The organism is Andreprevotia lacus DSM 23236 (assembly GCF_900176275.1).
GTDB classification, from domain to species: Bacteria; Pseudomonadota; Gammaproteobacteria; order Burkholderiales; family Chitinibacteraceae; genus Andreprevotia; species Andreprevotia lacus.
The window spans coordinates 55,876-113,546 of the sequence record NZ_FWXD01000007.1; the positions used below are offsets into that span (position 1 = coordinate 55,876).

Below are 57,671 nucleotides of genomic sequence, written 5' to 3' on the forward strand. Positions count from 1 at the left end.
AATCGCTGCTTGAGGAGCAGATAGTCCGGGATGCCCTCGCGATGCTCGATATGCAAAGCAACAAACTTGCCGTTCATGCCATTCTCCGCCGTCAAAAAGGGCGACGGCCAACGGCCATCGTGCCCCCTCTGCTTCATTGTAAGTCGGAGTCCGGATTACCGTGAATTTGCCGCAACGGCAAACAGACCGTGAACGTGGTGCCTTGGCCCGGTGCACTGTTCACTTCGATGCGCCCATGATGTTTCTGCACAATGCCATAAGACAAGGACAGCCCCAATCCGGTACCCACACCAACCGATTTGGTAGTGAAAAACGGATCGAAAATCCGCTTGAGCACGTCAGACGTCATGCCGCTGCCATTGTCGGCAATTTCTACCCTCGCCTCGCCATTCATGCACATGGTGCGTATGTTGATGCAGCCCTGCTCGCTGATTGCCTGCCCGGCATTGACCAGTATGTTCATGAAGACCTGATTCAGTTCGAGCGGCAAGCACTCGACCTCGGGCAGATTTCCATACTCCTTGACGACCGTCGCCTTGTACTTGAGTTCGTGCGATGCGATATTGAGCGTGCTGTCGAGGCAGTGGTGCAAATCGGCCAGCTGCCAATCAGTGTCGCCCACGTGCGAAAACTCCTTGAGGTCCTGCACGATCTTCTTCACGCGCCGCAGGCCCTCATTTGATTCACCCAGCAAGGCAGGCGCATCTTCACGCAGGTAATCCAGTTCGATTTGAGCGCGCAATAGCTGCAAGGACGGATGGCTGACCAACCCCGGCTCCATCGCTTCGTATTCGCCGATCAGCCGCAACAAGTCGCCGATGTAAGATGCCAGTGTGCCCATGTTCGAAATCACATAGCTGATGGGATTGTTGATTTCGTGGGCCACACCGGCAGCCAGTTGACCGATGGATGCCATTTTTTCTGACTGAAGCAGCTGATTATGCGCGTGCTCCAGTTCTTGGGTGCGCAGCTTCAATTCACTGGTGCGTTGCTCGACCAGGATTTCCAGATGATTGCGATAGCGGTCCAGCTCCTCGTCAATCCGTTTACGCTCGGTGATGTCATACACCGTTGAGCGCGTTTTCTGAAATGTGCCATCCGCCCCGCGCACGGCACTGGTGGTGACCTGTACCGGAAAAATGCTGCCATCCTTGCGATGAAAGCGGTATTCGGCCTCCACACTGCTTTGCCCCTGCTGCAACTGTTGCAAGTTGGCAAGCAGGCAGGGGCGATCCGCCTCGTCAAGCAAGTCGGCCAGCGCCAATCGATCCACCACCTCATTCCTTCGATATCCAAGCCAACCCAGCTCGGTCTGGTTCATGTCAACAATGCATCCGTCAGCATCAAGCGAGTGGTAGCCGCAGGGCGCATTGTTGTATAGATCAAAGACCTCTTCGGCATGCTTGCGCAGTGCGGCTTCGGCTTGTTTGCGCTCGGAATTTTCGCGCACCAGATTGGTGTAAAGCCAGGCATTGTCGAGCGCGGCGGTCACTTGCGTCGCCAGCACGGCCAGCAGTTCAATTTCCACGTCGAGCAATGGGCGATGCGCGGTAAAATATACAGCGCATTCCTGCTGCCCATTCGAATGCAGATAGAGTACGTAGTCTGGCCCTGCAAGGCGGTGCCCGCGCCTCGAGAATGCCCCCCACAGCAACTCGAATGCAGGCGTCGCAGGTGCGATGTCGGTTTCAACGCTGCCAAGCATGGCTCCGGTTGCCGCATCCACGTGCAGCGGCATGTCCGGGCTGCACAGGATATCGCGCGTACACCAGACGCCATCAATATCGGTACCCAGCACTCTGCTGATCTCATCAAGTACCCCGACGGCCAACTCCCTGCGCGAGCGATAACGGTGCAGGTTGACCGCATCGCGCAGAATGCATGACAAGCCCTGTCTGCCACGCTCGACCTGCCATATCGCTTCATATGCACGTAGCGACGCGATTGTGGCGGTAATCAGCTTTTGCGTGGTGAGCTCAGTTTTTTCCTTGTAATCATTGATGTCGTACTCAACGATAACCCGCTGCTCTTTGGCAACCCCGGGTTGACCGGTACGCAGCACGATACGTACAAACGGATTGCGCAATTCGGTGCGGATCCGCTGCGCAAGGATCAATCCCGCATCTTCGCTTTCCATGACCACATCGAGAAAGATCAGTGCAACGTCCGGCTCGTTACTGAGTACATCGAAAGCCTGGGCCGCCGAGTAGGCACTCAGCAAGCGGATCGGCCGTTGCTTGAAAGTGAGACGCCCCAACGCCAGCCGGGTAACGGTATGAATATCTGGCTCATCGTCGGCGATCAGGATTTTCCACGGCATGCCGTGGCTCTCGCCCGGCTGGGGCGTGGAGTCGGGCTGTAGCCAGTCCGGCTCGTCGGAAGCAGTCATGGTGATCTCGATTTTACGTCCTGCCTGTCTGCACAATGGCACAGCCCGCCGCTTTGCGCGCGCCGACTGCCGCTGGTCGGGTGACGATTCATGCAACTCACCCCCGAGACAGGGCACCACACCAAAGAAAACATAAAGTCAGTATTTAGATATAAACAACCAATAAATCTTAAAAAATATTGACATTTTATTTACACAACAAAGGAAAAATTCAGGCCCGTCTGCTGCAATGAAGTCACCGCCACTAACCCGACCATCGTAGCGGTCAATTACATTGCCAATTCCTTCGTCATTACCAGCGGAGAGGCCAATCCCCAGCCGCCCACCATCGGCCGCGATGGCGACGGGAGGGCGATTTCCATCGGCGCTGACCGCAAGGGTTGCGAGGTCGTTGCCAGCCAGCTCAAGAACATCACCGGCGGCGGGCTGCATGAATACGCGCCGGATAGCGGCAACAAAAGCGCCCCGTCCGAACTCAAGTTCTTCCTCGGCCTCACGCTGATGCTGCAAGCCAATGCTGGCTGCGTTGATGTACCGGTTTCTCTGGCGCAGGGTCACTATTCACTGGCCAACACCTGGTGGATCGGTGGCAACGCGGTACTGCACTACGGCAGCCCCTTGCTGCTGGTGATTGCCAACAAGCAGATCAAGTGGGGGGCTCAAGCTGTCGGGCGGCACCAGTTCCTCCGTGCTGACCGAGCAGTAATGCAAACGGCCCCGATCGGGGCCGTTTGCGAATAGGCCAGCCTCAGGGCTGGCCTTGCCTCACTTCTTTACGGGCTTGCTGTCGCCATTGGGCAGCACTTCAAACTCGCCCACGAACACCGTTTCCTGCCGCTCTTTCAGCCGCAACATCACCAGCTGCTCTTGCGTGCCGGCCTTGCCAAAGCCGGTGATCAGTTTCAGCTGCATGGTAGTTGCACCGGCCACGCTCTGCTGGCGGTCACCGTAGTAGTTGGCCTCGATCTTGTACTTGCCCGGCTTGGCACGGCGCAGCGAGAACTCCTCCGGCCCGTAGCCCCCGGTAAAGTCACGCGACAGCCGGCCACCCTGATAGGTAAAGCGGTGGCCGTAGTAGCAACGCTCGCCGTTCGGGTCGGTCACCCACAGGTCCATATCGCTGTTGTCGGCATCCCAGCTCAGCACCACGCGCAGGTCCAGCGGCAGGTTCTTCAGCAGGCGCGGGTCAACCCGGCTGGTGTCCAGCTTTTGCTTGCTGGTAGCCACGATGGCATTCAGCTCGGCCAGCGCCACCAGTTCGATCTCGGCAAAACGCCCGTCCCAGTTGCGCAGCACCACCTCGTTGAGCTGGTCAATTGCATCCTGCTCGCGCCCGACCGCGGCATAAGCGAGACCCAGATCGCGGAACGATTGCGGTTCTTCCTCGGCCATGGACTGCACCTGCTCCAGAATCGGCACCGCCAGCTCCGGCGCCTTGGCCTGGCTCAGCCGATAGGCCAGCACGCGCAGTACGTGGCGGTTCTCCAGTTGCATTTCCGCCAGATTGGACAGCACGCGCAGCGCCAGATCACGCTGGCCACGCTCGAACAACAGATCGGCCACATCAAGATAGAAACCGCTGCTGTTGGCATAGCCGGGCTTTTCGTCCAGATATTGCGCGTACAGCGTTTCCGGGCGGGCAGCGCGCAGGCGGGTCATATACGGCGCGTCGGACGTCCAGCGCTTGATGGCAATGCCGATGCTGGGTGCTACTGCAGCGTCGCTCTCCTTGGCATCGCGGCGGGCTTCAGCCTGGGCAGTCATGGCCTTGGCAGCCGGAGCGGGTGCTGCCGGTGCAGCGGCTGCGCGTGCAGCCCTGTCCGCAACCATGCCCAGCGCTTCCTGGCGATTGGCGCCCCCCTCGGCCGAGGCAGCCGGTGCCGGCACCGGCTTGGGCTTGGGCGGTGTGCCCTTGGGATAGTCTTTCTCCCACCATGCGACTTTCTGCTCGAACTCACGCACCACCGCATCCAGATGCTGGTGTTGCTGCTGGCGCAACCAGCCGGCCTGCTCGGCCTTGCGTTGCTGGAACAGCGCACGCTCGCTGGCGGGCGGCTGGATGTCATAGCGCACGTAGTCGTCCATGGTTTCCAGCACGATCAGCGAGGTTTCGGCGCTGGGGATGGCAAAGCGCTGGCCCAGCCGGCGCAACTCGCCGCGATACAGCTCCGGCTCGGCCTCCAGCGCGGCAATGCGGTATTGCGCCCATGCCTGCGCGGCAATGCTGCTGTCGTTGCGTGCTGCGTGTATGGGCAGCTTGATCTCGTTACGCTGGCCGCCCTGCTCCAGCCGGATGCGCAACACGTCGTCCTGTGCGGCCAGCACGCCGGCCACGCGCAGCACACCGCCCTCGGCATACGGCGATTGCGCCACCAGCTGCGTGGCATTGTCGGCACTCAGTGCGACGATATGCGGCGCATCATCCAGCAATTGCCGGCTTGCCTGCGCCACACCGGCCTGATCGAACAACTGGATCAAGCGGCCGCGCGCGCCGCCAGCCAGTGCCTGCAGGCGCACAGTATCGGCGCCGTTGCTGCTGTTGACCGCATACAGGCGCTGATTGGCCGCCAGTTGCGGGAAGCGCTCGCTGCCATAGTTGGCAATGCCGTCGGAAAACAACAGGTATTCGCCCACGTCAGCCTGCGGCTGCCAGCCGCCCAGCGCAGTAGCACCGTCATATTGCGTGGTTTTGAGCGCCTGGCGCAGTTCGTCCCAATCGCCCCCGCTGATGCGGAACGATTTGACAGCTTCGGCCCGGTCACGCAGGCGGATCAGCCTTACCTCACCATTGCCCATGGCCTTGAAGTAACGATCCAGCAGCGCCAGCTCGGCGGCCTGGGCACGACCCTGCCCCGAACCTGAGCTATCCCACAGCAGGCCCACCACGCGCGGCAGGCTGCGTGGCGTGCTTGTGGCCTTTACCGGTACTTCGGCCATGAAGAAGCGCTCGCCATCATGGGCGCCGGTGTACACCTGCGGCTGCGTGGCGGCCGGCCAGGCCAGTTGCAACTGACCGTGCGGGGCAAAGTTGCTTTGCTCCAGCTCGGCGTTGTAGCCCGCCTCGTTGCGGCTGAACTTGATCGTACTCAGGCTGCCCAGCACCTGCGGCGCCACCTTCCTGCCGGCCACGCTGGCCTGCAGGCGGAAGATGGTCACCGACTTGAACACATCCAGCGGCAAGCGGTATTGCAGCTGACCGTTGCTGGTGTTCAGCACCTCGGCAATGGTCAGCTGCACCGTGCGCCGGCCCAGTGCCGGCACCGGGTAGACACGCAAGCGGAACTGGTTGCCGACGGTTTTCTCCAGCAGCGCTGGATCAACGCGGCGGCGCTCGATCTCCTCGAACACCTGCCGGCCCTTGGCCTTTTCAACCGGCACTGCCGGGCGCAACGCGCCATTGATATCGAGCGCAAAGCCACTGACCTGCTGCTGCGGCAGCAACGGGAATTGCAGCTCGGCCTCCAGCTGGCGCGGGTTGGGGTTGTAGAACACCAGATTGAGCGTGGTGGTGGCCTGCGTGCCGACGACGTCCACCTTGACGGCGGCCGACTCCAGCAACAGCGGCGTGGCCGGGCTGCTGGGGCGCAGGATGAGTTGCTGTGGCGGCGGCTCGGGCATGACGACACGACGGGCCGGCGTGGCCGCCAGTGCTGACAGGCTGGCGAACAGCCAGCACAAGACAATCAGGGTAAGGGAACGGGTTTGCATGACAGCTCCTGCGTTGGGTGCGTGCTCATGCAACGGGGCAGCAGTGGCAACAGGGTCAGGCTGGGCGAAAAAATGTGGGGCGCATCACGCCCCACCTGCGCTACGCACAGCTATTGCGGCAACGCATCCAGCCGCTTGCGCTGCGCCTCGTCCACCGGGTAATCCGGGTAGTGCTGCTTGAAGCGCTGCCACTCCTCACGCGCCTTTTGCGGCTGATTGTCGTGCAGCAAGGCATCGATCTGCTTCAGCCATTCCTCAGCCGTCGGCACCTCGGCGGCTGATGCCTGTCTGGCTGCGGGCTTGGCCGTAGTGCTCAGCGCGCGCAATCGTGCTTCGGCGGGCGGTGCGGCAGCCGCTTTGGCCGGTTCGGTATGGATGCTATTGGCGCCAGCTGCGGCGCGGTCGGCCAGCACGGGCGCTGGCGCAGCATCCCGGCGCGCCTTCAGTTCGCCAACCGCTTGCTGCTCTGCCGCCGGGGCGACAGGCGCCGCCAGCTGCACGGGCGGTTCAACTGCGGCAGCAGCGACCTCGGTTTTGTCATGCTTGTCGGCTTCGGCCTGCTGCACCTTGCGTGCCACATCATGGCCACCCGAGGATTCGGGCCCGGTTTTAGGCGCTGGTGCCCGGGCGAGCTGCGGTGCTTGCCGTGCGGCCTCTTGCTGTTTGCGCACCGGTTGTGGGGCTGCCGCATTGCCGCCGGTAGCGCTCTCCTTGAGCGCATCTGCTGCGGCCGGTGCTGCTGGCGCGGCAGCCGGCACCGGTGCTTGCGCTTCGGCCACCGGCTCTTGCGCCAGAATGACCGGCGCTTCGGGCTTGCCCCCCATCCAGTGCCATGCCACACCCACCGTCAGCAGCAGCGATGCCGCCACACCCAGTGGCGCAGCCCAGCGTGAACGGCGGTAGGGTTGCACACCGCCAGCCTGCTCGTCATTGGCAGCCTGCACCGCAGCGTTGTCGTTGGCCGCCTTGCCGGCCACCGCGGCAGCAGCCTGGGCGAGTATGGCCTGATCGAGCGCAGCCGACGGCGCAGGCTGCGGCAACTGCTGCAGCATGGCGCTCAATTCGTCATCACCGGCCAAAAAAGCGGCGAAGTCGCGGTCGTCGTCACCGGGCTGGCTCATGCCTGCTCCCCCTCATACGTCAGCGCTGCGCGCAGTTTCTGCATGGCATAGCGCAAGCGGCTTTTGACGGTTTCCTGCGCCGCACCGGTCAACACGGCAATCTCCTCCAGCGACATGCCGCTGAACTGCTGCAGCACCAGCGCCTCGCGCTGCTCGGCCGGCAAGGTGCCAATGGCCGCCTGCAGCTGCGCCGCGCGCTGCTTTTCAGCCAGCGCGGTTTCCGGCGTATCGGCACTGGCCTCGCCCAAGCGCTCCAGCGCGGCATGCGGGCTGTCTTCGGCACCGCCCAGCTCGCTGGCCAAGAGCGACTGGTGCTGGCGCAGCAGGTCAATCAGCCGGTTGCGGGCGATCTGGTACAGATAGGTGCGAAAGCTGGCCTGCACCTCGTAACGCTCTGCCGCCTTGTGCAAGCTGGCCCAGCTATCCTGCGCCACCTCATCCACCCAGTCGGCACGTGGCGACTGCCACGCGATGAAGCGATACAGGCCGTGACTGTGCCGGCGATACAACTCGCCAAATGCAGCCACATCACCATGTTGGTAACGCTGCATCAAGGATTCATCGGAAAGCTCGGCATGCATGCCGCGCAGTCTAGCGGGCTTTGCGGGGCTTTGCTCCGGCAATGCGTCATGTTGCGGGTACAAACAGCGCTCCGTCATGGTCGCCAGTACACACTAGTGCGGCTCCATGGTATGTAACGCAGCAATAGTGCCGACGGGGTGAAGCTGTGGCACAGTTTGCAAGACGGCCTGCCCGGCTCCAGTGGAACCCTTGCCATGGAAACAGCCCCACAGCAGCAATTGCTCATCCTTGATCTCGACGAAACACTGATTCATGCCAGCCATGCAGCACTGGATCGCCCTTGCGACTTTCGTGTGGCCAGTTACCACGTCTACCGCCGTCCTGGCGTGGCCGATTTCCTGGCCTTCTGCCAGCGCCATTTCACCGTTGCAATCTGGACCTCATCCACCGCCCCGTATGCAGCGGAAGTCGTGACCGCGTTGTTTCCGGTGCCGGATCAATTGCTGTTCGTGTATGCCCGCAACCGTTGCGTACGCGCTTATGACCCTGAGTTTCGCGAGGATTATTTCATCAAGGACTTACGTAAAGTACGCAAGTTTGGCTTCCCGCTTGAACGCATCCTGGTCATTGACGACACGCCGCAAAAACTCTGCCGCCATTACGGCAACCTGATCCGCATTCCTGAGTGGACAGGCGATGAAGCCGATCGCGAGCTGTTACATATGATGGATTACCTGCTTACCCTGAAAGACGTCACCAATGTGCGCAAGGTGGAGAAACGGCGCTGGCGTTCATTGCGTGAAACGCCTTCTCAGTTCACTGCGTCTTTTGCCAAGTCTTGCGGCAATCACCTTCTGGAGCACCGTTAATGCCCATCCGCATCGTCCGTCTCGGCAGCGCGCGCGCCAGCGACGAAGGCCTGCGCATCGGTACCGTGCGCCGGCCACCACGCGGCGTACCCAAGGCCGAATTCGCCGCGCAGAACTGGTATGACGTGTGGTACCCCGAGCTGGCACCCAGCGCCGAGACCATGAAGCAGGGTCAGACCGCACAGACACCGGCCGACTGGGCGCGCTTCGTCAAAAGCTATCGCGGCGAAATGGCCGACCCTGCACGCGCCCGCACGCTGGATTTGCTGGCTGCGCTGTCGCAGCAGAGCAATTTCTCGGTCGGCTGCTATTGCGAGGATGAGGCGCATTGCCACCGCTCGGTGCTGCGTGCCTTGCTGCTGGAGCGCGGCGCAACAGTGATCTGAAACAAGCTTAATGAAAATCCCGGCTGCGCACCTGCAGCTCGCCCAGCAGCGCCGTCTTGTCCACCAGCCGCTTGGCCAGCACGTTCACCACCCTGCCCTCGCGCTGCACGATGCCGTAAACCGCCAGTAGCTGCGACCCTAGCAGTTCGCGCCGCTGGCGTTCAACCAGATCATTCCAGACGATCACATTGGTGTTGCCGGTTTCATCTTCCAGCGTGACAAACACCACACCAGTAGCGGTGCCGGGGCGCTGGCGGCCGACGACCAGGCCGGCCACGCGCACGATGCGGCCATTGGGGGCGCGTGCGATGTCGGCAGCGGTGAGCAAGCGCTCGGCAGCCAGTTGCGTGCGCAACAGGCTGAGCGGATGCGCACGCAAGCTCAGCCCCAGCGCGCGGTAGTCGAATACGACGTCCTGGCCCAGCGTGACTGGCGGCAGTGCCGGTTGATCGACCTCTGCCGGTGCTGCGGCACGGGCCAGATCGGCCTGCGTATCCAGCCCGCTGACCCGCCACCACGCCTGGCGGCGGTGGCCGGCCAGCGTGGCCAGTGCGTCGGCCTCGGTCAGCGCAGTAAGCATGCGCGGGTCCAGCTGCGCCAACTGCTGCAACTGCGCCACGCTGGCATAGCCCGTGGCAGGCCGCTGCCGGGCAATTTGCCGCCCGGCCGCCTCGGCCATGCCCTTGACCAGATTGAAGCCCAGCCGCACCGCCGGCTGCGGCTGGCCGTTGTCTTCCAGCGTGCAATCCCACTCGCTGCATTGCACATCCACCGGCCGCACCTCGATGCCGTGGCGACGCGCGTCCTGGATCAGTTGCGAGGCGGAATAAAACCCCATGGGCAGCGAATTGAGCAGCCCGCACAAAAAGGCCGCCGGCTCGTGCCGCTTGAGCCAGGCCGATACATACACCAGCTTGGCAAAACTGGCCGCGTGCGATTCGGGGAAGCCATATTCGGCAAAGCCTTCGATCTGCTTGAAAATGCGTTCAGCGAATTCGAGCGGGTATTTTCGTTCCAGCATGCCGCTGATGAGTTTGTCGCGATAAATGTCGATGCGACCGGTGCGCCGCCATGCGGCCATCGAGCGCCGCAGCTGGTCGGCCTCGCCAGCGGTGAAGCCCCCTGCCACCACGGCCAGTTGCATCACCTGTTCCTGAAACAGCGGCACCCCCAGCGTGCGCTCCAGCACGGCGCGCACATCGTCGTGCGGGTACTCAACCGGCTCCAGCCCCTGCTTGCGGCGCAGATACGGGTGCACCATGCCGCCCTGGATCGGGCCGGGGCGCACGATGGCAACTTCGATCACCAGATCGTAGAAGCAACGCGGCTTGAGGCGCGGCAGCATGCTCATCTGTGCGCGAGACTCCACCTGGAACACGCCCACGCTGTCGGCACGGCTGAGCATCTCGTACACAGCCGGGTCTTCGCTTGGCACGGTATGCAGGGTCAGCGGTCGCTGGCGCAGGGCCGAGACCAGTGCCATGGTGCGGCGCAGCGCCGACAGCATGCCCAGCGCCAGCACATCGACCTTGAGCAGGCCGACGGTATCGAGATCGTCCTTGTCCCACTCGATCACCGTGCGCTCGGCCATGGCGGCATTCTCGATCGGCACCAGCCGCTGCAGCGACCCGCGCGAGATTACCAATCCGCCCACATGCTGCGACAGATGACGCGGAAAACGCCGCAAGGTGCCAACCAGCGACAGCAGTTGCCGCACCGGCCGGCTGTCCGGCTCCAGCCCGGCCTCCAGCATGCGCTGCGCCAGTTCGTCCTTGTTATCCCACCACGCCAGCGAGCGGGTCAGCCGGTCAAGCTGGTCCTCCGACAGCCCGAGTGCCCGCCCCACATCACGCAATGCCGACTTGGTGCGGTAGGTAATGACGGTAGCGGCCAGCGCGGCACGGTCACGGCCGTACTTGCGGTAGACGTACTGGATGACTTCTTCGCGCCGGTCGTGCTCGAAATCGACGTCGATATCGGGCGGCTCATCACGCTCGCTGGAAACAAAGCGCTCGAACAGCAAATTGCTGATGGCCGGGTCAACGGCAGTAATGCCCAGTGCATAGCAGACCGCCGAATTGGCGGCCGAACCACGCCCCTGGCACAGAATGCCTTGGCTGCGGGCGTAGCGCACAATATCCTCAACAGTGAGGAAGTAGGCCTCGTAACCCTTTTCGGCAATCAGCGCCAGCTCCTTGTCCACTTGCTCGCGCACCTTGGGCGGCGTGCCATCGGGGTAGCGTTCGCGCAGGCCGGCTTCGGTGAGCTGGCTCAGGTAGGCAATCGGCGTGAGCTGTGGCGGCACGAACTCATCCGGGTATTCGTAGCGCAGCTCATCCAGCGAGAAGGTGCAGCGCTCGGCCACGCGCACGGTTTCGGCCAGCAGTTCGATCGGGTACAGCGTGGCCAGGCGCTGGCGCGTGCGCAAATGACGCTCGCTGTTGCCAAACAGCGCCGTGCCGCATTGCGCCACCGGCTTGCCCAGGCGCACGGCGGTCAGTACATCCTGCAGCGGCTGGCGGTCACGCTGATGCATATGCACATCGCCAGCGGCCAGCAGCGGCAACCCGCACTCGCCCGCCAGCCACTGCAACTGGCGCAGCCGGCCGGCATCATCCGGCCCCAGCAGCAGTTCGGCAGCAATCCAACAACGGCCAGCGAAGTGGCGGGCCAGCCACAGACCATCGGCCACGTCGGGTTGATCGGGCGGCAGCCAGATCGCCAGCAATTGCCCGGCAAAATCGGCCACATCGCTGCGGCCCAGCCGGTAGCTGCCCTTGTCGGCATTGCGCCGACCGCGCGTGATCAGCTCGGCCAGATCGCCATAGGCTTGCCGCTCCGGCGCCAGCAGCACGAGCCTCAAGCCGTCATCCAGCGTGAACTCCGCGCCAACAATCAGATGCAACCCCAGCTCCTTGGCCGCCCGGTGCGCACGCACCATGCCGGCGAGCGAGCATTCATCGGTGATCGCTAACGCGCGGTAGCCCAATTGGTGCGCGCGCTCAACCAGCTCCTCGGCATGCGATGCACCACGCTGGAACGAGAAATTGCTCAGGCAATGCAGCTCGGCATAATCGGGCGGCACGACCGGCGTGGGTAACGCTGCCTGGGCGGAGATGGCTATGCCGTCCATGCCTCACCCGAACATGCCGTGCAGATACCAGCCGTGGCTGACCCGGTCACGGTAAATCCAGTAACGGCGGCCGCTGGCACCACGAGCCTGAAAGTAATCGCGCACCACTGCCTCGCCATCCCACCAGCCCGACTCGATGCGCTCGGGCTGGCCGATGCAGGCCAATGCCTCGCCATACCACGGTTGCTCATCGCGTATCGACAGCGGCAGTGGCTGGGGCAGCAACCAGCCGGGGCGCTCGCCCCGTGCCTGTGCGGTGCCGGCCGCCCCCGGTTGGACGGCCTGCCACGCCAGCTCCGGCCTGTGCTCATCCACGGCGACGAGACCGCACACCGCGTCATCGCCCAGCCGGGCAGCCAGCCGGGCCAGCAGCAGCGAGGCATCGCCTCCGTCGGCATCGCCGCCCGGCCCGAACAACGACAGCGGTTGACCGTCGAGCGGGTGCAAGACATCGGCCAGCAGGGTGACGGCCAGTACCGGCGCCGGCAGGCTGAAGCGCGCAGCACGTTCGGCCAGCACCGCCTGCATCTCGGCCGCGCGCCGCAGCGGCACGCCAAAACCCACCGGCAACACGCTGGCCGGCAAGCCTTCGTGCTTGCAGCGCAGCAGCACCGCTTGCACGCCCAGCCCGCGCCCGGACAAAAAGGCTGCCAGCTCGGCCAGCAGACGGTCGGCCAGTAACAGGAATACATCGAGCTGCTCGAAGGGGTAATCCAGATCGATGCAGCGCTCGAACCGGTCAGGCGCCACAAAGGGCTCGCGCGGATCGGCCACCTTGCCCAGCGCCCGATCCAGCTGCAGCAGCAGCGCCGGGCCAAAACGCTTGTTCAGCCCGCCACGCGGCAGGCGCTGCAACTGCGCCAGGGTATTGATGCCCAGTTGCGACAGACCGTCGGCCTGCTTGCGGTCGGGCTGCAATACGCGGATCGACATGGCGGCCAGCACGGCGGGTAAATCCCCTGCCGTCATCACCGGCGGCAGGCCCAGCCAGGCGGCCCATTGCGCCGCCAGCGGCGTGGGCGCGCAGCCCATGCGCACAGCATGACCCAATTCAGCCAGTCCCGCCCTCACCTGCTCCAGTAACGATGACAGCCCGCCGAAATAACGCAGGCAACCGCCAACCTCCAGCAACAAGGTGGCAGGCGGCGCCAGCGCCACGGTGGGGGTGAATTGCTGCGCCCATGCGGCCAGGCTGGCCAGCAGCGCGGCCTCTGCCGCCGGCTGGCGGCGGTGTACGGTGAGCTGATTGGCCAGTGCCAGCGCGGCTGACAGCTTGAGGCCGGCACGCAAGCCCAGCGACGACGCCAGCGCATCGGCATGCACCACCTGATCGAAGCGCCCGGTGGATTCCACCACCAGCACCGGCCTAGGCGGCGTGGCGGCGGGCGGGCAGACGGCCAGCGGCAGATCGGGCAGGTACAGTGCGAGCCAGAGCATGGTCGGCCTGCAAAGGGGTTAGACGGATGGCATGGGGCAGCGGCGGCCCGCGCCGTTTCAGAATGCGCACGTCGATGCCGTCGGGCGCCGGGCTGACGGCCAGCCGCAGCGCCAGAGGCGAGCTGACTTGCGCGGCAGAGCGGGCCTGCCGTAGCAGAAAACCGCAGGCGCTGCCGGTCTGCGCGGCCAGTTGCAAACGCCGGCAGGCCCGGTCGTCGATGGCGCCAGCCAGCCAGCCCAGCACGCCGCCGCAGGCCGGATCGCGCAGGCCCTGCTCCATCGCCCACAGGGCTTCATCACGGCTGCGTGGGCGCACCCACACCAGCCGGGTCAAGACCACCCCAGCGGCCAGCCAGGCCGGCGCATAGGGAATCTGCGGCGGGGCAATCAGCAATACATGCCGGCGCGCGCTCAGCTGCCGCAGCGCCGGTTGCAGCAGGCTGAGCTCACCGCTGCCCGGCTGCGCCAGCACCAGCTCGGTCATGCCGCCCTGCGGCCAGCCGCCACCGGGCAAGGCAGCATCCAGCGCCGGATAGCCGCTAGGCAAGCCCTGGCCGTCGGCACGCACCAACGCACCACCGCGCCAGATGGCGGGGTGGCGCAATACGCTCTGCAGATCGGTAACGGCATCGGGCAACATGGGTGGCCAGTACTGGGGATCACCCTGTGATGATATAGAACGATTGTTCTATAATCAAACCATTGCCGACCGAAGGGCGGCATGGCTGTCCGGCGCAGGACAACTGGCCGGGTCAGGCCGCCTGCTGCAGCGTGACCGGCGTGAGTTCAAGACTCTCCTTCGCCTCCCAGCTGTCCTTGATGCGAACAAAGTCATCCAGATGGCTGCGAAACAGCTCGACCAGATGCGGGTCGAAGTGCGTGCCAGCCCCCAGCATGATTTCATCCACGGCTTCCTGCACCGTCCATGCCTGCTTGTAGGGGCGTCTGGTGGTCAAGGCATCGAACACATCGGCCAGTGCAACGATGCGGCCGGACACAGGTATCGCCTCGCCAGCCAGCCCCTGCGGGTAACCGCTGCCGTCCCAGCGCTCATGGTGGGTCAGCGCGATCTCCGCCGCCAGCCTGAACAGCGCAGACTGCCCCCGGCTGAGGATCAGATAGCCGATCTGTGCGTGGGTCTTCATGATGTCCCACTCGTGCTCGTCCAGCTGGCGCGGCGCCTTGAGGATATTGTCCGGGATGCCGATCTTGCCGGTATCGTGCATGGGCGCCGCCAGCTCCATGCGCTCGACCGCTTCATCCTCCCAGCCCAGCAGCCGTGCCAGGTGGCTGCTGTAGGCGGCCATGCGCCAGATGTGCAGGCCGGTATCGTTATCGTTGTAATGGCCGGCGAGGCCCATCATGTAGATGGTTTCGCGCTGGCTGTCTTCCAGCGTGCGGGCGCGCACCAGCGACAGGTGCGTTTGCACCCGGCGCAGCACGACCGGGCTGGAAATCGGCTTCTGGATGTAATCCACCCCGCCGACATCGAAACCGCGCGCTTCATCCTCGTATTCGCACATCGCGGTAATGAAGATCACCGGGATGTGGGCGGTAGCTGCCATTTGCTTGAGGCGTTCGCAGACCTCGTAGCCATCCATGCCCGGCATCATGATGTCGAGCAGGATCAGGTCGGGCAGATGTTTCTCTGCCGCCGCCAATGCCCTGGGGCCGTCAGTGGCAAAAAATAGCTGGTAATGGCTGCGCAGCACCTGCCGCAGCAATTGCAGATTGTTGGGTTCATCATCGACGATGAGGATTTTCTTCATGATCTCAATCCCAGCTGCTCGGTCAGCACCAGCAGCTGCGCACGGGCGGCGTCGAAGTCGAAAACCTGCACGGTTTTCCACAGCGGGGCCAGATGCTCGGGCGGCAGGTAGCCGGTCAGGTCCTGCAGCAGCGGCTCGACCAGATCAGGGTTGAGCTGTTCCAGCTCCTGCTCCAGTTGCTGCAACAGCTGTCTGACCTTGGCGGCATCAAACCCGGTCTGGCTCGGCTGTGAGAATTCCCGCTCGGTAGAGTAGCCGATGGCACTCAGGGCCTGCAGCATGGCAACCTCCAGCTCGTCGACCAGATCAAGCTCGACGGGCAGCGCGCCGGTCTTGGAGGGCAGCTTGGATTGCGCATCCAGGCGCACCACGATTTCGAACACGCGGGAAAGATGCAGGTTGCCGCTGACACCCTTGAGCGCATGCAGCAGCGCATGCACGCCGGCCAGATCAGCCGGTTGCTGCAACAGCATGTCCCGCAATCTGGCGACACAATCGGACTCTTGCTCGGCAAAGAGCTGCAGCGTCTGCAGGTAAACATGCGGGTTCTTCCACATCGACAGCGCCTTGCCGATATTGGCCACCCCCTGCAGCGCGTCAAGCTGCACCGTCGTGCTGGCCTCTTGGGGTGCCTGCTGCAGCGCCTGGTGCCCCGCATTCATGCCGCGCCCGGCCGCCACGACTTCCTCCATGGTGCGAAACAGCGTATTGAAGTCGATGGGTTTGCCTTCCACGGCGCTCACACCGGCGGCCATGCAGCGCAGATTGTCCTCGCGCAGCACGCTGGCCGTCAGTGCCACGATGGGAATGGCTGGCCGCCCGCCGTTTGTTTCATGCGCCCGGATGCGCCGCGTGGCCTCCAGCCCGTCCATTTCCGGCATCATCACATCCATCAGCACCAGATCGTAGCCACCGCGCTGCACCGCCTGCACCGCTTCACGACCATTCTTGACCCAGTCGACCCGGTGCCCCTGTTGCGTCAGGCGCAATATGGCCAGCGAGGCATTGGTTTCCAGGTCCTCGGCCAGCAGCACATTGAACAGGCGCGGCGATACATAGTCCTCGCCCGCCTGCATTTCGTCCTCGTTGAAGCAGCGCTGCTGCGGGTCGGCCGGTGGAAGCTCGGCGCTGAAATGAAAGGTGGAGCCCTGCTTCCAGACGCTTTCGGCCCAGATGTGCCCGTTCATCTGTTCGACCAGCTGCTTGCTGATGGTGGTGCCCAGCCCGGTGCCGCCAAAGGTGCGCGTGGTGCTGGCATCTGCCTGCGAAAAGGCATCGAACACCTTGGCCAGTTGCTGCTCGGACATGCCGATGCCGGTATCGCAGATCGAGAACTGCAGCAGGTCGGCCTGCCCGCCCTGCTGCACGCTCAGCACCACGCCCCCCTGCTCGGTGAACTTGATCGCATTGCCCAGCAGATTGAGCAGAATCTGCCGCAGCCGGGTCGGGTCTCCGACCACGCGCACCGGTACCTCGTCTGCAATCCGGCAGTCAAAGCTCAGGCCCTTTTCAGCCAGTTGGTGATCGATGGTGTGCATCACGTCGCGCAGCACATTGGGCAGGTGAAACGGAATAGTCTCCAGCATGAACTTGCCGCTTTCCAGCTTGGAGATATCGAGTACGTCATTGATGATGCCCAGCAGCGAGCGCGACGAACGCAGGATGGTGCGCACATGGCTGCGCGTGGCCTCGCTCAGCGCCTGATCCTGCAGCACCACTTCGGCAAAGCCGATGATGGCATTCATCGGCGTGCGGATTTCATGGCTCATATTGGCCAGGAAGGCGGATTTGGCCCGCGCGCCCGCCTCGGCATCCTCCTTGGCATGCTGCAGCTCGGAAGTCGCGCTGGCCACCATGTCGGCCAGCCGGTCGCGATGCTGCAGCAACTCGGCCTCGGCCGCCTTGCGCTCGCTGATGTCGACGATGATGCCGACGAACATCGGCTCGCCGCCCACCTCCATGCGCCCGACCGACAGGTGCATGGGGAAGGTGGCGCCATCCTTCCTGCGTCCCACTACCTCGCGCCCCTTGCCGATCACGTGCGGATGCCCCTCGCGCAGATAGCGCGCCAGATAGCCATCATGCTCGGCGCGATATGGCTCGGGCATGATGAGCTTGACGTTCTGCCCCAGCACCTCTTCGCGCGCATAGCCGAACAACGTCTCGGCCGCCGGGTTGAACGAGCTGACCTGGCCGACGGCATCGATGGTGATGATGGGGTTGATGGCCGTGGCCAGGATGGCACGCGTCGTTTCCAGGCTGCGCGCCAGTTCCAGCTCACCCGCCTTGCGCTCGCTGATATCGACGATGATGCCGACGAAACGCGGCTCGCCGGCAATGTCCATGCGACCGACCGACAGATGCATGGGAAAAGTGGTGCCATCCTTCTTGCGCCCCACCACCTCGCGCCCCTTGCCGATCACGTGCGGATTGCCCTCGCTCAGGTAGCGCGACAAATAACCATCGTGCTCGGCATGGTAGGGCTGCGGCATCATGATCTTGATGTTCTGCCCCAGCACCTCATCGCTGCGGTAGCCGAACAGCTTTTCCGCCGCTGGATTGAACGAACAGATGAGGCCGCGTGCATCAATGGTGATGATGGGATTGATCGCGGTATCCAGAATGGCCCGCGTGGTTTCCTGGCTTTGTGCCAGATCGGACTCGATGCTCTTTTGCTCGGTCAGCTCGACGATGGAACCCACGAACACGCGCTCGTTACCCAGCCGTACCTCGTTCACGGCCAGCCAGACCGGAAAATCATCGCCATTCTTGTGCCGCCCGACCACCTCTCGCCCGCGGCCAATGATGCGTGGCGCCCCCTCGCCCCGGTAACGAGCCAGATAGCCATCATGTTCGTCATGATAGGGCTGCGGCATCAGCATCGATACGTTGCAGCCTGCCACCTCGTCCTGCCGATAACCGAATATGCGTTCGGATACCGCGTCAAACGAGCGGATCAAGCCCATTTCATCGATGGTGATGATGCCCACTGCGCTTACAATGGAACGGCTCGTTGCTTTCACCGTTTACTCCGCGACAGCTTGCCTGCTACTTATCACAGTCAATAAACAGCTTTTGGTCAAGCCAAGCGAAAGCCATTTGCAACCAACCCGGCCGCAAGCCAGCAAGCACGCCAAGCGTTCATCCCACCGCACACGTTTGTCTCCCCGCTATTGCGAGGTCGTCGTGGTCATGGCAAGGCGGCTTGGGGGTGAAAGTGGTGGTCTGGCATTGAAGCCGAAATGACAATCAGCCCGGCAGCTGCTGGATGGCGCTGATATGCCCGCCCACCAGTTGCCAGCCCGCCGGCCCGCGATGCCAGATGCGGGTGTAGCGCAGATCGCTGTCGAACGGTGCATCGGCAAAGCTGCCAACGGTATGCATGCGCACTGTCACCAGCGCCGCGTCGCCGCGCAGCATGATCTGCTGCTCGCTCGGCACCAGCTGGCTGAAGCGCAGCGTGCCGTTGCAGTGCAGCGCCAGATCATCGGCTTTACCGAGCACGCGGCCGAAGTGATCGGTAAACATCAACTCCGGCGCGATCAGGCGATCCAGAGTAGCCACGTCGCTATGCAGCATGGCGTCGCGCAACTGTATTTCCAGTTCGGCGATTTCCGCTTCGGCTTGTGGCATGCCACGGCCTCCTGTGGGGTCCGGAAGGGTAAGCCCTGCCACCGCCAGCATCCGGGCTGACGGTGGCAGGTAATTACTGATAAAGCTTTTGCTGCACCAGCTCGGCACGGATGCCGTGGCTGGTGCGCGTCATCGGTCCATGTGATAGCAGCGTGCTGGAGAGGCTGCTGCGTGCCTTGGCCGCATCACTGCCATTGGCCAGGTCGCCATAGGCGATGGCGATCACCGATTTGCCATAGGCCACCGTGGGATAGGCGATCAGCTTGTCGGCGCCCAGCTCGGCCCCCAAGCGCTTGAGCGCCGTTTCGGCCGCGCCCTGGCTGTCAGCCAGCCAGATTTGCAACGTGAAGCGGCCATCACCCGGCAGCCAGCGCTCTGCGCCGGCATAGGCAGCCTTCAAGGCGACCAGTTGATCCGGCACCGGGCCAGTCACCAGATGGCCGCTGCGCTGTGGCACGGGTGTGGGTGCCACCACCGGTGCTGGCGTCGGCACTGGCTTGGCCACCGGGGCCGAGGCCAGCGCGGCGTTCACCAGTTCGTCGATCACCTTGCGGGGTGGTTTTTCCGGTGTGCGCAGCTTGGCATCCGGGTTCCAGCACTGGCCGATGCGGCCCGGCAGCTGCACCGACAGCGGCGCGGCATTCGGCGACAAGCCCTGCATCTTGCTCTGGAAAGCCTGCTGATCCAGCGTGTTGAGTGCCGCCTTTGCCTCTTGCTTCTGCTGCAATGCCTTGGCGGCTTCTTCTTCCACCGTGGCCAGCTGGCGCACGTTCTTCAGCGCCAGTTCTTCACCGCTGAACTGGTAGCGCACGGTGATCTGCCTGACGTTGACCGCATCCAGCCGCGCCTTGTCGGTGGGGAATTCACTGGCATCAAACACGCGCGCACCGTTCTGGAACTCCTGCAGGAAGGCGACGAAGCCCTGCGGCCCGCTGTATTTGCGCGTGATGGTGAACGACGGCAGGCGGATCTTCAGCGTGGTATCGCCGCAGGTCTGCTGCGACCAGTAGAACGCCTCGGACACCGAGAAGTTCAGGTTGTTGAGGTTGAACGGCGCACTGGCACACTGCACGGTCAGCAGCGTGCCGATCACATTGGCCTTGGCGCCATCGTTCACGCCGGTCGGCAGGCCCGTTACCTTGATCGGGTAAGCGCCCAGGCGCAAGTTGTCTGCCGTCTTCTTCAGATCGGCCGCGCGGGCCTCGGCCTGCTTTTCCTGTTCCTGCAGCGCCTGCTTTTGCTGCTGTATATCCAGCTCGGCGCGCTTGTCGGCATTCACCTGCTGCTGCTTGGCCACCTTCTGCCCCACCTGCTGGCCCACTGCGCCATTGATGAAGGGCAGGAAGTCGGCATTGAACGGCACGGACTGACCCAGTGTCTGCACTGAGTCATACGCTTCCGAGCCACGACGGACGAAGGGCTTGGCCGGGCCATTCAGGAAGGCCCATACGGTGCCGTTGTCGCCATAGAGCTGGTCGAGCATTTCCGGCATGCCGGCTGCCGACTGCATCGGCCACATGACCTTGGACTCCCACTCCTTTTGCAACACGCACGATGCCTGCGTATCGGCATAGCGCACCGCCAGTTGCAACGGGCCAGCCAGCAAGCCCCAAGCCACCTGATCCTCAGCCTGTGCGCCGCCCAGCGTGCGGCGCAGCTCGGCCAGCTTGGCATAGGCATCCTGCAGGCTGGACTTCACGGCAGGATCGTTGTCGAAGCTGTGGAAGTCGGCCGCAGTCTGCGTGGCCTTGGCTGCAGCAACCGTGCTGTCGTTCACGGCCTTGGCCAGCGCCGCGCTATAGCCCTGATACACGTTCATCGCGGCGAACTGCGCATCCAGCTCGGCCTTGGCGTTGCCCACCGAACCACCCGAGCCTATGCTCTTGAGCAGCTTGCCGCCGATGTCGTTGATCGCACCCGGCGCCTTGATGGCCGCCTGCTGGGTGGAGCGGTTGCGCACCGAGAACAGCCGCAGGTTGAGCTGCAGCCACGACGGCAGCTTGGTCGCATCGGCATCCTTGAACTCGCTCACCAACCGGTTCATCAACTGGTTGTAGGCGCTCTCGTTGCCGGTCAGGCGCACCACGGCGCCGCGCCATTCGTTCTCGCCATTGAGCAGGTCTTCGCCCTGCGGGAAGTTCCACGCAAAGTCGCGCCAGGCACGCAGCTTTTCCTGCTCGTACCACTGGTTGAAATGGGCCAGCTTCTCGTCGAACGTGGCCGGGTTGGGCGCGCTCTTGCGCACTTCGGCCATGAAGGCGTCAATGCGGGCCTTGCCGTCACGCGTGAACGCGGGCGAAATCTCCGGGCTGCCTGCCACCTTGCGCGTGCCGCGCCAGAAGTCGGCCAGCTGCACCTTCTTCAGATCGGACTGTGCATCGGTCCAGTCCACAATCCACTGCAGATCATCGCTGTTGAGTGCAATCTGGTTCAGGTCATTGCGCAGCGCCGCCAACCGTTGCTGGCGGAACAAATCATTCGGCTGCCAGGCCAGCAAGGCCACATACATGTCGTTGAAGTGGCTGGCAGCCTCGGGCGACATGTTCGGGTCCATCTCGAACAATACGCTGCCCGACAGTGCCGGCATCTTGCGCAGGTCTTCGTGGTTGGCGTCGTTCAGACGCGCCTGCACCAGATTGATACGGCGTACCAGCGTCTGGATATAGTCGGCCAGCTGTTCGGACTGCCCCATGCGCACCAGCGCATTCACCTTGTTGCTGAATGCCTCATCCAACCCCGGCAGGATGTATTTGCGGAACTTGGCGACGTAGTTGGCCTTGATCTTGCCCTCGACCTCGACCACCTTGCCGTCGAAGGCCAGATAGCGGGAGGCAAAGCGCGCATCGCGCTGCTCCAGCCAGTAGGCAAAGCCACGGAATTTCTCCAGCGACTCCACGTCGTGCTTGAGCTGCCCGGTCAGCACCAGCTTTTCCGGATACATATCGCGCATCTGGCTCAAGGTATTGGTGCTGTGGGCAAACGAGAACACCAGATAGCTCAGCACCGCCACATTGAACAGCAGCCAGGTGGTCAGCCCCAGGTGGCGCGTGGCGCGCCGCCAGTGGTTGACCAGTGCGGCCGGGCGCAGCAGATAGCGGTCGGCCGGCAGCACGCGATCAAACAGGTCATGCAGGAACATGCCCTTGTAGGCCGGCGCATGCTCGGGTTCGCGCGGCGCAATATCCTTGAGCAGGGAGGACATCGCCCCGCCCTGCTGCAAGCCGCTGCTGAAGAACACGCCGCGCAGGAAGGGTTCTTCCAGATACGGGCTGTCGCCCAGCGCATGGCGCAAAAAGGTCTTGAGCGAGCCTTGCAGGCGCGCAAACTCGCTCGGGAACAGCAGCAGACCCGGGTCGGCACTGTCCAGCCGCTGCATGATGGCCAGCTGCAGCCGCTTGAGGCGCGCACCGACATGGTCGAACGCGGCATCGACAAAGCCGGCTTCATCCAGCTTGCCCAGCATGGCCTCGGTGCCGACATAGCCCATGGCCTGGTCGAGCATGCCCTCGGGCAGCAACTGGCTCCAGGTTTCCATGCCGTAGAGCTGGTCGCACTTGGTGACCAGCACATAGACCGGGAAGCGCTTGTCGAACAGGCGGATCAACTGCTCGATGCGCATGCGGATCACGCGGCCTTCCTCGGCCAGTGCGTCGGCTTCCGGGTCCAGCAAGCGGTCGGCCTGGATGGTGAGCACCAGCCCGTTCAAGCCTTCCTTCGACCGGTAATGGCCGAGGAAGTCGAGCATCTTGTCCCATTCCTTGCGGTCGCCATCGACCTCTTCCGGCGCGATGTAGCGGCCGGCAGTGTCGAGCACGACGGCCTTGTCGAAGTACCACCAGTCAACATTGAGCGTGGTTTCCACCTGCGCGGTGGCGCTGACCTTCTTCAGCGGCGACGACAGCCGCGCGCGCGTCAGCGCGGTGGTCTTGCCCGAGCCGGAACGGCCGATGACCATGTACCACGGCAGCACATAAAGCGGGTTACCCAGCCGGCGCAAGTTGGAGCGGCGCAGCAGCGCAATCGCTTCCTTCCACTTGGCCTTGAGCGCCGATTCGGCGCTGACCACCGGTTCGGGCTTCTCGACCGGCGTGGCCGTGCGGCTGCGCTCGCGCCAGCCGCCAATCAGGCGCCAGATCAGTTTGCCCAGGAACCACAGGCCAATGATGCCGAAGAACAGGAACAGCGCGCCCCACGCCGGCCAGTCATTCCACAGCGCCACACCCCAGCACGCCGCAGCGAGCAGGATGAGCACCGCCAGCCAGAAAAGAAAGACGAGGACTTTTTTCATTGCACCAGCCGGAGGAAATCGTTGACCTGGTTGCTGAGCACAAAGGCAAACACGGTATAGAGGATGGTCAGCACCAACAGCGGTATGCCACCCCACAGCAGGGTGCTACGCGTCAGCCGCCAGCGCTTTTTGGCCGGCGCCGCCACGATCTGTGCATAGGCTTCCGGGAACAGCACGAAGTCGCTCTCCAGCGCCGCATCGCGGCCCAGCAGCAGCTTGAGTTCGCGCGCCTTGATTTCATCCAGCAGGAAACGGCCGCCGTCGGCCGAATAACGCCCCTTGAAGCCCAGCGACAGGCACAGGAAGAACACCTCGCGCACGGCAACCTCTTCGTTACGCAGCGTTTCCAGCCGGGAGAAGAACTCGACACCGGCCTTGGTGGTGTTGAAATAGGTTTTCTGCAGCGGCCGACGGCGCCACAAATCGGCCCCCTCCCACTCCGAGCACATCACCGTCTCGTCGATCCAGGCGACGGCGGCAAACATGGCATTTTCGATATCGCTGCGTTCGGCGCCACTGTCGGTCGCGGCCAGGCGCGCCTCGGACAATTGCTGCTCGATGCGCTGGCGGAACGCTGCCTCATCGGCATCCGGCGCGTTGAGGAACAGCCGCGTATAGGCCAGCGGCTTGACGAAAGCGTCGGACAATCTCATCGGCGCAGCACCACCAGTTCAGCCTTCAGGTCGGCCGGGGCATCCGGCCAGTCGAGCGCGATATTGCCGTCCTTCTCGACCTGCTCCCACGATTCGGACACGGTCTCGACGCGGAAATAGAACGAGTATGCGCGGCGCGGCAAGCCTTGCGGTGCCACCGGCATGTGCATGAGTTCCACGCCCGGCAAGGCACGGCGCACCAGCGTCGGCAGGTCGTCAATGGCGGCCAGCTTGGCCGAGGTCTGGAAGGAATCCACCAGCGCATCCGGCTCGGATTCGCTGCGCAGCACCAGATAGAAGCGGTTGCGGCCGGCAAAGAACTGCTTGGGCAGATCGGCGCCCAGATAACCGTCGCGTGGCTCGAGGAACACAAGGAACTCGGGGCCGACCGAGATTTCGTTCAGCAACTGGCTGATCAGGCTTTGCGCGGCAAACAGGCAGTGGCCCAGATCGTGGTGTTCGTACGGCGGCAGCGCCAGCGTGCCGTCGGCAAACTCGCCCAGCATGTTGCAGCGCTCGGAGAACGACGACAGCTCGCCCACCATCTGGCGCAGCACACCATAGACATCCCACGGGTGCGCCTGCGGCGATTCGATATAGTGGTGCAGCAGCGGCGTGTAGCGGTTGAGCGTACGCAGCGCCAGCAGGAACACCATATAGCTGGCGTCGAACTCGGCCTTCTGCATTTCGCGCGGGCTTTTGTACTGCTCAAGCTGGTGGGCACGGCCGGATACGTCGTCGCGGATTTCCTTCACCAGATTGAACAGCGCCGGCGCGCCACCCAGCGTATAGCTGGGCGGAATGAAGCGCGGCGACAGGCGAATGGCATCGCCATTGCGCTCCAGCACTGCCACCGGGATCACTTCGTAATCGGTGAGCTTTTCCAGCTCGTCTTCCCACAGGATGCGAATGACGTAGTTGAGGCTCTTGACCTCGGCCACCGGGCCATCGGAATGGATGTCGCGGAATTCTTCGGCCTCGTGCGTGGTCACGCAACGGGTGTTGAGGTCGGCGCCATCCTGCAGATCGCGCACCACGGTGACATTGGGCTCGGACAGGCTGAGCTTCTTGATGCCGAAATACACCGGGAACGGCTTGTTGGGGTCTTTCCACGCAGCAGCAAACGAACGCGGCTTGAGCACGGCATTGCCGGGGTATTCGAGATAAGTGCCGTCCTTGAACAGCACGTGCGAGGCAATCACTTCGAATACGCCGGTAGCCAGCGCAGAATCGGCTACGTTGAGTTCGCCTATGCCCCAGAAATAAGGCAGGCCGACTTCCAGAAACGGCTTGAGCCGGAAACGGGCGTGCAGATCGGTCAGCTGGAAATGCTGCGGCTGCAGGAACAAACCCTGATGCCAGTAAATCGGTTTCTTGATTTCCATGCTTCTCCGCCTTTGGCGCGTTCTTGTTATACCGGTACTGCTCTTACCACGGCGAGATGACTGCGCCGTGTATCAGGCGGCTCGCTCGCTCAATACTTGCTCAAATCATTGAGCTTGACCGCCCCTGACACCATGGGGCGCACTTCCTCGCCATCCTTGGGCAGTTCTGGCTCGACGGCGGCAATTGCCGCATTGGCAATGTCCTCCGGCCCCAGTTTCAGCCGTAACTCGGCCACGCCGGGGCGCGCGCTGTAATCCTTGACCACGATGCCGCTCTTTTCGACCTCGACCGGCAGGTTGAACAAACGCGCCGTGCCGGCCGGTGCAACACCGTAATACGCTGCCACGATGCCGACAAACTTAGCGCCCTGCGTGCGGTCCAGCACGATGCGCGCCTGCCGGTTGGGCTCGATTGCATAGCGGCTGACCTGCAGAATGCCCGCGCCGGGCCGGTCGCCTTGCAGCAGCTTGCCCAGTTGGTCGGCGTTATCCAGCAACTGGTAGAACGCAGCGGCCTCGGCCGTCTGGATCACCGCCAGCACCAGGGTGTGGGCTTCGCCGTCGTAACGATTGAGCGCAGCATCGGTATCGGCCTTGACCACGATGCCACCGGCACCGTAATCCCAGCTGGTTTGCGCCAGCGCATCCTTGGCACTGTTACCGCCCAGTGCCTTGTTGATGCTGGAGCAGCCCGACGTCAGCGCCAGCGCACCACACAGCAAGGCGATGGCTAGCGGGCGTAATAATACCGTGGTCATGGGCAAAAGCGGCATACCCGGCATCTTATTCTTCGCTGTAGCCGAGCATTTCTTTCAGGTTGCGGCGGGTGCTGTCGTCACGCACCACTTCACGTATCCATTCATCCAGCCGCATGGTGCCCCAGCGCGTGGCTTTTTCCAGCAAATAGGTCACCGGGCTGTGCGGCTCGGCGCCACGATAAAACTCGGCGATTTCATGCAGGCGGCGCAGTGCTTCCTCGCGCGTGGTCGGCGGGCCGGCACGCACGTTTTGCACGGCGGCCACGGGTGCGGCAGCCGCGCCCTCAGCCACTTCGGCTACGGTTTCTTCGGCCGGGGCTTCGCTCACGGCGGCAGGCAGCACGCCCTTGTCCCCGGCCAGCTTGGTGGCCAGCTTCACCACATTGGCCAGTGCTTCTACGATCTGCCCGAGGCTGGGCGCGTCATAGCCGAACTTGTCATCCACCGTCTTGACCAGCGCCTTGGCCGCATCAAGTGCTGCCGTGCTGTCGATCTGCAGTTGCTGATAGAACGCTGCCGGCGTCTGGCTGACGGCGGCATCCCACAGCTCGGAGCCGATTTTGCCTTCCTTGAGCGCCTGCTTGAACAGGTCTTCATTCTGGCGCGCCAGATTGTCGACATCGCGCGACTCCTGCCAGCGCGACCAGCCATGCCCCTTGCTCTCGCCCACCGGGCCCGTCATGGGAATGCGACGCAGGGTCTGTGGCAGATTGTTGTCCAGCCACACCAGCCTGCCGATGCGCAGCTCGACATCGTCGCCATCCTTTTCAGGATGCAGCGTATCCCAGAACTGCTGCAACAGGCCGTCGAGCAGCGCAAAGCCCTCAGCCGCGCCAGCGAAGCCGTGCAGGTTGGTTACGGCCTCGATCAACCAGGCGGTGATCTGCAAATCCTTGCTGCGCGTGCTCAGTGCCTCGGCAGCCAGCTTCTTGGCCTTGGGCCAGTCAGCCACCTTGATGTCGGTTTTCCAGTCCCCTTGCGACAGATAATCATCGTCGGCGCGGCGCGCCTCCTTGATTTCATCGACGATGGGTTCGTAGGCAATATCGGCGCCGGAGGGCGCGCTATCGCTGATCGGGGCTAGCAGTGCATCAAGGTCAAGAATCGGCATGCGGCTATTCAGATTAAGGCGTACGGTTCAAAGAGGAAGAAACTGCGAATCACGGATGTCCGAGAACAGCAGGTTCGGAATGTAAAACTGGGCATTGTTGCCGGCCAGCCGTGAGGTACCGCCGGACTTTTCCACGCTGGCATCGCGGCGCATGGTACCGCCACCGCTGCGCGCCTGTCCGGCCACGATGCCGAAAAACACGTTGATGGGCTGGGTCAGCGTGGCCACCCACAGATAGGCCAGGCTGTTCCAGTCTTCCTTCACCGCCATCACGATGCGCGACAACTCGCGCGTGCTGACGCCGAAATGGCTGGCCAGCTTGCGGCGCTCCTGGATGCCGGCGTCCCAGTCATAGGCGTCGTAGGGCGACCACCACGCGGTCAGCAGCGTGCTATCCACCGTGCCGGGCGCCAGCTGGCTGAAGCCGTGCAGGCGACAGATTTTCATGCCGGCCGGCAGCAGGCGTTTTTCCGCCTTGCCGTACTTGAAGGCCTGATGCACTTCTTCCAGTGTCTGGCCCACCGGCTGAAAGCCGCCCCAGGATACGTCCGCGTTCTTGTACATGGTGATACCCCTCTTCGTGGTAGTGACCTGCTGACTTTAGCCAGCAGCAGGCTGGCATTGGCAACGCAATCGCCGAACACCATGCCGAACGGTCACTCAAACCATGGCATACGACCGCATTCGGTACGCGGCACATGAATATGGCCGGGAATAAATCCTCCGGCTCAGCGGCTGCGTTTCAGGTAACTGCAAATGCCCCCCACTGATTGGCCCCTTGATAACGCCGCCGTATGCCGGCTTTCCATTCTATGGCATCACTGTAACGATACAGACCACTTTCTATATCGTAAAAATAGAGCGTGGTCCGGGTATCCACCGCCATGGCATGAAACCCGTTATTGATATGGTACACACCCGGCGCAGCAATCAGAGCCGTCAAGAGCGGCTCCAGCCCCACCCCTTGCTGGGCTTGGTTTGCAGTGCATTCCAGTACATTGAACAGATTCACGACATCCTGTCCGCCACCGGCCGGATCCCACCGATACCGCACTTGCAATACACCCGCTCGCAATATATCCGGTTTGGACTGCGCAATCGGCGCCCCCTGAATCCGGGAGGCACACCATAGTGCCGAAGCAGCAGCACACCACCCCAATTGCCTGGCAATCACATTGCCGCCACCCTGCGTTTGCAACGAGGAATACTGATTACTTGATTCAAACAGTTGCGTCTCTGGCATGATCCGACCTCCATACTGATTTCACAAGAAATGCACTCGTTGCAGACAAGTCAGCGTATTTGCAGATCTGGCGGGTTCAGCCGCCAATCAGCACCGTAGGCAGGCCCAGTACAATGCTGCCGCCATGTGCCGTGGTATCGCCCATGCGGGCGGCCGGCTTGCCGCCGATCAGCACCGTGGAACTGCCCTTGACGATGGAGTCGGGCGGGCCAACGCACACGCAACTGTCGCCCAGCACGGCAGCCGGCAGCTTGCCGATCAGCACCGTGGGCACGCTGGGGCCGACGATGGGGCCACCCACGTGCGGAATCGGCGGCACGCCCGGCGTCTGCATCGGGCAGGTATGCATGTCGGTGATTCTGGCAGCTGGGGCCCCCATGTATGCGCTCCTTTCAGTACACGCGTTTACCGGCAGCAATTTCGGCCGCCAGCTTGATCCATAATTTGTAGCGCTCTGCCGCCTGTTCCGGCTGCACACTGCCCGCCAGCTGTACCGCACAGGCTGCAGCATGGTGGCACAGGCTGTCGGCCGGCAGCAGCTCGGGCTGGTCAGCTTCGACCATGCTGCCACCACTCCAGAATGCGGCCAGTGCCACGCTGGCCGCGGCTTGCTCCATGCCGATGGCTTGCGCCTCGGCGCACAGCCCCAGGCGCAGGCTTTCATCGCCCGCCTGCAGCCACTGCTGCACATGCTGCAGACCCGCACGCGCCGCATCGGTCTGATCCGGTACCGTATTAGCTGCAGCCCAGGCCCACGCCACTGCATCACGCTTGTTCAGTGCATAGGCCAGCAGGTGCAGCGCATCCGGCCACAGCTGTTTGTCCTGCAATTGCGCCAGCGTCTGGCTCAGCGTGCCACCCAGCAAGGTCTTGCCTTCGTCGCTGATGGCAAAGCGTTGTGCGAAGTGCGCAGCGGGCTGGGCAAGGTCGAGCGGCATGGTATTTACCCGCGGATCTTGTGTTTGCGGCGATAGCGGAACTCGCTATCCAGCTCGCTGTTGGGATAAGCATCGGCGCCAAACAACTTCGATGCGCTGCGCAATGACACCAGACCAAGAATGCCGGCCGCCGTACCGATCGGGATGGCCGGCAATACGAGCACGGCCGTTGCCGCCAGCACCCAGCGCCCCCAGGTAGGCCGCCACAGGCAGGCATAGGCAGCCAGCGCGGCAATGACCGGCACGATCGGGTAATAGCGCCACCAACCGACGGCATCGCCAAGCAACAACAGGCTGACCACACCGCTGACCACCAGGGTCAGCACCATCAGCGCACCAAACGAGCGGATTTGCAGCGAGTCATTGCGCAAGCGGCGCAGCGTCTTGTAATCCAGCTCGGGAAACTGCAACGGCGCCAGACCGGTATTGAGGTCGCTGGCGGGGGCTGCGTAGGGATTGACGGGTGTATTCATGACAGTATCCGGGCCTTAGTTGATCATCACGATACCGCCCTTGACGGTCGTCTGGCCGGATGCCGACAGTTCGGCAGTGGCATTGCCCTTCAGCGTTGCGCCAATCTGGCCGGTCAAACTGACATTGAGGCCACTGGCGCTCACATCGCCCGCACTGGCTGCCACCGTCACGCCACCCGAACCATCCACCGTGACCTTGGCACTGCTGATGGTGATGCCGGATGGCTCGATCTTGATGCTGCTGCCGCCTACCTTGAGTTCGATCGACTGCATGGCCTCCATCTCGGCCTTGCCGGCGTCGATCTTGGTGACCTGGTTGCCAGCCTTGATGGTCAGCTCGTCATTGCCGACCGACACCTCGACGGTGCGGTTGCCCTTCTTTACCGTCAGCGCATCGTTGCCGGTATCCACCGACACCGTGCGGTTACCCGTCTTGATCTCGTGCGTGTCATTGCCCTCGACCGTCACGGTGCGGGTGCCCTTGGTCACTGTGTAGCTGGCATTGCCTTCCTTGATCTCGGCGGTGTGATTGCCCTTTTCCACCGTCAGCGTGTCATTGCCTTCCTGGATGGTTTCGGTGCGGTTGTTCTTGATGGTGATGGTCTGATCGTGCTGCACCTGCAGGTCATCATCGTTCTTCACCAGCCGGTGAAAATCCTTCTCGGCCTGGAAATAGACGTCTTCCGAGCCCTTCTTGTCCTCGAAGCGCAGCTCGTTGAAATTCTCGGCGGTGCCACTGGCCGAGCTGCGGCTCTTGATGCCGCTTTGCGTCTTGTTGGTCGGCAGCTCGTAGGGCGGCATTTTCTCGCCGTTATACACCCGGCCGGTCACGATGGGCTGATCCGGGCTGCCCTCCAGAAAATCGACGATGACTTCCTGACCGACGCGGGGAATATGCATCGCGCCCCAGTTCAGCCCGGCCCAGCCCTGCGACACGCGCACCCAGCACGAACTCTTGTCATCGTTCTTGCCCAGCCGGTCCCACGGGAACTGCACCTTGATACGGCCATATTTGTCGGTATAGATTTCCTCGCCGGCCGGGCCGACCACCACAGCGGTCTGCGCGCCATGCACGACCGGTTGCGGCGTGATGCGCGGCGGCCGATACACGGTGGCCTTGGGCTGGCAGACAAAACGGTTTTCGTAATGCCCGTCGCCATCCTTCCACGGCAGGTTGTTGCTGATGTCATGGCGCACCGACAGCAGCAGATAATCGCCGTCGTAGTCGGTACGGAAATGCTCTTTCAGCGTGAATGAATAGCCTGGCGCCAGGGTACGGCAGTCGCCGCCACCATCAATGCGGACCTGGCGCGCCTCCCACTCCTGCATGCGGACCTGCGCATAGTTTTCACCGCCGCTGGCCTGCAGATAGTTACCCGGGTAGTCGTACAGCTCCAGGCTGTCCTGCTTGGCCACTTTGGCCACGGTCGGGCTGGATGCGGTCAGGTCGGTGCTGGGCGTTTCAAAGTTGTAGTCGCGCAGGCTGACCTTGCCCGGCACCACCGTCTGCGACTGCAGCCAGGAGAAAATATCATCGCCCTCATTGGCACCGGCCTTGGGGCGATAGGGAATGCTCGATTTGACCGGGCAGGCGGCGATGGCCGAGCTGGCGTCGGCCAGCACCAGCGTGTGCTTGTCCTCGGCATGCTCGAAGTAATAGAAGATGCCTTCTTCTTCCATCAGCCGGCTGACAAAATCGAAATCCGATTCGCGGTACTGCACGCAATAGGTGCGCGGATTGTAGGTTTTGGACAGTGACTTGCGGAAATCGTTGAAGCCGCGCCCCTTGAACACCTTTTCCAGAATGTCCGGCACCGACAGATCCTGAAAAATCCGGCTGTCGGCCGTGTGCTGCAGAAACCACAACCAGGGCAGCAGCTCGGCACGGTAGCGATAGCGTGCATCCTCGCTGCCCACCTGCGCAAAGCGGCCGATATGGCCGTGCCAGTAGCGATTGCTGTCATCGGGCAGCTTGATGCGCAGGGTTGCAGTCTTGCCGACCACCTTGCTGAAATCGAGGTCTTCGGTTTCCGACACCACGTCCAGCGTAAACGAATACAGGCCGGACACGCGCTCTTCACCGGCCACGTGATCGACCAGCAGCACATCCTCGCCCAACGGGGTGGTCAACGCCAGCAAGCGTTGTTCTGAATCAACCGTCATATCTATCCACTCGCCGAGTCAGCCAGCGGGCCGGGCAAATTCCCGGCCGCGCAATCCGTACAGGCTATCGTAAAACCACACATCCCACCCGGCCGCCTTGCGGCTGCCGGGCTGATACCACTCGCGTCAGGCGACGGTGTATGCGTACTGGCCATCACCACCGATGGTGACGTCGATACGCTCGACTGCCTGCCCTTCCGCCATGCGCGCCAGCACCGCGCCGGCCACCTCCGGCAGCAGCGTGCCGGAGACGATGTTGTCGATGTTGCGCGCGCCGCTGTCCACTTCGGTACAGCGGGCGGCAATGGCCTCGACCAGCGCTTCGTCATAGGCAAACGCGGCGTTGTGGTTGATCTTGACGCGCTTCTTGATCTTGTTGAGCTTGAGGCGAACGATCTGCTTGAGCACTTCGTCCTTGACCGGATAGAACGGCACCACCTGCATGCGGCCAAGGAAAGCCGGCTTGAACACCTGGTTCAGCTCGTCGCGCAGCGCATCGCGCAGCGATTCTTCCGTCGGCATCACCGTAGCATTGCGGCAGGCATCCATGATGATGTCGGTGCCGGCGTTCGAGGTCAGCAGGATCACGCAGTTCTTGAAGTTGATCTCGCGGCCTTCGGCATCGTCCATCATGCCCTTGTCGAACACCTGGAAGAACATTTCCAGCACGTCCGGGTGCGCCTTTTCGACTTCATCCAGCAACACCACACTGTACGGCTTGCGACGCACCGCTTCGGTGAGGATGCCGCCCTCGCCATAGCCCACATAACCCGGGGGCGAGCCCTTCAGGCTGGAGACGGTGTGCGCTTCCTGGAATTCGGACATGTTGATGGTGATCAGGTTGCGCTCGCCGCCGTACAGGATGTCGGCCAGCGCCAGCGCGGTTTCGGTCTTGCCGACGCCACTGGTGCCCACCAGCATGAACACGCCGATCGGCTTGCCCGGGTCTTCCAGGCCAGCGCGCGAGATGCGGATACGCTGGGCAATCGCTTCCAGCGCATGGTCCTGACCAATCACCCGTTCGGCCAGCGTGTCCTTGAGCTTGAGCACGGTTTCCAGCTCGTCCTGCACCATCTTGCCCAGCGGAATGCCGGTCCACGCCGAGATCACCGCACCAACAGTGGCTTCGTCCACACACACCTGCACCAGCGGGTCCTTGCCTTGCAGCGCGGCCAGCTCGTCGTTCAGGCGATTCAGCTCGGCCAGCAGTGCCGGGCGATTCTGGCCCGGCTCGGCCGCCTCGGCATCGGCTTCCAGCTGGTCTTGCACGTCACGGATTTTCTGCACCAGTTCCAGCTCGGCCGCCCAGCGCGCCTCCAGCTTGGCCAGTTCATCCTCGGCCTGTTGTTTGGCTTCGGTGAGCTCGGCCAGACGGCTATCGTGGCTGCCACCGCTGGCGGTTTCCTTGTTCAGCACGCGGATTTCGGTGGCGATGCCCTCGATGTGACGACGGGTGTCTTCCACCTGTGCCGGCGTGGCCGACTGGCCGATGGCAATGCGCGCGCAGGCGGTATCGAGCACGCTGACTGCCTTGTCCGGCAGTTGACGGCCGGTGATGTAGCGGTGCGACAGCTTGACCGCCGACACCAGCGCCTCGTCCAGCACGCGCACCTTGTGGTGGCCCTGCATTTTTTCCAGCAGGCCGCGCAGCATGATCACGCCCTTTTCTTCGTCGGGCTCGTCCACCTTGACGACCTGGAAGCGACGGGTGAGCGCCGGGTCTTTCTCGAAGTATTTCTTGTATTCAGACCAGGTGGTGGCCGCAATGGTACGCAGCTCGCCGCGCGCCAGCGCCGGCTTGAGCAGGTTGGCCGCATCGTTCTGGCCGGCCTGGCCGCCCGCCCCGATCAGCGTATGTGCCTCATCGATGAACATGATGATGGGCTTGATGCTGGCCTTGGTTTCCTCGATCACCGATTTCAGGCGGTTCTCGAATTCGCCCTTCACGCTGGCACCCGCTTGCAACAAGCCCAGGTCCAGCATGTGCAGTTCGACATTCTGCAGGATGGGCGGCACGTCGCTGGCGGCAATGCGCAGCGCCAGCCCTTCCACCACCGCCGTCTTGCCCACGCCGGCCTCGCCGGTCAGGATGGGGTTGTTCTGCCGGCGGCGGGTCAGGATATCGACCATCTGGCGGATTTCACTGTCGCGGCCCAGCACCGGGTCGATCTGGTTCTGGCGCGCGCGCTCTGTCAGGTTGACGGTGTACTGATCCAGCGCCGGGGTCTTGCCCCCCTTGCTGGCGGCAGGTGCGCCGCTGGCAGCCGGGCCGCTGCCCAAGGTGGTGGCCGTGGCGGCCTCGCGCGAATCGGCGGTGATCGCATCCAGGTTTTTCTTCAGGTCATCGGCAGACACGCCGGCCAGGTCTTTCGACCATTGCTTGACCAGTTGCGCCAGATCGTCGTCGCTCAGCAGCGCCAGCAAGAGATGGCCGCTGCGCACGCGCGTTTCGTTGAAATCGACCGACGCCACCAGCCATGCCTTCTGGAACAGCTTGGGCAGGTTGGACGCCAGCACCGGGTTGCGCGTGTTGCCGCTCTTGAAGCCATCCAGCGCATTGTTCAGGTCGCGCTCGAAACGGCTCGGGTCGATGCCGTAGTGGCGCAGTACCTTGGCCAGATCGGTGTTGTCCGATTCCAGCACCTTCATCAGCAGGTGTTCGACATCCACCTCGTAGTGCCCGCGCGAAATGGCGAGGCCGGCGGCCGACTCCATGGCGCCACGGCAGATGGGGTTCAGTTTGCCTATCAAGGACTTCAGGTCAGTGGACATGCGAACTATCCTGTGCGTGATTTTACGTGGGGGAAAACGGCGCCCGGCGGGGCCGCATTACTGTTTGAAAGCCAGCGCCAGCCGCTTGAGCATGGGCGCATTCAGTTCTCGGTTGTGACGATTCCAGTGACGCGTCACGCGCTCAATCTCGGTCTTGAGTGCCTGGGCAAGCTGCTGCTCGCCGGTCTCGATGGCCCAGATCGCGTATTCGGCGCGTGCCTCGAACGAGCCAAAGCGCGCCACGGCCTGCTCGAAAGCCGCCTTGGCGCCAACCGTATCACCCGCGCCCTGCAGCGTACGCGCCAGCAGCAAGGCGACTTGTTCGGCCCGGAAATCCGGATGGCTGGCTTGCACTGCACGCAAATGCGTGACGGCCTGGGCAAAGTTGCCGCATTCGACAAAAGCACGTGCGGCACCGAGGCGGATTTCCGGGTCGGCGGCAAACGGGCCTTTCAGGCAGGCCTCGTAGTTGATGGCGGCCTGTTTGGCATCGCCGGCGTTGAGCAGTGCTTGCGCCAGACGAATCTGGTTTTGCGCAGTCGGCGTGTAATCAAATGCGGCGGTGGCTTCGCGCAGTTCGCGCGTCGGGTCGAGCACCTTGACCGCAGCACTCAGCACGCGCTTGGTGCCACGCTCCAGCCTGGACGCCGGCAGATAGATGGAAACGAAATAGACCACGCTCCCCAGCAAGGGAAAGCTGAACAGGATGAACAGCCAGTAGGTTTGCTGGCCGGTGCGTACCGCGTGCACCGCAAAGTAGATGGCCACCAGAAAATGCAGCCCAAGTCCGAAAAAAGGCATTGCGACAGCTACTCCCTATCAGTGTGTACAAAAGCACCAGCCGTTACGATACGGCGCGCGTGTTGCATCATGCTGCTGCCGCCAGCCGCTGCGCATGCTCTGGCAGCACCACGTCGCTGGCATCGTTGATGGCGGTTTTTGGCCTATCCAGCCAGGTAGTCCAGCCCAGCCGGGCGCTGTTGCGGCCCAGCTCGCCCAGGATGCAGGGTGGCGTTTCACGCTTGTCCAGCACCAGCTGGACATCAAACTCCAGTGCTTGCCCGACGCAGAATTTCACCATGCGCACCAGCGCCCGATAGGCCTTGCCGGTCGGCAGAAAATCGTCAAAACGGCGGCGCTTGAGCGGGCCGACGCAGATGCGGAATTTGGTTTGGCAATCCCAGATCTGCTTGCCCAGCATCGGGTGTTCGCCGAGGGTGCAATTGAGCTGGCCCAGCTGCGTGCAGTCATTGTCGTCCAGCCGCAGCCATTGGCCGCGAAACTGCTCGATCACCACCTTTACGTCAAACTGGTCGGACAGGATGGACTGCAAGCCTTCGACGGTATGCGCACGCTCGGCAAAACGGCCGGCGTAATAGGCAAACAGCTGGTCATCGACCCCGTCGTCGGAGAGCCGCCGCTGCAGGCCGGGGGTGCCCAGGCCCACCAGCGACAGCACCTGGCGCTGAAAGCCCTCGCGCCCGCCGCGCTCGTAATCGACGAATATGTGGTGCTTTTGCCACGCCTGATAAAACAGCGTGGTCAGCCGGTGGCTGAACAGGTCGAAGAAGTTGTGCGCGGTCTGATCGCGGTGGCGGTAGCGCCGCTCCAGCAGCATTTCGGTATAACGAACCGGCAGCGCACCCGACGGGCCGGTCAGGCCCATGAAGGTGATGGTCATCACCGGCGGGCGGAAGGCATCCGGCTGGGTCAGCGTATAGATGGCCGACGCGGGAGTTTCCAGCGACAGCAAGGTGCGAAAGCGCACCGGATCGTCACCGACTGCGCCCTGCTGCATTTGCGCCGCGCGCAGCAGCCGCACCGCCTGGAAGAAATCATAGGCATACGGGCGTGCATACAGATCACCCAGCACGCCGGTGTGCTGCATGCCTGCCGTGCTCATGCCAGCACCGCCTTGCCCGCACGCGGCGGCCAGGTGCGCATGGGCTTCTCGCGTTGCTGGGTTTTCACCGTCAGCCGCGTAAAGCTGTTGATCGAGCCATACAGGCCGAGAAAGCGCTCCAGCACGCAGGACAGCAGATACACGCCTGCGCCTTCAAACTGCTCTTCGTCCAGCTCCAGCTCAACCGCGATGCCCCGCACGAAGGCAGCCTGATGGCCGCTGGCAATCTTGGCCATGGTGGGCTTGCTGCTGACCTTGCGTATGCCCATGATCTGCTTGCGCGTTGCCGCCGAGTTGGCAAAGTTGTACAGGCCCAGCAACTCGCGGAAGGCCTCGGTGCTTTCGCTCTCGCCATCGGCAATCGACAGCTGGTTGAGGCTGAGATGCGAAATCAGCCGCCACATGGCCGAGCGGCCCATGGCCGGGCGCTGCGTGGCAGTGGGCTTGCGCAGGCAGTGAATGCGCGACACCGGCGAGCCGCCCTCGATTTCGAAGTCACCCTGCTCGCCGCCAAACGGCAACAGGCCGGGCAGCTCGCGATTGGTGCAGCTGATTTCGATACTGAGTGCTTCGGTGGCCGGCAGATTGGGATCGAAATCCAGATCGACCAGCGACAGATAGACATCGCTGCCCGGGTCATCGGCGCGCGCGCCGGGCCGGCGCGTGGCCAGCCAGAAGGTTTGCTGCGCGTCAGCCTCGTTGGCGTGATGCAGGCCGAAAAACGGCTGGTATTCAACGATCTCTGCCCTGCCCTCGCCCTGCACCAGCTTGCGTACCGAATTCACCGAATACACCTCCATACCCCAGGGGCGGCGGATATCCGGTATCACCTGGTATTCGGTTTTCAGGTGCGTAATCTGCAGCGGTTCGGCACTCTGCCGGAACAGGTTGACGATGGGCGCGCAGCCCAGCCGGAAGGTATCGGCATTGATGGTATCGGCGAGCTTGGCCAAGCGTTCGGCACGCTCGAACTCGCTGATGTAGATGGCGATTTCCATGTCGCGGCAGGCGGGCGGCAACGGTGCCGCAGCAAGACCCACCACGTCGAAAAACATGAACTTGTCGGGAAAGACAAAGTATTCCTGCAACAAGCGATAGGCGATGGACGAGCGCTTGTCGTAGTCGAGCAAGCCTTCATCTTCCTCGAACCCCACCGGGCGGATGGCGTCGGCAGGCAGCCGGACCTCGTTGCCACCGGCATAGATGGTGGTCTTGTGCACATTGTTGAACAGCAACTCATACAGCGCGTGCATGACCGGCGATTCGCCCTGCAGGAAGAAGCGCAGTTTGTCGATGCCCATGTCGTTGAGGAACTGACCCGGATGCGCCTGGATGCGGATGCGCACGATGGCAGCGGCGTCCTCGCGGCGCAGTGCGAAGTCGGCACGCTGGATGGGCTCGAAACGCGCATCGGCCACCGTCACCGGCCACAGCTCGACCGGGTAGGCGGTGCGGAAGCGGCACGGCATGTCATTGACCCGGCGCGACAGCAACTGGCTGTGGCGCGGAATCGCCAGCTTGCTGGACAGATTCATCTTGGTCGGGTCGATGGTGAACTGCGCGACCGACATCGACGGAATCGGCCGCAGGTAATGCGGGTACAGCACCCCGAGCAAGGCATCGGTAATCTCGGGGAATTCATCATCCAGCTTGTGATGGATGCGCGCGGTCAGAAAGGCGAACGATTCAATCAGCCGTTCTACATGCGGATCTTCGGAAACGCCCTCTTCCAGCAGCAGGCGGCCAGCCACTTTGGGAAACTGGCTGGCAAACTCGCGCCCGAGCTGGCGCAGCGACGCCAGCTCGCGGTTGTAGTAGGGAAGCAGTTCGTTTTGCATGAACCTTGCCCGGTGCTAGCGCTCAGCGCGCCACCACACACCAGTCCAGACCGACGAATTGCGGATCGGCGGCATTGCGATAGGGCGTGCCGCTCAAGTCGATGCTGACGCTGTCAGGATGGCCCACCGAGATGTCGCCCAGGTAACCGGTGACTTCGATGCCGGCATAGCCGCGTTCCTTCATGGCATCACACAGCTGGCGAGCAATCGAATTGGGAGCGGTACGGCCAGCGCCCAGCGACGGATCACGGCCGACGCGCTCATTCGAGGTGTATTGGCCAAGGATCACGCTCTTGTTCATCAGGCCGCTGCCACAGGTCATCATGTGCAGATGCTTGAATGCCTTGGACAGCCCTTCGGCTTCCAGATTGGCTGCCAGATCGGGCATGCGGTAGGCCTTCATCCCGCCACCGGTGCGTGTGGCACCAATCGAATAAGACCCGGCCTCGCCAGCACCGTGACACACCACGTACAGGATATCGGTGGCACCCAGACCGCTCAGGCAACCGCCACCCAGTTTTCGCGTCAACCCTTTACCCCAGCCCGATTCGAATGCATTACTCAGCGTCGTACACACGCCGCCATAGGTTTTGGTCATGTAGCGCGCAATGGGCGCGGCAAAATCACGCATTTCAGCGGTATAAACGGGAAGGTAGATATAACGTCGCATAGTCGGGCCAATTGTCAGTACTTGTTGTTGTCATTGCGCGTGCATCCAGTTCTGATGCGCACGATCACTCTATCTTGTAAAGCTGCGTCGCCACTTCCAGCACAGCATCGAACACCACTGGCTCCGGCACCGGGTCAACCCGCAGCAGCGCTTCGATATGAAAGCTGAACTGGTTGAGCTCGCCATCACGTGGCACCAGATGCACCTGCACCTGAATCAGGCGTGATTCAAACCGCGCAATCACCGAGCTGATCTCGGCACGGATGCGTGCACGGTCAGTTTCACTGGCAGCACTCAGCGCCGAAAAATCCGGCAGGCCATAGGCCACCACCGAGCGCGACAGTTCCGGGTAGGCCGCCAGATCGGAGACCGAATCGGCACGCGTATTCAGCAAGCCCTCCAGATCGCGCGCAACCGACTGCTTCAGCTGTTCCAGCCCCTGGCGGAAAGTCGGCTGATCGTCGATCACCTCATCCGGCGCATCGTCGAACAGACGATCCAGCAGCGAGGGCGTAATGCGGATGGTTTGCGGGCGGCTTTGCATATCGGATAGTGCGGGAACAATACGGGCCGCATCTGCGGCCCGTATCCGTCCACGCCGGAGGTATTAAACCTTGACGTTGGTGGTGACGTTCCAGCCTTCCGGACCGATCTTGCTGTCGGTCGTGCCGTCGTGCTTGATCGGGGTGTATTCCCAGGTGACCTTGCCATAGGCAATGGACAGGCTTTCGGTCGGACGGTCATCGCCACCCGAGCTGCCGCTCCACTGGATGCTTTCGATCATGCAGTCTTCAAACACGTACTTGATGTAGGTGTGTTTGGCGCCAGTGGTCAGACACAGTTCTACTTCACACTTGTCGAAGTGCTTGCCGGCAGCGGAAGCGGAAGCGAGCTTCACCGAAGCCTTGTCGTACTTCTTCATCACGCTGAACGACGAGAACGAGGCCTTGCCGGCGGTCAGGCCGCCAGTGGCCGAACCCACGGTCACCGGGTTGCTGATGCCAAGGCTGAACGAGTACAGCTCGATCCAGTCCTTGTGTGCGTCGTCGGTGCTTTCGCCTTTGACATCACCGATCTTGAGGTAGGAATCATAAGCCATGCTGATGTGCTCCAAATGAAGGGGGTATTAACTGATTCGGCCATGCAGCGGCACCGGGCCGCCACATGTCCATACTGGTCGAACAGGTCTTACTTGGCCGGCGGCGGCAGATCCGCCACCAGACGCAGGCTGGCGGTCAGGCCTTCAAGCTGGAAGTGCGGCTTCAGGTAGGCCACAGCCTTGTAGAAGCCCGGCTTGCCCGGGATTTCGCTCACATCCACGCGTGCTTCGCGCAGCGGGTACTTGGCCTTGATTTCCTGGCCAGCGTCATCCGAACCCACCACGTAGTTGTTGATCCAGCGGCCCAGGAACTGCTCGCACTCGCCACGGGTCATGAAGCTGCCGACCTTGTCACGCACCATGGACTTCAGGTAGTGCGCAAAGCGCGATGTCGCCATGATGTACTGCAACTGGTTGGACAGGCGAGCATTGGCGTTGGCTGCATCGGTATCGTACTCCTTGGCCTTCTGCACCGACTGGGTGGAGAAGAACGCGGCGTAGTCGGTACCCTTGCAGTGCACCAGCGGGATGAAGCCCAGATCGGCCAGCTCTTTCTCGCGGCGATCGGTGATTGCCAGCTCGGTCGGGCACTTGAGGGCCACTTCGCCATCATCGGTGGTGAAGGTATGCGTCGGCAGGCCTTCAACCAGACCACCGCCTTCCACGCCACGGATGGCGGCACACCAGCCGTACTTGGCATAGGCATTGGTCAGGCGGGTGCCGAGCGCGTAGGACGCGTTCACCCACAGGTATTTGTCGTGTTCCTTGCCGCTGACATCTTCTTCGAAGTTGAACGCTTCGACCGGCACGGTGGCCGAGCCATACGGCAGGCGGCCCAGCACGTGCGGCAGGGTCAGGCCGACATAGCGCGAGTCTTCCGAATTGCGGAACGACTTCCACTTGGCGTATTCGACGGTATCGAAGCCCTTGGCCAGATCACGCGGCTTGGACAGCTCGGTCAGGCTGTCGAGGCCGAACATGCCGGCGTTGGCCGCCGAGAAGAACGGTGCGTGCGCGGCAGCAGCCACGTGCGACACTTCTTCCAGCAGGTACATGTCTTCCGGGTGGTTGCCGAACTCGTAGTCGCCGACCAGTGCGGCAAACGGGGCGCCACCGAAGGTGCCGTATTCTTCTTCGTAAATCTTCTTGAACAGCGCGGACTGGTCAAACTCTGCAGCGCCCTTGAAATCCTTGATCAGGTCTTTCTTGGAGGCGTTCAGCAGGTTGATCTTCAGGCCGGTGCCGGTTTCGCTCTGATGCACGAGGTAGTGCAGGCCGCGCCACGAAGCTTCCAGCTTCTGGAATTCATCGTTGTGCATGATGGCCGACAGCTGCTTGGACAGCACGCCATCGATTTCAGCGATGCGCTTTTCGATGCTGGCGATCAGATCCTTGGAAACGGTCACGGTGCCGGACAGGACTTCGTTGACGAAGCCGCTGATCAGGTCCTTGGCGCGCTCTTTCTCGGTGTCCGAGCGGGCAACACGGGTTTCGTCGATGATGCTGTCGAGCAGGCTGCCTTCGGCGGCTTGTGCGCCTTCCGCGCCAGCGGCTTGTTGTGCTTCGCTCATTTACTTGGCCTCCTCTGCGCTGTAGCCGGTTTCCTTGCCCAGTGCCTGCAGCTTGGTGGTGTCGTCCAGGATTTCCTGCAGCACTTCGCCCAGGCGCTCGTTGCTGTACATCTTGTTCTTCAGGTCCGACAGCTTGGCGCGGATCTCAAGCAGCTTCTTCAGCGGCTCGACTTGCGCGGCCACTTGCGCCGGCTCGAAGTCGGCGATGGTCTTGAAGCTCAGGTCGACCGACAACTGGCTGTCGTCGTTTGCCATGGTGTTATCAACACGATAAGCCAGATGCGGCTTGGTGCCCTTGAGCACTTCGTTGAAGTTGTCGCGGTCGATATTGACGAACTTGCGATCCTTCAGTTTCGGCAGCGGTTCAACCGGGTGGCCGGTGAAATCGCCCAATACGCCCATCACAAAGGGCAGTTCCTTTTTTTCGATCGCATCGCCGACTTCAACGTCGTACGTGATCTGCACACGCGGGGCGCGGACGCGGTCCAGCGTATGCTGCCTGCTCTCATTTGCCATTACCGGATCTCCAGATTCAATCAACTTCAGGTGTGGATGCCACAATAGACAAAACCGCGCCACGCACAGTTTTGCCATGCTTTAATGCTGGCAGAGTAAAATGACATCGCGCTAACAAACAAGTCGATTAGATATTTCTAATATTTCGACCGTCGACAGCAACCCTATTAGCTCTAGACTGAAAACAGAAAAAGTCCAGCAATCTCAAAACCATAGCTGCCGCAATATAAATACCGACGTTATTGAACGGAAACTGAATGCTCTCCCGCGCCCTGCCCCGACACTGGCCACTCTGGTTGCAACTCGGCCTGCCGATTGCCCTGGTGATCTGCCTGTCCGTCGGTCTGATCACCTTCCTGAACTTTTTCAACTACCAGAAAAGCTACCGCCAGCTGCAACTGGGGCGCTATCAGGTGCTGGGCAAGGATGTGCGCCAGGCCATCGAATCCGGCCTCAATGTCGGCCTTGATCCGGCCGCCAATGCCCGGCTGGAAGGCTTGCTGCAGCAATTGCGCAAGGAATCGGCCGGCGTGCAGTTCATGGCCGTGGTCGATGAAGGGGGCAGGCAGCTGGTGAGTAACGGTTCCCTGCCTGCCGGTCAGGACTGGAGCGCCAATCCGGCCAGTGCCCCCGCCCAGGCCGACTGGCAAAAGCAGGATGACACGCTGTATTACCTCGGGCTGCCCTATCGCAACAGTTTTGGCGTTGTGGTCGGGGCACTGATCATCGGCTACCCGCGCGCGCAGATTGACGCCGCCACCAACCAGATGCGGCTGCACCTGCTGCGGCTGTGGGGCCTGGTCAGCCTGGCCGTGTTCATGCTGGCCCCGTTGGGGGTATGGGTGTTGACGCGGCGCATGAGCCGCGAGCTGGATGTGGCCGCCAAAGCGCTCGACCACGCGCTGGACGACGACCCGCCAGCCCTGCCGGAATTCAAGGCGCTGGGCGAAGAGCTGGCGCAGGATATCCCGCAATTCATCCGCAGCAGCCGTGAATCGGCCCAGTTGCTTCACACTGCAAAACAAGAACAACAGTCATGAAAAGCCTGCAATTGAAATTGATTGCGCTATCGGTAGCGCTCTTGGTGGCCGCAGCGGCGGTGGTGTCGCTGTTTGCATTGCGCGATTTCGAAGCCGGCCTGACGCCGCAGATGGCGGCAGGCGACCGCGAAATCGGCGCCTCGGTATTGCGCGTGCTGGACAAGGCGCTCGACTATGGTGTGCCGTTTGCCGAGCTGCAGGGTGTGGATGACTTCCTCGACGACGTGCGCACCGACAATCCCAAGGTCAGCTACCTCATCATCACCAATACCTGGGGCCAGGCGCTGTACAACAGCCGCGCCAAGACGCTGAGCAACCAGGGCGAGCTGGAAGACCGGCTGGCCCACTGGACGCAGGGGCTAACCAGCGAACAGGTGGGCGCCTATCTGAATACCGCCATTCCCATCCGCGCGCATGGCGAGCAGATCGGCTGGCTGCATCTGGGCCAGAAGGCCGACGTGGCACAGCAGCAACTCAATGACGTGATGCTCGATCTGGGCACGGTGCTGGTGGTGGCCGGGCTGGTAGCGCTGGAACTGTTACGCCTGCTGCTGACCCTAACCGTTGGCACACCGGTTACCTTGCTGCATGACTTCCTCGCCAAGGTGCGCGAGGGCGACTTCACCTGGCAGCTGCCGCGCGATTATCTGGGCGGCGTGGGCAAGCTCAACCGCCACCTCAACCACGTGGTCAAGATCATCAACCACCGCTACCACCAGTTGCGCAGCACGGCGCGCAACCAGGGCAAGATCGCACCGACCTACGGCCTGCGCTTCCTGACCAACAAGGACGACAAGCACATCCTGTTTGTCTCGGCCCTGGATTACATCCGCTGGCCCTTCTTCCTGCTGGTGTTCTCCGACTCGCTCTCGCTGTCGTTCTTCCCGGTCTTTGCCGGCCAGTTCTACGACCCGGCGCTGGGGCTGTCGCGCCAGCTGGCGAGCAGCCTGCCGATCTCGGTCTTCATGCTGGTGTGGGCGCTGGCCATGCCGTGGGCCGGCCAGTGGTGCGACCGCGTAGGCTATCGTCGCGCATTCGGCGTCGGCGCGGCCATTACCACCGTCGGTCTGCTGCTGACGGCCGCATCCCAGACCTTTTTCGATCTGTTGTTGTGGCGCTCGATCACCGCCATCGGCTACGGCACGGTCTTCGTTACTGCACAGAGCTACATCGCCAACAACACGCCGGCCGATCAGCGCACACGCGGCATGGCGCTGTTCCTGTCCACCTTCTTCGCTGGCTCGCTGGCCGGTGCCGCCATTGGCGGCATTCTGGTCGACCGGCTGGGTGACCGGCCAACCTTCATGCTGTCGGCCCTGCTATCGGCAGCGGCAGCGATCTTTGTCGCCCGCGTGATACGCCGCAAGAGCGGCGGCGGTGCACCGCGCAAGGCACTCAAGCTGGCCGATTTCGGTACCCTGCTGCGCCACAAGCAGTTTGCCGCCATCACCTTCCTCACCGCGATTCCGTCCAAGATCGCGCTGACCGGCTTCCTGTATTACTCGGTGCCGCTGTACCTTAAATCGGTGGGCGCCTCGCAATCGGGCACCGGCCGCATGATGATGGCCTACGGTCTGGCCATCATCATCCTGTCGCCACAGATTGCGCGGCTGGCCGATGCACTGGGCCACCGCCGCTGGTTCGTGATTGCCGGTGGTTATGCCGCTGCGCTGGGCATGTTCGCCACCTATCTGAATGACAGCCCGCTGGGCGTGCTGATCAGCATTACCTGCCTGGGCATGGCCCACGCGGTCGGCGTATCGCCGCAGCTGGCGCTGGTGGGGGACTATTGCAAGGATGCCGTGCAGGAAATGGGCCAGGCCACCACCACCGGCATCTTCCGGCTGATGGAGCGGCTGGGCAATGTGCTCGGCCCGCTGATTGCCGGCGCGCTGATCGCCAGTTATGGCTTCAAGGGTGCCTTCTATGGCGTCGGCATCCTCACCTTGATTACGACAACCCTGTTCATGCTGCTGTTCTTCCGCTTCGATGCACAGAAACCCGGGGCGGTGCCGGCATGAAGATGATGAAGACCCTGCTGCTGGCCACTTGCCTGCTGTCACCCTTGCTGGCAAACGCCGCCGACCACCCGCCCTACAAGGTGCTGATGCTGCTTTATCGTGGTAGCACCGATGCGGAACGTGGCTTCATGGATTACCTGAAAGCCCGCATGCCGGTGCAGTTCATCGTGCGCGATGCGGCCGAGGACAAGGAAAAGATTCCTGCGCTGATCGCCGAAGCCAGGCAACTCAAGCCCGACCTGATCTACACCTTCGGCACCAGCATGACCCTGGCCGCAGTAGGCAAATACGATGCCGATCCGGCCAGATACCTGGGCAAGGTGCCGGTGGTATTCAACATCGTGGCCGATCCGGTGGGCTCCAAACTCACGCGCACACTGCAAACATCCAGCCGCAATTTCACCGGCGTATCGCACCTGGTGCCAATGGCCGACCAACTCAAGGCGGCAAACCAGCTGGGCAAGATCAACCGGCTGGGCGTGGTGTACAACCCGCAGGAACCCAATTCGCAGCTGGCCGTGCGCGACCTGCAGGACAACGCGGCCCGCTTCGGCTATACGCTGGTGCCGGTACCGGTCGAAGTGGATGCCACGGGCAAGCCGACCACCGAAGCGGTCACCACAGCGGTGCAGCAGGTGCTGCTGGGCAAGATCGATACGCTCTATCTGCCATCCGACTCATCGCTGATCCAGCAGGCTGATGCCATCGTCGCGCCTGCCACCGCCGCGGGCGTACCGGTGATCTCGGCCACCGAGGCCCCGATCCGCAAGAACGGCGCGCTGATGGGGCTGGTGGGCAACTATTACAACGCGGGCGCGTTTGCCGGCTACAAGGCCGAACAAATCCTGCTAAAACGAAAGACACCGGCGGCCATTCCCATGGAAACCCTGCAGCGCTTTTCGCTGGTGGTAAACATGCAAACGGCCCGCACGCTGAAACGCTACCCACCGCTCGAAGAATTCCGCATCGCCGAGCTGCTGCGCTAGGGTCCGCTGATCCCTGCTTCACCCCCGTGGAGCAGGCATGAAAGACCGCCCGGAGCCCTGCCATGCGCATCCTGATTGCGCCGGACTCGTTCAAGGAAAGCCTGACAGCCATCGATGCGGCCGGCCTGATCGCCGCCGGCTTTGCCGACGTACTGCCCGATGCGCATTACCACTGCCTGCCCATTGCGGATGGCGGCGAAGGCACGGTGGATGTCGTGATGGCCGCCACGCACGGGCACAAGCACACCATCGCCGCCACCGGCCCGCTGGGCGAGCTGGTGAACGCCAGCTTCGGCCTGTGCGGCGATGGCCACACCGCCGTGATCGAAATGGCGGCGGCCAGTGGCCTGGCACATGTCCCCACGGCACAACGCAACCCGCTGCTGACCGGCAGCCACGGCACCGGCGAGCTGATTCTTGCCGCGCTGGATGCCGGCGCACGCCGCCTGATCATCGGTCTGGGCGGCAGCGCCACCGTCGATGGTGGCGCGGGCATGCTGCAGGTACTGGGCGCCCGGCTGCTGGATGCCAACGGACAGGCACTGCCCGCTGGCGGCGGTGCACTGGGTCGGCTGGACCGGATCGAGACCGCCCAGCTGGACGCGCGCCTTGCCGCCTGCACCATCGAGATTGCCGCCGATGTAGACAACCCCTTATGCGGCCCGGCCGGCGCTGCCACGGTTTATGGCCCGCAAAAAGGTGCCACGCCCGCCATGGTGGCGCAACTGGAACACCACCTGCAGCACTTCGCACACATCCTGCAACGCGATCTGGGCCGCGACGTGGCCCTGCTGCCGGGTGCCGGTGCGGCGGGCGGCCTGGGCGCTGCGCTGATGGGCGTCCTGGGTGCATCGTTGCGGCCGGGGATTGCGCTGATCGGCGAGCTGGTCAAGCTGGAACAGGCCATACAGGCTGCCGATCTGGTCATCACCGGCGAGGGCAGGCTGGATGGCCAGACCAGTCGTGGCAAGGCACCGGCCGGCGTGGCCGCGTGCGCCCGCCGTCACGGCAAGCCGGTGATCGCGATTGCCGGCAGCATGGCGGGCGATGCAGCGGCCGGCTTCGATGCGGCATTCGGCATCGTGCCGCAACCCTGCACGCTGGAACAGGCGCTGGCCGACGCAGCCGGCAACCTGCGCCGCACCGCGCGCCAGATTGCCGCCATGCTCAGGCTGGCGCAGCGGCTGCCGGTGGGGGCTGCACGGGCGCTGCGTGTTACCGAATAGCGCATGGAAAACCAACGAGAGCCTGCGTTACCCCTAACCAGCCAAGCCAAATGCGTCAACCTGTTTTGAAGGTGAAGCTGCGATGCTTCGTCGTTTTAAGCGCTAACGCTCCTGCACCAGCGCGCTCCCCCCGCCATGGCGCAGCGGTTCGCTCACTGCGGTCACACTGCCATCGTCATTGAAGCGCAAACCGTTGGCCGCGCCGATTTCGTCGGTTTCACGCCAGCGATAACCATAGGATTCCAGCGCCAATGCCTGCGGACTGCCAACGAATTGCAGCAGCGACTCCACCTCGGTCGTGTCGGCATTGCGCTGGCTCAGACGTGGCGCAGCCAGCGCACTCGCCAGGGTCATGCCCTGATCCAGATGCGCCACCAGCACCTGCAGCACCGTGGTGATGATGCTGGCCCCACCGGGCGAGCCAATGGACAGCACCGGCCTGCCGTCACGGAACACCAGCGTCGGGCTCATGCTGGAGCGCGGCCGTTTGCCGGCCTCGGGCACATTGGGGTGCGGGCCGCTGAAATCGAAATCGGTCAGCTCGTTGTTGAGCAGGAAGCCGCTGCCGGGCACCACCATGCCACTGCCACCCCAGTCCTCGATGGTGAAGGTGTAGCTGACAATATTGCCCGCGCGGTCGGTCACCGTCAGGTGGGTGGTATGAACCGGTTCTTCCCGGCCTGCGGCAGCTGGCCGCAGCGGCACGGCCAGATTCTGCTGGAATGCGTAGGGGTCGCCCTGCCCCACCCGGCCATGGTCGGCGCGCAAATCGATGCCGGCGGCGCGTTGGCGCGCGTAATCCTTGGACAGCAAACCCGCTTTGGGCACGTCGACGAATTCGCCATCGGCCACATAGGCATTGCGGTCGGCAAAGGCCAGCCGCGATGCCTGCAGATAGAGATGCTGCACCTGTGGCGGCGGCATTCTGGCCAGATCGTAGTTTTCCAGCACGTTCAGGGCTTCGGCGATGGCAATGCCGCCGCTGGATGGCAGGCCCATGCCGTAGATGTCATAGCCGCGATAGGTCGAATGTACCGGCTGGCGCAGGCGGGCCTCATAGTCCTGCAGGTCGGCCAGCGTCATCCGGCCCGGCAATACCGTGACACCGGGCCGCACGGCCGGCATGTTGACCGCATCGACGATGCGCTGCGCCAGCTCGCCCTCGTAAAACGCGCGTACGCCGCCCGTGCCGATCTGCCGGTAGGTTTGCGCCAGTTCGGGGTTGCGGAACCAGCTGCCCAGCGGCAGCGCTCTGCCATCTTTCAGATACAGGCTGGCCGTGGCCGGGAAGCGACGGAACTTGCCCTCGTTAAGCACATTGATGCGGTGGAAATTCGCATCGATCTCGAAGCCCTGCTCGGCCACTGCAACCGCCGGTTGCAGCACCTGCTGCATGCTCATGCTGCCATAGCGCGCCAGTGCCTCGTGCCAGCCGCGCACAGTGCCGGGCACACCGACCGAGCGCCCGCTGGCAATGGCTTCGGCCAGCGGCAAGGGGTGGCCGTCACGCTGCAGCGCAGTGGGCGTGAACGAGGCGGGTGCGGTTTCGCGGTGATCGATGGTAATAACCTTGCGATCACGCGCCGAGTAAATCAGCATGAAGCCGCCACCACCGATCCCGCAGCTGAACGGATCGGTCACGCCCAGCGTAGCAGCAGCGGCAACGGCAGCGTCCACGGCATTGCCACCGCGATTGAGGATGTCCATCGCGGCCTGGCTGGCCGGGCCGGAAATGGTTGCGACGGCGCCACCGTGGCCAGTCACCACCGCCTGGCCCGCCCAGGCAGGCAGCGCCAGCAATGCGGCCCAAGCCGCCAGCAGCAAGGATTTGCTCATGCGAGTATTCCAGTGCGTGATGCGCAATGCTAGCAGCAAGCTGATTCAAGGCTTAATCGGAGATTACCCCTACACGATCAGGCAAGGGCCGGATCGCGAACAACCGCCAGGAGGCGGCCGCTACCGGAGCCGGTGCAACGCGGCCAGCAGCGCTAGTTGCGATGCAGTCCGTCGTACTGCATGACTTCCAGCGCGGCAAAGTCAATGTCATCCAGGCAACGCACATTGACAGCCACCATGGCATTGCCGGAAGGATCGGTGCCCATGCCGAACGGCGCACAGCCACAGTTCGGACAGAAGTGATGTGCGATCACGTGGCGGTTGAAGCGGTAGGTGGCCAGCGCATCTTCGGGCGTATGCAGTTTCAGCGCGTCGCGCGGCACGAACCACATCAGCGGCCCCTTGCGGCGGCAGTAGCTGCAGTTGCACTCGATGACATGGCCCAGCTCGCCCTCGATCTCATAGCGGGTTTGCCCACAGTGACAGCTTCCGGTGTACAGCATGGTGAACTCCTGAGTGATGACGACGGCCAGCGTACCGACGTGGCAGGCGCATGGCTGGCCGATCATGCCCCAAAAAAGGGCGCACATTCAATGCAGCCCCCGCATGAGGTGGATGCCCTACATACAAACATGCTTTGTTTTCAGTAGTTTGCGGCACCCCCATGCCACTGGTGATACCGGGCATGCGTTTTGCTCATACCACTGTCGATTCGATTGTTTCCTGCTTCATCATGCTGCGCATCCTGCTTGTTACCGATACCGAAAAGCCGATAGGCGAGTTGCGCGATGCGCTCTCGCAGCACGGCTACGAGGTGCTCGGCGATGTCGCCAGCCCGGTAGCACTGCTGGCCAGCGTGGAGCGCCAGCGGCCCGATGTGGTGATCATCGATACCGAATCGCCATCGCGCGATACGCTGGAACAACTGGCCGTGATGAACGGCGCCGCGCCGCGCCCGGTGGTGATGTTCAGCCACGATGCCGATCAACAGCTGATCCGCGCCGCCGTCGGCGCCGGTGTCACCACCTATATGGTCGATGGCCTCGCGCCGGACAAGCTCTCCCCCATCATAGACGTGGCACTGGCACGCTTTGCCGAGGAAACACGGCTGCGCCAGCGACTGGCCGACGTCGAACAACAACTGGCCGACCGCAAGCTGATCGACCGTGCCAAGGGCATCCTGATGGACAAGCGCGGCATGAGCGAGGCCGAAGCCTTTGAAACCCTGCGCAGTCTGGCCATGAAACAAGGCCAGAAGCTGGCCGATGTGGCCCGCCAGCTGATCGCAATGGCCGATCTGCTCGGCTGATGGAGACCACACGCATGTCGCCCCCCTACCCGCACGCCAACATCAACGGCAGCGACGCGCCGGAAAAACCCAATGTCCGGCTGGGCTTCGTACCGCTCACCGACTGCGCGCCGCTGGTGGCGGCCAAAATCCTCGGGCTGGGCCGGCGTCATGGCCTGAATATCGAGCTGGTGCGCCAGCCCTCGTGGGCTGCCGTGCGCGACAAGCTGCTGTCTGGCGAACTGGATGCCGCGCAGGCGCTGTACGGTCTGGTCTACGGTGTGCAGCTCGGCATCGGCGGCCCGCAGGCCGACATGGCGGTGTTGATGACTTTGAACCGCAACGGCCAGGCCATCACGCTCTCCAACCGCTTGAGCGAAGGCTTGCGGCAAGGCCGCTCGTTGCGCACGCAACTGGCGGCGCAAACCCACCAGCCGGTATTCGCGCAAACCTTCCCCACCGGCACGCATGCGATGTGGCTGTATTACTGGCTGGCCGCCGAAGGGCTGGACCCGCTGCGCGACGTGCGCAGCGTGGTGATTCCACCACCGCAGATGAGCGATGCCATGGCGCTGGAGCAGCTCGACGGCTTTTGCGCCGGCGAGCCCTGGCATGCGGTGGCTGAAGCCGAAAACATCGGCCGTACCGCCGTTACCAGCGGTGAAATCTGGCCGGATCACCCGGAAAAAGTACTGGCCTGCCGGCGCGATCTGGTGGCGCTCTACCCGAATACCGCCCGCGCATTGACCATGACCATACTGGAAGCCTGCCGCTGGCTGGATGCGCCCGAACACCGGCGCGAAATGGCCGGCTGGCTGTCCGGGCCCGGCTATATCGGCCGCGCCAGCAACCTGATCGCCCCGCGCATGCTGGGTGACTACGGCCGCACCAGCGCCCATGCGCTGCCACTGCGCTTTTTTGCCGATGGCGAGGTCAACCACCCCTATCTATCGGACGGCAACTGGTTCCTGACCCAGTACGTGCGCTGGGGCATGGCCGCATCCAGCGTGCTGGATGGTCACCTCGCGGCCGAAATCAACCAGACCGCGCTTTACCGGCAAGCTGCCGCAGCACTGGACATTGCCACCGCCGACAGCGACACACGCAGCAGCGTGCTGATCGACGGCCGACGCTGGGATGGCAGCAATCTGCATGCCTATGCCCGCAGTTTTCCCATCCAGCACGATGCCCATGCTGCAGGCCACAAAGCTAAGTAGTACTACCTAGCCGTGCGCTGCGCTGGTGCAGCACGCACTGCTGCGGTGCAACAACGGCGCACACCACCAAACAAACAAATCCTTTATTTTCAATAACTTAACAAAATTTACGCGCTGGCACGCCACTTGCTCTAGTTAGAGCATCCTGCGCAACGGCGTGCAGGCGTTAAAAACCGACAGGTCAGCCAATGCAGGCTGAGCTGCACGGGTCATCCATACGGCAGCGCGCTCCGACTCCCGCGCCAGCCGCTTGCGACGATCCAAATGGACAACGGCGTCCCCTCCAACCCCAACGGGTTGCGAGCGGACGCCGTTTTTTTTCGCCTGCCCGATCCGGGCCGGCTATAGGCAACTGGAGATTACTCATGGATCGCTCGTTCTGGCGTGCAGGCCATACCCCTACCCTGCTTTCCGCGTTCCTGTATTTCGATCTGAGCTTCATGGTCTGGTATCTGCTTGGCCCGCTGCAGATCCAGCTGGCGCAGGCACTCAGCCTGAACACGCAGCAACGCGGCCTGATGGTGGCCACACCCATCCTGGCCGGCGCCATACTGCGTTTGTTCATGGGCATGCTGGCTGACCGCATCGGCGCCAAACGCGCCGGCCTGATTGGCCAGCTCATTGTCATTGCCGCACTGCTGGCCGCCTGGCAGCTGGGCATCCACAACCTGCAGCATGCGCTGCTACTGGGCGTGTTCCTCGGCGTGGCCGGTGCGTCGTTCGCCGTGGCGCTGCCGCTGGCATCGCGCTGGTATCCGCCGCAACACCAGGGCACGGCCATGGGCATTGCCGGTGCCGGCAACTCGGGCACGGTCCTAGCCGCGCTGTTTGCACCGGCCCTGGCGGTCGGGTTTGGCTGGCAAAACGTGTTCGGCCTGGTCTGCGTGCCGCTGGTACTGGTGCTGGCCTTTTACTGGCGCAACGCCAAGGACGCACCGGGCGAAGCCAGGCGCAAGACGCTGGCCGACTACGGCCGCATGCTCGGCAATGCCGATGCCTGGTGGTTCATGTTCTTCTATGCGCTGACCTTCGGCGGCTTCTCGGGCTTTGCCAGCGCACTGCCTGGCTACTTCCACGATCAATTCAACTTCGACCCCAAGCTGGCTGGCTGGGCCACGGCGGCCTGTGTGTTCGCCGGCTCGGTGATGCGCCCGCTGGGTGGCGTGCTGGCCGACCGCATCGGCGGCACGCGTTCGCTGCTGGGCGTTTACGCCACCGTTGCGGCACTGATCGCACTGGCCGCGCTCAACCCGGCAGGGGCCGCCGTGCAACTGGCACTGTTCATCGGCGCCATGCTTTGCCTGGGCGCCGGCAACGGCGCGGTGTTCCAGCTGGTGCCACAACGCTTTGGCAAGGAAATCGGCGTAATGACCGGCCTGATCGGCATGGCCGGCGGCATCGGCGGCTTTGCACTCGCCGCCAGCCTGGCGGCCATCAAGCAGCACAGCGGCGACTACGCCGGCGGCCTGTGGCTGTTTGCCGCGCTGGCCGTGGCCGGCTGGGCCAGCCTGGCCAACGTGAAACAGAAATGGCGCAACGGCTGGGCCGTCGCGTCGGCCCGGGTCTGAGCAGGAGCACCACCATGAAAAAACTGAAACTCGTCGTCGTCGGCAACGGCATGGCCGGCATCCGCACCGTGGAAGAGCTGCTGGCGCTGGCACCGGACATGTACGACATCACCGTGTTCGGCAGCGAGCCGCACCCCAACTACAACCGCATCCTGCTGTCGCCCGTGCTGGCCGGCGAGCAGGATTTCAAGGACATCGTGCTCAACCCGCTGGCCTGGTATGCCGACAACGGCATCACCCTGCACACCGGCAAGACCGTCACCCGCATCGACCGCGCACGCCGTGTCGTGGTCGCCGACGATGGCAGTGAAGCCCCGTATGACCGCCTGCTGCTGGCCACCGGCTCGACGCCCTTCATCCTGCCGGTGCCGGGCAAGGACTTGCGCGGCGTGATCAGCTATCGCGACATCCACGACACCGAGGCCATGATCGCCGCCGCGCAGACCAAGCGCAGCGCGGTCGTGATCGGTGGCGGCCTGCTGGGGCTGGAGGCCGCCAATGGCCTGAAGCTGCGCGGCATGAACGTCAGCGTGGTGCATCTGGGGGACTGGCTGCTTGACCGCCAGCTGGATGACACCGCGGGCAGCCTGCTGCGCCAGTCGCTGGAAGAACGCGGGCTGGGCTTTCTGCTGGGCCGTCAGACCAGCGAAATCGTCGGCAATGCCGCTGGTGAGGTCGTTGCGGTGCGCTTCAAGGATGGTGAGGAAATCCCGGCCGATCTGGTGGTGATGGCGGTCGGCATCCGCCCCAACGCCACCTTGGCCGAGAGCGCCGGCCTGCACTGCAATCGCGGCATCGTGGTCAGCGATGCGCTGCAGACCTTCGATCCACGCATCTACGCCGTGGGCGAGTGTGTCAGCCATCGCGGCGTGGCCTACGGGCTGGTGGCGCCGCTGTTCGAGCAGGCCAAGGTGTGCGCCAACCATCTGGCGCAGCTGGGCATCGGCCAGTACAAGGGCTCGGTGCTGTCCACCAAGCTCAAGGTCACCGGCATTGACCTGTTCAGCGCCGGCGATTTCATGGGCGGCGAAGGCACCGAGGACATCGTGCTGTCCGACCCGGCTGGCGGCGTCTACAAGAAGCTGGTGATCAAGGACGACCAGCTGGTGGGTGCCTGCCTGTATGGCGACACCACCGACGGTGCGTGGTATTTCAAGCTGTTGCGCGAGGGCCGCAAGATCGGCGATCTGCGCGATCACATCATGTTCGGCGAATCGGCCATCGGCGACGTCGGTGTGGCCGGCCAGAGCCGCGCCGCCGCGATGCAGGACAGCGACGAGGTGTGCGGCTGCAATGGCGTGTGCAAGGGCAATATTGTCAAGGCCATCAAGGACAAGGGGCTGTTCACCGTCGATGACGTGAAGAAGCACACCAAGGCCGCCAGCTCGTGCGGCTCGTGCACCGGGCTGGTCGAGCAGATTTTGATGAACACGCTGGGCTCCAGCTTTCAGGAAACGCCCAAGACCAAGGCGGTGTGCGGCTGCACCGACCACACGCACGGCGAAGTGCGCAAGGCCATCCGCGAACAGCATCTGACCACACACAAGGCGGTGTACGACTTCCTTGAATGGCGCACACCCAATGGCTGCGCTACCTGCCGCCCGGCGGTGAACTACTACCTGCTCTCGACCTGGCCCAAGGAGGCGGTGGACGATCCGCAAAGCCGCTTTGTCAACGAGCGCGTGCACGCCAACATCCAGAAGGACGGCACCTTCTCGGTCATCCCGCAAATGAAGGGCGGCGTCACCAATGCTGCCGAGCTGCGCCGCATTGCCGACGTGGCCGACAAATACCATGTGCCCATGGTCAAGGTGACCGGCGGCCAGCGCATCGACCTGCTGGGGGTAAAGAAGGAAGACCTGGTCAACGTGTGGAAGGACTTGGGCATGAACTCCGGCCATGCCTACGGCAAATCCATCCGCACGGTGAAAACCTGCGTGGGCAGCGAGTTCTGCCGCTTCGGCACGCAGAACAGCACGCAAATGGGCATAGACCTCGAAACCATGCTGGCCAATATGTGGTCGCCGCACAAGGTCAAGCTGGCGGTATCGGGTTGCCCGCGCAACTGCGCCGAGGCCGGCATCAAGGACGTGGGCGTGATCGCCGTCGACAGCGGCTGGGAGCTGTATGTCGGTGGCAACGGCGGCATCAAGACCGAGGTGGCGCAGTTCCTCGCCAAGGTCAAGACGGCCGACGAAGTAAAGGAATACAGCGGCGCCTTCCTGCAACTCTACCGCGAGGAAGCCTACTACCTCGACCGCACCGTGCATTACATAGCCCGCGTCGGCCTCGACTACATCAAGGCGCGCGTCGTCAGCGATGCTGCCAACCGCAAGGCGCTGTACGAACGGCTGCTGTATTCCCTCGAAGGGCTGCCCGACCCGTGGGCAGCACGCATTGCCGGTGCGCAGAAGCATGAATACATCCCGCTCAAGCTCATCCCCGCCGGAGAACCCGCATGAACGCCCCGCTGACGACCGGACACTGGCTGCGCATCTGCACGGTGGCCGACATTCCGCCGCTGGGCAGCCGGGTAGTGGAGCGCGAGGCCGGCAACATCGCCGTATTCCGCACCGGCAACGACGAGGTGTTCGCCCTGCTCGACCGCTGCCCGCACAAGGCAGGCCCGCTCAGCCAGGGCATCGTCCATGGCCAGACGGTGACCTGCCCGCTGCACAGCTGGAACATCGACCTCACCAGTGGCGAAGCCCGCGCGCCCGACGTGGGCTGTGCGCGCCGCTTTCCGGTGAAAGTGGAAAACGGCGAGGTTTACCTCGCACTGTGAATCAGGGGATGACCATGACGCAGACCGCATCGACCTGTTGCTATTGCGGCGTTGGCTGTGGCGTGCTGATCGCCAGCGACGGCACGCGCATCACCGGCGTGCAGGGTGATCCGGCGCACCCGGCCAACTACGGCCGGCTGTGCACCAAGGGCATGACCCTGCCGGCCACCGCCGCCAGCCTGACCAACCGTGCACTGTATCCGGAAATGCGGCTGACCCGCGACAGCACACGCCAGCGCGTGGACTGGGACAGCGCGCTCGACACCGTGGCGGCGCGCTTTGCCGACATCATCCGCCGCCACGGGCCGGACGCAGTGGCGTTCTACGTATCCGGCCAGCTGCTGACCGAGGATTACTATCTCTTCAATCTGCTAGCCAAGGGCTTGATCGGCACCAACAACATCGATACCAACTCGCGGCTGTGCATGTCGAGCGCGGTCACGGCCTACAAGATGGCCTTTGGCGCCGATGGCCCGCCCACCTGTTACGAAGACCTGGAGCTGGCCGATTGCGTGCTGTTTGCCGGCAGCAATATGGCCTACGCGCACCCGGTGCTGTTCCGCCGGCTTGAGGCAGCCAAGGCCACGCGGCCGGCTACGCGCTGGATCGTGATCGACCCCCGCCGCACCGATACCGCCGCCATGGCCGATCTGCACCTGCAAATCCAGCCCGGCACCGACGTTGCGCTGTTCAACGGCATGCTGCACCACCTGATCTGGGAAGGGCTGGTCGATAGCGACTATCTGGCGGCACACACCGAGGGCTTTGCCGAGCTGAAAAAGCTGGTGCGCGACTACACGCCCAAGATGGCCGCAGAACTGTGCGGCATTGCAGAGGCCGATCTGATCACTGCGGCCGAGTGGTTTGGCCGCAGCCCGGCCAGCCTGTCGCTGTACTGCATGGGGCTGAACCAGTCCGCGCACGGCACCGACAAGAATCTGGCACTGATCAACCTGCACCTGGCCACCGGCCAGGTCGGCAAGCCGGGCGCGGGGCCGTTTTCGCTCACCGGACAGCCCAATGCCATGGGCGGGCGCGAGGTCGGCGGCATGGCCACCATGCTGGCGGCGCACCGCGACATCAGCAATGACCAGCACCGCGCCGAGGTTGCCGCACACTGGGGCGTGCCGGCCGAACGGTTGTCACCGCGCCCCGGCCTGCCGGCGGTGGCGATGTTCGACGCGCTGCGCGAGGGCAAGATCAAGGCCATCTGGATTGCCTGTACCAACCCGGCTCATTCAATGCCCGACCTTGGCCCGGTGCGCGAGGCGCTGCAGCACGCCGAGTTCGTCGTGCTGCAAGAGGCCTACACCAATACTGACACCGCCGCCTTTGCCGACGTCCTGCTGCCCGCTG

45 protein-coding genes and 1 pseudogene (2 of these 46 only partly in view) are annotated in these 57,671 nt (G+C 63.1%); 12 read left to right on the forward strand and 34 right to left on the reverse strand.

Annotation, left to right across the window (positions count from 1 at the left end; genetic code table 11):
• From B9A19_RS07315 to B9A19_RS07345, 6 genes are all read right to left on the reverse strand, one after another.
• On the reverse strand, positions 1–77 hold the 5' end (the start) of the coding sequence (locus tag B9A19_RS07315; RefSeq protein ID WP_176216831.1) for a GntR family transcriptional regulator. Its footprint begins 655 nt before the window's first position; 77 of the gene's 732 nt are visible here — the first part of the coding sequence; it begins with the start codon at positions 75–77; the stop codon falls past the left edge of the window.
• 56 nt (positions 78–133) lie between these two features.
• Positions 134–2,389, reverse strand: coding sequence for a DUF3369 domain-containing protein (locus B9A19_RS23265; protein WP_084090131.1), 2,256 nt, complete (start codon positions 2,387–2,389; stop codon positions 134–136).
• Between the two features lie 138 nt (positions 2,390–2,527).
• A complete protein-coding gene (locus B9A19_RS07325; RefSeq protein WP_139798708.1) occupies positions 2,528–2,947 on the reverse strand; it encodes a hypothetical protein in 420 nt (139 codons plus the stop codon).
• A gap of 207 nt (positions 2,948–3,154) precedes the next feature.
• Complete coding sequence (locus B9A19_RS07335) at positions 3,155–6,097, reverse strand: DUF2135 domain-containing protein (protein WP_084090134.1); 2,943 nt, start codon at positions 6,095–6,097, stop codon at positions 3,155–3,157.
• Between the two features lie 110 nt (positions 6,098–6,207).
• The gene (locus tag B9A19_RS07340) at positions 6,208–7,218 is read right to left on the reverse strand and encodes a hypothetical protein (RefSeq protein WP_084090135.1); all 1,011 of its coding nucleotides are present in this window, start codon (positions 7,216–7,218) and stop codon (positions 6,208–6,210) included.
• A complete protein-coding gene (locus B9A19_RS07345; RefSeq protein ID WP_139798709.1) occupies positions 7,215–7,769 on the reverse strand; it encodes a sigma-70 family RNA polymerase sigma factor in 555 nt (184 codons plus the stop codon). Before B9A19_RS07345 ends, B9A19_RS07340 begins: the two co-directional genes overlap by 4 nt.
• 225 nt (positions 7,770–7,994) lie before the next feature.
• Here B9A19_RS07345 and B9A19_RS07350 point away from each other — a divergent pair, with 225 nt between their 5' ends.
• Both B9A19_RS07350 and B9A19_RS07355 read left to right on the forward strand, forming a co-directional pair.
• The gene (locus tag B9A19_RS07350) at positions 7,995–8,609 is read left to right on the forward strand and encodes an HAD family hydrolase (protein WP_084090137.1); all 615 of its coding nucleotides are present in this window, start codon (positions 7,995–7,997) and stop codon (positions 8,607–8,609) included.
• On the forward strand, positions 8,609–8,995 hold the full coding sequence (locus B9A19_RS07355; protein WP_084090138.1) for a DUF488 domain-containing protein: 387 nt from the start codon (positions 8,609–8,611) through the stop codon (positions 8,993–8,995). The genes B9A19_RS07350 and B9A19_RS07355 overlap by 1 nt, the downstream gene beginning before the upstream one ends.
• Before the next feature lie 7 nt (positions 8,996–9,002).
• Here the strand turns inward: B9A19_RS07355 and B9A19_RS07360 are convergent, their stop codons facing one another.
• From B9A19_RS07360 to tssB, 26 genes are all read right to left on the reverse strand, one after another.
• Entirely contained in the window at positions 9,003–12,128 is a 3,126-nt protein-coding gene (locus B9A19_RS07360) for an error-prone DNA polymerase (protein WP_084090139.1), read from the reverse strand.
• 3 nt (positions 12,129–12,131) lie between these two features.
• Positions 12,132–13,565, reverse strand: a complete 1,434-nt coding sequence (locus B9A19_RS07365) for a Y-family DNA polymerase (RefSeq protein ID WP_084090140.1) — start codon at positions 13,563–13,565, stop codon at positions 12,132–12,134.
• Positions 13,495–14,205: a translesion DNA synthesis-associated protein ImuA gene (gene imuA, locus B9A19_RS07370; RefSeq protein ID WP_084090141.1), complete on the reverse strand. Its 711-nt coding sequence runs from the start codon at positions 14,203–14,205 to the stop codon at positions 13,495–13,497. Before imuA ends, B9A19_RS07365 begins: the two co-directional genes overlap by 71 nt.
• A gap of 112 nt (positions 14,206–14,317) precedes the next feature.
• A complete protein-coding gene (locus B9A19_RS07375) occupies positions 14,318–15,334 on the reverse strand; it encodes a response regulator (RefSeq protein WP_084090142.1) in 1,017 nt (338 codons plus the stop codon).
• Positions 15,331–18,357, reverse strand: a complete 3,027-nt coding sequence (locus B9A19_RS07380; RefSeq protein ID WP_139798710.1) for a PAS domain S-box protein — start codon at positions 18,355–18,357, stop codon at positions 15,331–15,333. Before B9A19_RS07380 ends, B9A19_RS07375 begins: the two co-directional genes overlap by 4 nt.
• A 226-nt stretch (positions 18,358–18,583) precedes the next feature.
• Positions 18,584–18,967, reverse strand: a complete 384-nt coding sequence (locus B9A19_RS07385) for a nuclear transport factor 2 family protein (protein ID WP_139798711.1) — start codon at positions 18,965–18,967, stop codon at positions 18,584–18,586.
• Positions 18,968–19,040: 73 nt separating this feature from the next.
• A complete protein-coding gene (locus B9A19_RS07390) occupies positions 19,041–23,255 on the reverse strand; it encodes a type VI secretion protein IcmF/TssM N-terminal domain-containing protein (protein WP_084090145.1) in 4,215 nt (1,404 codons plus the stop codon).
• The gene (locus B9A19_RS07395; RefSeq protein ID WP_084090146.1) at positions 23,252–23,908 is read right to left on the reverse strand and encodes a DotU family type IV/VI secretion system protein; all 657 of its coding nucleotides are present in this window, start codon (positions 23,906–23,908) and stop codon (positions 23,252–23,254) included. Before B9A19_RS07395 ends, B9A19_RS07390 begins: the two co-directional genes overlap by 4 nt.
• Positions 23,905–25,293, reverse strand: coding sequence for a type VI secretion system baseplate subunit TssK (tssK, locus tag B9A19_RS07400; RefSeq protein WP_084090147.1), 1,389 nt, complete (start codon positions 25,291–25,293; stop codon positions 23,905–23,907). The genes B9A19_RS07395 and tssK overlap by 4 nt, the downstream gene beginning before the upstream one ends.
• Before the next feature lie 89 nt (positions 25,294–25,382).
• On the reverse strand, positions 25,383–26,066 hold the full coding sequence (locus B9A19_RS07405) for a type VI secretion lipoprotein TssJ (RefSeq protein ID WP_176216832.1): 684 nt from the start codon (positions 26,064–26,066) through the stop codon (positions 25,383–25,385).
• Positions 26,067–26,076: 10 nt separating this feature from the next.
• A complete protein-coding gene (gene tssA, locus B9A19_RS07410; protein ID WP_084090149.1) occupies positions 26,077–27,162 on the reverse strand; it encodes a type VI secretion system protein TssA in 1,086 nt (361 codons plus the stop codon).
• A gap of 27 nt (positions 27,163–27,189) precedes the next feature.
• Complete coding sequence (locus B9A19_RS07415) at positions 27,190–27,726, reverse strand: hypothetical protein (protein WP_084090150.1); 537 nt, start codon at positions 27,724–27,726, stop codon at positions 27,190–27,192.
• Between the two features lie 178 nt (positions 27,727–27,904).
• A complete protein-coding gene (locus tag B9A19_RS07420) occupies positions 27,905–28,405 on the reverse strand; it encodes a hypothetical protein (RefSeq protein WP_084090151.1) in 501 nt (166 codons plus the stop codon).
• Between the two features lie 76 nt (positions 28,406–28,481).
• A complete protein-coding gene (locus B9A19_RS07425; protein WP_084090152.1) occupies positions 28,482–28,784 on the reverse strand; it encodes a PAAR domain-containing protein in 303 nt (100 codons plus the stop codon).
• A gap of 13 nt (positions 28,785–28,797) precedes the next feature.
• A complete protein-coding gene (locus B9A19_RS07430; RefSeq protein WP_084090153.1) occupies positions 28,798–29,343 on the reverse strand; it encodes a DUF6931 family protein in 546 nt (181 codons plus the stop codon).
• Between the two features lie 5 nt (positions 29,344–29,348).
• A complete protein-coding gene (locus tag B9A19_RS07435; RefSeq protein ID WP_084090154.1) occupies positions 29,349–29,816 on the reverse strand; it encodes a hypothetical protein in 468 nt (155 codons plus the stop codon).
• Between the two features lie 15 nt (positions 29,817–29,831).
• Positions 29,832–31,979 carry a type VI secretion system Vgr family protein gene (locus B9A19_RS07440; RefSeq protein ID WP_084090155.1) on the reverse strand — a complete coding sequence of 716 codons (2,148 nt, stop codon included), beginning with the start codon at positions 31,977–31,979 and terminating at the stop codon, positions 29,832–29,834.
• A gap of 126 nt (positions 31,980–32,105) precedes the next feature.
• Positions 32,106–34,751: a type VI secretion system ATPase TssH gene (gene tssH, locus B9A19_RS07445; protein WP_084090156.1), complete on the reverse strand. Its 2,646-nt coding sequence runs from the start codon at positions 34,749–34,751 to the stop codon at positions 32,106–32,108.
• 57 nt (positions 34,752–34,808) lie between these two features.
• Complete coding sequence (locus B9A19_RS07450) at positions 34,809–35,552, reverse strand: tetratricopeptide repeat protein (protein ID WP_084090157.1); 744 nt, start codon at positions 35,550–35,552, stop codon at positions 34,809–34,811.
• 67 nt (positions 35,553–35,619) lie between these two features.
• Positions 35,620–36,654 (reverse strand): type VI secretion system baseplate subunit TssG, encoded by a 1,035-nt coding sequence (gene tssG, locus B9A19_RS07455; RefSeq protein ID WP_084090158.1) that lies wholly within the window; start codon positions 36,652–36,654, stop codon positions 35,620–35,622.
• Positions 36,651–38,492, reverse strand: coding sequence for a type VI secretion system baseplate subunit TssF (gene tssF, locus B9A19_RS07460; protein WP_084090159.1), 1,842 nt, complete (start codon positions 38,490–38,492; stop codon positions 36,651–36,653). Before tssF ends, tssG begins: the two co-directional genes overlap by 4 nt.
• A gap of 22 nt (positions 38,493–38,514) precedes the next feature.
• Positions 38,515–39,162, reverse strand: coding sequence for a hypothetical protein (locus B9A19_RS07465; protein ID WP_139798712.1), 648 nt, complete (start codon positions 39,160–39,162; stop codon positions 38,515–38,517).
• Positions 39,163–39,226: 64 nt separating this feature from the next.
• The gene (gene tssE, locus B9A19_RS07470; protein ID WP_084090161.1) at positions 39,227–39,706 is read right to left on the reverse strand and encodes a type VI secretion system baseplate subunit TssE; all 480 of its coding nucleotides are present in this window, start codon (positions 39,704–39,706) and stop codon (positions 39,227–39,229) included.
• Between the two features lie 63 nt (positions 39,707–39,769).
• Entirely contained in the window at positions 39,770–40,261 is a 492-nt protein-coding gene (locus B9A19_RS07475) for an Hcp family type VI secretion system effector (protein ID WP_139798713.1), read from the reverse strand.
• 89 nt (positions 40,262–40,350) lie between these two features.
• Entirely contained in the window at positions 40,351–41,832 is a 1,482-nt protein-coding gene (gene tssC, locus B9A19_RS07480; RefSeq protein WP_084090163.1) for a type VI secretion system contractile sheath large subunit, read from the reverse strand.
• Positions 41,833–42,348: a type VI secretion system contractile sheath small subunit gene (tssB, locus tag B9A19_RS07485; RefSeq protein WP_084090164.1), complete on the reverse strand. Its 516-nt coding sequence runs from the start codon at positions 42,346–42,348 to the stop codon at positions 41,833–41,835. It lies immediately after the preceding gene.
• A gap of 257 nt (positions 42,349–42,605) precedes the next feature.
• Between tssB and B9A19_RS07490 the strand changes: the two genes are divergently transcribed.
• The 4 genes from B9A19_RS07490 to B9A19_RS07505 all read left to right on the forward strand — a co-directional run bounded on the left by B9A19_RS07490 (position 42,606) and on the right by B9A19_RS07505 (position 47,621).
• Complete coding sequence (locus B9A19_RS07490) at positions 42,606–43,388, forward strand: hypothetical protein (RefSeq protein WP_139798714.1); 783 nt, start codon at positions 42,606–42,608, stop codon at positions 43,386–43,388.
• Positions 43,385–45,409 (forward strand): MFS transporter, encoded by a 2,025-nt coding sequence (locus B9A19_RS07495; RefSeq protein WP_084090166.1) that lies wholly within the window; start codon positions 43,385–43,387, stop codon positions 45,407–45,409. Before B9A19_RS07490 ends, B9A19_RS07495 begins: the two co-directional genes overlap by 4 nt.
• Positions 45,406–46,395, forward strand: a complete 990-nt coding sequence (locus B9A19_RS07500; RefSeq protein WP_084090167.1) for an ABC transporter substrate-binding protein — start codon at positions 45,406–45,408, stop codon at positions 46,393–46,395. The genes B9A19_RS07495 and B9A19_RS07500 overlap by 4 nt, the downstream gene beginning before the upstream one ends.
• Before the next feature lie 62 nt (positions 46,396–46,457).
• Positions 46,458–47,621 carry a glycerate kinase gene (locus tag B9A19_RS07505; protein ID WP_084090168.1) on the forward strand — a complete coding sequence of 388 codons (1,164 nt, stop codon included), beginning with the start codon at positions 46,458–46,460 and terminating at the stop codon, positions 47,619–47,621.
• A 102-nt stretch (positions 47,622–47,723) separates the two neighbouring features.
• On the opposite strand, the gene ggt is transcribed toward B9A19_RS07505, so the two are convergent.
• Both ggt and B9A19_RS07515 read right to left on the reverse strand, forming a co-directional pair.
• On the reverse strand, positions 47,724–49,457 hold the full coding sequence (gene ggt, locus B9A19_RS07510) for a gamma-glutamyltransferase (RefSeq protein ID WP_084090169.1): 1,734 nt from the start codon (positions 49,455–49,457) through the stop codon (positions 47,724–47,726).
• 152 nt (positions 49,458–49,609) lie between these two features.
• Complete coding sequence (locus B9A19_RS07515; RefSeq protein WP_245804301.1) at positions 49,610–50,047, reverse strand: GFA family protein; 438 nt, start codon at positions 50,045–50,047, stop codon at positions 49,610–49,612.
• Between the two features lie 95 nt (positions 50,048–50,142).
• Here B9A19_RS07515 and B9A19_RS07520 point away from each other — a divergent pair, with 95 nt between their 5' ends.
• From B9A19_RS07520 to B9A19_RS07545, 6 genes and pseudogenes are all read left to right on the forward strand, one after another.
• On the forward strand, positions 50,143–50,766 hold the full coding sequence (locus B9A19_RS07520; protein WP_245804302.1) for an ANTAR domain-containing response regulator: 624 nt from the start codon (positions 50,143–50,145) through the stop codon (positions 50,764–50,766).
• A 14-nt stretch (positions 50,767–50,780) separates the two neighbouring features.
• A complete protein-coding gene (locus tag B9A19_RS07525; RefSeq protein ID WP_139798715.1) occupies positions 50,781–51,962 on the forward strand; it encodes a CmpA/NrtA family ABC transporter substrate-binding protein in 1,182 nt (393 codons plus the stop codon).
• A gap of 365 nt (positions 51,963–52,327) precedes the next feature.
• Positions 52,328–53,530 carry a nitrate/nitrite transporter gene (locus B9A19_RS07530; RefSeq protein ID WP_084090171.1) on the forward strand — a complete coding sequence of 401 codons (1,203 nt, stop codon included), beginning with the start codon at positions 52,328–52,330 and terminating at the stop codon, positions 53,528–53,530.
• A 14-nt stretch (positions 53,531–53,544) separates the two neighbouring features.
• Positions 53,545–55,908, forward strand: a pseudogene (nirB, locus tag B9A19_RS07535) (nitrite reductase large subunit NirB); the annotation flags it as partial.
• Positions 55,909–55,988: 80 nt separating this feature from the next.
• Complete coding sequence (gene nirD, locus B9A19_RS07540) at positions 55,989–56,315, forward strand: nitrite reductase small subunit NirD (protein ID WP_084090172.1); 327 nt, start codon at positions 55,989–55,991, stop codon at positions 56,313–56,315.
• A 14-nt stretch (positions 56,316–56,329) separates the two neighbouring features.
• Positions 56,330–57,671: the 5' end (the start) of a nitrate reductase gene (locus B9A19_RS07545; RefSeq protein WP_245804303.1), read on the forward strand. 1,355 nt of this gene lie beyond the right edge of the window; only the first 1,342 of its 2,697 coding nucleotides appear in the window; it begins with the start codon at positions 56,330–56,332; the stop codon falls past the right edge of the window.

Excerpts from the sequence above, each read along its gene's own strand:
- B9A19_RS23265 (WP_084090131.1), bottom strand. The coding sequence starts at position 2,389 with ATGACTGCTTCCGACGAGCCGGACTGGCTACAGCCCGACTCCACGCCC.
- B9A19_RS07335 (WP_084090134.1), bottom strand. The coding sequence starts at position 6,097 with ATGCAAACCCGTTCCCTTACCCTGATTGTCTTGTGCTGGCTGTTCGCC.
- B9A19_RS07340 (WP_084090135.1), bottom strand. The coding sequence starts at position 7,218 with ATGAGCCAGCCCGGTGACGACGACCGCGACTTCGCCGCTTTTTTGGCC.
- B9A19_RS07345 (WP_139798709.1), bottom strand. The coding sequence starts at position 7,769 with ATGCAGCGTTACCAACATGGTGATGTGGCTGCATTTGGCGAGTTGTAT.
- B9A19_RS07350 (WP_084090137.1), top strand. The coding sequence starts at position 7,995 with ATGGAAACAGCCCCACAGCAGCAATTGCTCATCCTTGATCTCGACGAA.
- B9A19_RS07355 (WP_084090138.1), top strand. The coding sequence starts at position 8,609 with ATGCCCATCCGCATCGTCCGTCTCGGCAGCGCGCGCGCCAGCGACGAA.
- B9A19_RS07360 (WP_084090139.1), bottom strand. The coding sequence starts at position 12,128 with ATGGACGGCATAGCCATCTCCGCCCAGGCAGCGTTACCCACGCCGGTC.
- B9A19_RS07365 (WP_084090140.1), bottom strand. The coding sequence starts at position 13,565 with ATGCTCTGGCTCGCACTGTACCTGCCCGATCTGCCGCTGGCCGTCTGC.
- imuA (WP_084090141.1), bottom strand. The coding sequence starts at position 14,205 with ATGTTGCCCGATGCCGTTACCGATCTGCAGAGCGTATTGCGCCACCCC.
- B9A19_RS07375 (WP_084090142.1), bottom strand. The coding sequence starts at position 15,334 with ATGAAGAAAATCCTCATCGTCGATGATGAACCCAACAATCTGCAATTG.
- B9A19_RS07385 (WP_139798711.1), bottom strand. The coding sequence starts at position 18,967 with ATGCCACAAGCCGAAGCGGAAATCGCCGAACTGGAAATACAGTTGCGC.
- B9A19_RS07390 (WP_084090145.1), bottom strand. The coding sequence starts at position 23,255 with ATGAAAAAAGTCCTCGTCTTTCTTTTCTGGCTGGCGGTGCTCATCCTG.
- B9A19_RS07395 (WP_084090146.1), bottom strand. The coding sequence starts at position 23,908 with ATGAGATTGTCCGACGCTTTCGTCAAGCCGCTGGCCTATACGCGGCTG.
- tssK (WP_084090147.1), bottom strand. The coding sequence starts at position 25,293 with ATGGAAATCAAGAAACCGATTTACTGGCATCAGGGTTTGTTCCTGCAG.
- B9A19_RS07405 (WP_176216832.1), bottom strand. The coding sequence starts at position 26,066 with ATGCCGCTTTTGCCCATGACCACGGTATTATTACGCCCGCTAGCCATC.
- tssA (WP_084090149.1), bottom strand. The coding sequence starts at position 27,162 with ATGCCGATTCTTGACCTTGATGCACTGCTAGCCCCGATCAGCGATAGC.
- B9A19_RS07415 (WP_084090150.1), bottom strand. The coding sequence starts at position 27,726 with ATGTACAAGAACGCGGACGTATCCTGGGGCGGCTTTCAGCCGGTGGGC.
- B9A19_RS07420 (WP_084090151.1), bottom strand. The coding sequence starts at position 28,405 with ATGCCAGAGACGCAACTGTTTGAATCAAGTAATCAGTATTCCTCGTTG.
- B9A19_RS07425 (WP_084090152.1), bottom strand. The coding sequence starts at position 28,784 with ATGGGGGCCCCAGCTGCCAGAATCACCGACATGCATACCTGCCCGATG.
- B9A19_RS07430 (WP_084090153.1), bottom strand. The coding sequence starts at position 29,343 with ATGCCGCTCGACCTTGCCCAGCCCGCTGCGCACTTCGCACAACGCTTT.
- B9A19_RS07435 (WP_084090154.1), bottom strand. The coding sequence starts at position 29,816 with ATGAATACACCCGTCAATCCCTACGCAGCCCCCGCCAGCGACCTCAAT.
- B9A19_RS07440 (WP_084090155.1), bottom strand. The coding sequence starts at position 31,979 with ATGACGGTTGATTCAGAACAACGCTTGCTGGCGTTGACCACCCCGTTG.
- tssH (WP_084090156.1), bottom strand. The coding sequence starts at position 34,751 with ATGTCCACTGACCTGAAGTCCTTGATAGGCAAACTGAACCCCATCTGC.
- B9A19_RS07450 (WP_084090157.1), bottom strand. The coding sequence starts at position 35,552 with ATGCCTTTTTTCGGACTTGGGCTGCATTTTCTGGTGGCCATCTACTTT.
- tssG (WP_084090158.1), bottom strand. The coding sequence starts at position 36,654 with ATGAGCACGGCAGGCATGCAGCACACCGGCGTGCTGGGTGATCTGTAT.
- tssF (WP_084090159.1), bottom strand. The coding sequence starts at position 38,492 with ATGCAAAACGAACTGCTTCCCTACTACAACCGCGAGCTGGCGTCGCTG.
- B9A19_RS07465 (WP_139798712.1), bottom strand. The coding sequence starts at position 39,162 with ATGCGACGTTATATCTACCTTCCCGTTTATACCGCTGAAATGCGTGAT.
- tssE (WP_084090161.1), bottom strand. The coding sequence starts at position 39,706 with ATGCAAAGCCGCCCGCAAACCATCCGCATTACGCCCTCGCTGCTGGAT.
- B9A19_RS07475 (WP_139798713.1), bottom strand. The coding sequence starts at position 40,261 with ATGGCTTATGATTCCTACCTCAAGATCGGTGATGTCAAAGGCGAAAGC.
- tssC (WP_084090163.1), bottom strand. The coding sequence starts at position 41,832 with ATGAGCGAAGCACAACAAGCCGCTGGCGCGGAAGGCGCACAAGCCGCC.
- tssB (WP_084090164.1), bottom strand. The coding sequence starts at position 42,348 with ATGGCAAATGAGAGCAGGCAGCATACGCTGGACCGCGTCCGCGCCCCG.
- B9A19_RS07490 (WP_139798714.1), top strand. The coding sequence starts at position 42,606 with ATGCTCTCCCGCGCCCTGCCCCGACACTGGCCACTCTGGTTGCAACTC.
- B9A19_RS07495 (WP_084090166.1), top strand. The coding sequence starts at position 43,385 with ATGAAAAGCCTGCAATTGAAATTGATTGCGCTATCGGTAGCGCTCTTG.
- B9A19_RS07500 (WP_084090167.1), top strand. The coding sequence starts at position 45,406 with ATGAAGATGATGAAGACCCTGCTGCTGGCCACTTGCCTGCTGTCACCC.
- B9A19_RS07505 (WP_084090168.1), top strand. The coding sequence starts at position 46,458 with ATGCGCATCCTGATTGCGCCGGACTCGTTCAAGGAAAGCCTGACAGCC.
- ggt (WP_084090169.1), bottom strand. The coding sequence starts at position 49,457 with ATGAGCAAATCCTTGCTGCTGGCGGCTTGGGCCGCATTGCTGGCGCTG.
- B9A19_RS07515 (WP_245804301.1), bottom strand. The coding sequence starts at position 50,047 with ATGTGCGCCCTTTTTTGGGGCATGATCGGCCAGCCATGCGCCTGCCAC.
- B9A19_RS07520 (WP_245804302.1), top strand. The coding sequence starts at position 50,143 with ATGCGTTTTGCTCATACCACTGTCGATTCGATTGTTTCCTGCTTCATC.
- B9A19_RS07525 (WP_139798715.1), top strand. The coding sequence starts at position 50,781 with ATGTCGCCCCCCTACCCGCACGCCAACATCAACGGCAGCGACGCGCCG.
- B9A19_RS07530 (WP_084090171.1), top strand. The coding sequence starts at position 52,328 with ATGGATCGCTCGTTCTGGCGTGCAGGCCATACCCCTACCCTGCTTTCC.
- nirD (WP_084090172.1), top strand. The coding sequence starts at position 55,989 with ATGAACGCCCCGCTGACGACCGGACACTGGCTGCGCATCTGCACGGTG.